General features: G+C 44.9%; 46 protein-coding genes, 2 rRNA genes and 2 pseudogenes (1 of these 50 running past the window's edge). 32 read left to right on the top strand and 18 right to left on the bottom strand.

The window, feature by feature from the left end:
- Both NBH16_RS02015 and rrf read left to right on the top strand, forming a co-directional pair.
- Positions 1 to 337 (top strand): 23S ribosomal RNA (locus tag NBH16_RS02015); the annotation flags it as partial.
- 82 nt (positions 338 to 419) lie between these two features.
- Positions 420 to 530 (top strand): 5S ribosomal RNA (gene rrf, locus NBH16_RS02020).
- A gap of 65 nt (positions 531 to 595) precedes the next feature.
- Here rrf and NBH16_RS02025 read toward each other — a convergent pair.
- The 3 genes from NBH16_RS02025 to NBH16_RS02035 all read right to left on the bottom strand — a co-directional run bounded on the left by NBH16_RS02025 (position 596) and on the right by NBH16_RS02035 (position 3961).
- Positions 596 to 1279 (bottom strand): DinB family protein, encoded by a 684-nt coding sequence (locus NBH16_RS02025; protein ID WP_008780603.1) that lies wholly within the window; start codon positions 1277 to 1279, stop codon positions 596 to 598.
- 8 nt (positions 1280 to 1287) lie between these two features.
- Positions 1288 to 1608, bottom strand: a complete 321-nt coding sequence (locus tag NBH16_RS02030) for a YbjQ family protein (RefSeq protein WP_005860908.1) — start codon at positions 1606 to 1608, stop codon at positions 1288 to 1290.
- 94 nt (positions 1609 to 1702) lie between these two features.
- Positions 1703 to 3961 carry a GH92 family glycosyl hydrolase gene (locus NBH16_RS02035; protein ID WP_250788026.1) on the bottom strand — a complete coding sequence of 753 codons (2259 nt, stop codon included), beginning with the start codon at positions 3959 to 3961 and terminating at the stop codon, positions 1703 to 1705.
- A gap of 139 nt (positions 3962 to 4100) precedes the next feature.
- On the opposite strand from NBH16_RS02035, the gene NBH16_RS02040 reads away from it, so the two are divergent.
- The 4 genes from NBH16_RS02040 to NBH16_RS02055 are packed head-to-tail and all read left to right on the top strand — an operon-like array spanning position 4101 to position 5995.
- Positions 4101 to 4358 (top strand): RNA polymerase sigma factor, encoded by a 258-nt coding sequence (locus NBH16_RS02040; RefSeq protein WP_044546140.1) that lies wholly within the window; start codon positions 4101 to 4103, stop codon positions 4356 to 4358.
- Positions 4359 to 4376: 18 nt separating this feature from the next.
- Entirely contained in the window at positions 4377 to 5039 is a 663-nt protein-coding gene (locus tag NBH16_RS02045) for a PG0215 family putative anti-sigma factor (RefSeq protein WP_005866513.1), read from the top strand.
- 54 nt (positions 5040 to 5093) lie between these two features.
- Complete coding sequence (locus NBH16_RS02050; protein WP_008773990.1) at positions 5094 to 5372, top strand: LysO family transporter; 279 nt, start codon at positions 5094 to 5096, stop codon at positions 5370 to 5372.
- Entirely contained in the window at positions 5369 to 5995 is a 627-nt protein-coding gene (locus tag NBH16_RS02055) for a LysO family transporter (RefSeq protein ID WP_005866516.1), read from the top strand. The genes NBH16_RS02050 and NBH16_RS02055 overlap by 4 nt, the downstream gene beginning before the upstream one ends.
- 239 nt (positions 5996 to 6234) lie before the next feature.
- Here the strand turns inward: NBH16_RS02055 and NBH16_RS02060 are convergent, their stop codons facing one another.
- Complete coding sequence (locus NBH16_RS02060; RefSeq protein WP_057326063.1) at positions 6235 to 9465, bottom strand: S41 family peptidase; 3231 nt, start codon at positions 9463 to 9465, stop codon at positions 6235 to 6237.
- 93 nt (positions 9466 to 9558) lie between these two features.
- On the opposite strand from NBH16_RS02060, the gene NBH16_RS02065 reads away from it, so the two are divergent.
- Complete coding sequence (locus NBH16_RS02065; protein ID WP_250788028.1) at positions 9559 to 11625, top strand: histidine kinase; 2067 nt, start codon at positions 9559 to 9561, stop codon at positions 11623 to 11625.
- 89 nt (positions 11626 to 11714) lie between these two features.
- On the opposite strand, the gene NBH16_RS02070 is transcribed toward NBH16_RS02065, so the two are convergent.
- A complete protein-coding gene (locus NBH16_RS02070; protein ID WP_121960974.1) occupies positions 11715 to 12602 on the bottom strand; it encodes an Rpn family recombination-promoting nuclease/putative transposase in 888 nt (295 codons plus the stop codon).
- Between the two features lie 734 nt (positions 12603 to 13336).
- Between NBH16_RS02070 and NBH16_RS02075 the strand changes: the two genes are divergently transcribed.
- Positions 13337 to 16789: a DUF6383 domain-containing protein gene (locus tag NBH16_RS02075; RefSeq protein ID WP_122368897.1), complete on the top strand. Its 3453-nt coding sequence runs from the start codon at positions 13337 to 13339 to the stop codon at positions 16787 to 16789.
- Positions 16790 to 17024: 235 nt separating this feature from the next.
- Here the strand turns inward: NBH16_RS02075 and NBH16_RS02080 are convergent, their stop codons facing one another.
- A complete protein-coding gene (locus tag NBH16_RS02080) occupies positions 17025 to 17648 on the bottom strand; it encodes a LysO family transporter (protein ID WP_005860926.1) in 624 nt (207 codons plus the stop codon).
- Positions 17638 to 17922 (bottom strand): LysO family transporter, encoded by a 285-nt coding sequence (locus tag NBH16_RS02085; protein ID WP_172718840.1) that lies wholly within the window; start codon positions 17920 to 17922, stop codon positions 17638 to 17640. The genes NBH16_RS02080 and NBH16_RS02085 overlap by 11 nt, the downstream gene beginning before the upstream one ends.
- Before the next feature lie 459 nt (positions 17923 to 18381).
- On the opposite strand from NBH16_RS02085, the gene NBH16_RS02090 reads away from it, so the two are divergent.
- Together NBH16_RS02090 and NBH16_RS02095 are read left to right on the top strand one after the other, a co-directional pair.
- Positions 18382 to 21615 (top strand): S41 family peptidase, encoded by a 3234-nt coding sequence (locus tag NBH16_RS02090; RefSeq protein WP_211738533.1) that lies wholly within the window; start codon positions 18382 to 18384, stop codon positions 21613 to 21615.
- Positions 21616 to 21699: 84 nt separating this feature from the next.
- Positions 21700 to 22245 (top strand): 3'-5' exonuclease, encoded by a 546-nt coding sequence (locus NBH16_RS02095; protein WP_036611673.1) that lies wholly within the window; start codon positions 21700 to 21702, stop codon positions 22243 to 22245.
- Here NBH16_RS02095 and NBH16_RS02100 read toward each other — a convergent pair whose 3' ends face one another.
- From NBH16_RS02100 to NBH16_RS02110, 3 genes are all read right to left on the bottom strand, one after another.
- A complete protein-coding gene (locus NBH16_RS02100; protein ID WP_005866537.1) occupies positions 22246 to 23418 on the bottom strand; it encodes a dicarboxylate/amino acid:cation symporter in 1173 nt (390 codons plus the stop codon).
- Positions 23387 to 24853, bottom strand: coding sequence for a Na+/H+ antiporter NhaC (gene nhaC / locus NBH16_RS02105; RefSeq protein WP_057319279.1), 1467 nt, complete (start codon positions 24851 to 24853; stop codon positions 23387 to 23389). Before nhaC ends, NBH16_RS02100 begins: the two co-directional genes overlap by 32 nt.
- 83 nt (positions 24854 to 24936) lie before the next feature.
- A complete protein-coding gene (locus tag NBH16_RS02110) occupies positions 24937 to 26379 on the bottom strand; it encodes a Na+/H+ antiporter NhaC family protein (protein ID WP_034532141.1) in 1443 nt (480 codons plus the stop codon).
- Positions 26380 to 26511: 132 nt separating this feature from the next.
- Here NBH16_RS02110 and NBH16_RS02115 point away from each other — a divergent pair, with 132 nt between their 5' ends.
- Positions 26512 to 27471, top strand: coding sequence for a PCMD domain-containing protein (locus NBH16_RS02115; protein WP_008780616.1), 960 nt, complete (start codon positions 26512 to 26514; stop codon positions 27469 to 27471).
- A gap of 76 nt (positions 27472 to 27547) precedes the next feature.
- Here NBH16_RS02115 and NBH16_RS02120 read toward each other — a convergent pair whose 3' ends face one another.
- On the bottom strand, positions 27548 to 28294 hold the full coding sequence (locus NBH16_RS02120; RefSeq protein ID WP_005860943.1) for an MvaI/BcnI restriction endonuclease family protein: 747 nt from the start codon (positions 28292 to 28294) through the stop codon (positions 27548 to 27550).
- Entirely contained in the window at positions 28284 to 28577 is a 294-nt protein-coding gene (locus tag NBH16_RS02125) for a helix-turn-helix transcriptional regulator (protein ID WP_005860945.1), read from the bottom strand. The genes NBH16_RS02120 and NBH16_RS02125 overlap by 11 nt, the downstream gene beginning before the upstream one ends.
- Before the next feature lie 104 nt (positions 28578 to 28681).
- On the opposite strand from NBH16_RS02125, the gene NBH16_RS02130 reads away from it, so the two are divergent.
- On the top strand, positions 28682 to 29926 hold the full coding sequence (locus tag NBH16_RS02130; protein WP_008780617.1) for a TRM11 family methyltransferase: 1245 nt from the start codon (positions 28682 to 28684) through the stop codon (positions 29924 to 29926).
- A gap of 700 nt (positions 29927 to 30626) precedes the next feature.
- Positions 30627 to 30854, top strand: a pseudogene (locus NBH16_RS02135) (hypothetical protein); the annotation flags it as partial.
- A 243-nt stretch (positions 30855 to 31097) separates the two neighbouring features.
- Here NBH16_RS02135 and NBH16_RS02140 read toward each other — a convergent pair.
- Positions 31098 to 31787 carry an SIR2 family NAD-dependent protein deacylase gene (locus NBH16_RS02140; protein ID WP_009276403.1) on the bottom strand — a complete coding sequence of 230 codons (690 nt, stop codon included), beginning with the start codon at positions 31785 to 31787 and terminating at the stop codon, positions 31098 to 31100.
- A gap of 161 nt (positions 31788 to 31948) precedes the next feature.
- Here NBH16_RS02140 and bamJ (NBH16_RS02145) point away from each other — a divergent pair, with 161 nt between their 5' ends.
- The 15 genes from bamJ (NBH16_RS02145) (at position 31949) to NBH16_RS02215 (ending at position 46633) form a co-directional block, all read left to right on the top strand.
- Positions 31949 to 32536: a BamJ family beta-barrel-assembly machinery protein gene (bamJ, locus tag NBH16_RS02145; protein ID WP_005866557.1), complete on the top strand. Its 588-nt coding sequence runs from the start codon at positions 31949 to 31951 to the stop codon at positions 32534 to 32536.
- A 20-nt stretch (positions 32537 to 32556) separates the two neighbouring features.
- Positions 32557 to 33267, top strand: a complete 711-nt coding sequence (bamJ, locus tag NBH16_RS02150; protein WP_005860960.1) for a BamJ family beta-barrel-assembly machinery protein — start codon at positions 32557 to 32559, stop codon at positions 33265 to 33267.
- A 184-nt stretch (positions 33268 to 33451) separates the two neighbouring features.
- Positions 33452 to 33919: an Lrp/AsnC family transcriptional regulator gene (locus tag NBH16_RS02155; protein WP_005860962.1), complete on the top strand. Its 468-nt coding sequence runs from the start codon at positions 33452 to 33454 to the stop codon at positions 33917 to 33919.
- A gap of 101 nt (positions 33920 to 34020) precedes the next feature.
- The gene (locus tag NBH16_RS02160; RefSeq protein ID WP_008773976.1) at positions 34021 to 35403 is read left to right on the top strand and encodes a S8 family serine peptidase; all 1383 of its coding nucleotides are present in this window, start codon (positions 34021 to 34023) and stop codon (positions 35401 to 35403) included.
- Complete coding sequence (gene xseA / locus NBH16_RS02165; protein ID WP_005866561.1) at positions 35384 to 36718, top strand: exodeoxyribonuclease VII large subunit; 1335 nt, start codon at positions 35384 to 35386, stop codon at positions 36716 to 36718. Before NBH16_RS02160 ends, xseA begins: the two co-directional genes overlap by 20 nt.
- A gap of 39 nt (positions 36719 to 36757) precedes the next feature.
- Complete coding sequence (xseB, locus tag NBH16_RS02170; protein WP_005860969.1) at positions 36758 to 36955, top strand: exodeoxyribonuclease VII small subunit; 198 nt, start codon at positions 36758 to 36760, stop codon at positions 36953 to 36955.
- On the top strand, positions 36955 to 37653 hold the full coding sequence (locus tag NBH16_RS02175; protein ID WP_250788032.1) for a 2-C-methyl-D-erythritol 4-phosphate cytidylyltransferase: 699 nt from the start codon (positions 36955 to 36957) through the stop codon (positions 37651 to 37653). Before xseB ends, NBH16_RS02175 begins: the two co-directional genes overlap by 1 nt.
- Before the next feature lie 22 nt (positions 37654 to 37675).
- On the top strand, positions 37676 to 39772 hold the full coding sequence (gene recG / locus NBH16_RS02180) for an ATP-dependent DNA helicase RecG (protein WP_146376311.1): 2097 nt from the start codon (positions 37676 to 37678) through the stop codon (positions 39770 to 39772).
- A gap of 210 nt (positions 39773 to 39982) precedes the next feature.
- Entirely contained in the window at positions 39983 to 41233 is a 1251-nt protein-coding gene (locus NBH16_RS02185) for a M23 family metallopeptidase (protein WP_005866569.1), read from the top strand.
- Positions 41234 to 41391: 158 nt separating this feature from the next.
- Positions 41392 to 41937, top strand: coding sequence for a DUF1599 domain-containing protein (locus NBH16_RS02190; protein ID WP_005866571.1), 546 nt, complete (start codon positions 41392 to 41394; stop codon positions 41935 to 41937).
- Between the two features lie 5 nt (positions 41938 to 41942).
- Positions 41943 to 43226, top strand: a complete 1284-nt coding sequence (locus tag NBH16_RS02195) for a BT_3928 family protein (protein ID WP_005866573.1) — start codon at positions 41943 to 41945, stop codon at positions 43224 to 43226.
- A gap of 36 nt (positions 43227 to 43262) precedes the next feature.
- Complete coding sequence (gene tpiA, locus NBH16_RS02200) at positions 43263 to 44018, top strand: triose-phosphate isomerase (RefSeq protein ID WP_005866575.1); 756 nt, start codon at positions 43263 to 43265, stop codon at positions 44016 to 44018.
- 70 nt (positions 44019 to 44088) lie between these two features.
- Positions 44089 to 44595 carry a hypothetical protein gene (locus tag NBH16_RS02205; RefSeq protein ID WP_005860984.1) on the top strand — a complete coding sequence of 169 codons (507 nt, stop codon included), beginning with the start codon at positions 44089 to 44091 and terminating at the stop codon, positions 44593 to 44595.
- A 5-nt stretch (positions 44596 to 44600) separates the two neighbouring features.
- Positions 44601 to 45191, top strand: a complete 591-nt coding sequence (gene folE / locus NBH16_RS02210) for a GTP cyclohydrolase I FolE (protein WP_005866578.1) — start codon at positions 44601 to 44603, stop codon at positions 45189 to 45191.
- A 182-nt stretch (positions 45192 to 45373) separates the two neighbouring features.
- Positions 45374 to 46633, top strand: coding sequence for a serpin family protein (locus NBH16_RS02215; protein ID WP_250788034.1), 1260 nt, complete (start codon positions 45374 to 45376; stop codon positions 46631 to 46633).
- Here the strand turns inward: NBH16_RS02215 and NBH16_RS02220 are convergent.
- Both NBH16_RS02220 and NBH16_RS02225 read right to left on the bottom strand, forming a co-directional pair.
- A pseudogene (locus tag NBH16_RS02220) lies at positions 46630 to 46901 on the bottom strand (type II toxin-antitoxin system RelE/ParE family toxin). The gene NBH16_RS02215 and the pseudogene NBH16_RS02220 overlap by 4 nt on opposite strands.
- A gap of 3 nt (positions 46902 to 46904) precedes the next feature.
- Positions 46905 to 47105: a hypothetical protein gene (locus NBH16_RS02225; RefSeq protein WP_034532133.1), complete on the bottom strand. Its 201-nt coding sequence runs from the start codon at positions 47103 to 47105 to the stop codon at positions 46905 to 46907.
- Between the two features lie 944 nt (positions 47106 to 48049).
- On the opposite strand from NBH16_RS02225, the gene NBH16_RS02230 reads away from it, so the two are divergent.
- The 4 genes from NBH16_RS02230 to NBH16_RS02245 all read left to right on the top strand — a co-directional run bounded on the left by NBH16_RS02230 (position 48050) and on the right by NBH16_RS02245 (position 53331).
- Positions 48050 to 49306 carry a serpin family protein gene (locus NBH16_RS02230; RefSeq protein ID WP_122144475.1) on the top strand — a complete coding sequence of 419 codons (1257 nt, stop codon included), beginning with the start codon at positions 48050 to 48052 and terminating at the stop codon, positions 49304 to 49306.
- A gap of 94 nt (positions 49307 to 49400) precedes the next feature.
- Positions 49401 to 51560, top strand: coding sequence for an outer membrane beta-barrel protein (locus NBH16_RS02235; protein WP_122144474.1), 2160 nt, complete (start codon positions 49401 to 49403; stop codon positions 51558 to 51560).
- Positions 51561 to 51580: 20 nt separating this feature from the next.
- The gene (locus NBH16_RS02240; protein ID WP_034527648.1) at positions 51581 to 52639 is read left to right on the top strand and encodes a sensor histidine kinase; all 1059 of its coding nucleotides are present in this window, start codon (positions 51581 to 51583) and stop codon (positions 52637 to 52639) included.
- Entirely contained in the window at positions 52636 to 53331 is a 696-nt protein-coding gene (locus NBH16_RS02245; protein WP_005866589.1) for a LytR/AlgR family response regulator transcription factor, read from the top strand. The genes NBH16_RS02240 and NBH16_RS02245 overlap by 4 nt, the downstream gene beginning before the upstream one ends.
- 66 nt (positions 53332 to 53397) lie before the next feature.
- Here the strand turns inward: NBH16_RS02245 and NBH16_RS02250 are convergent, their stop codons facing one another.
- The 3 genes from NBH16_RS02250 to NBH16_RS02260 form a co-directional block, all read right to left on the bottom strand.
- Positions 53398 to 54591 (bottom strand): esterase, encoded by a 1194-nt coding sequence (locus tag NBH16_RS02250; protein ID WP_195319783.1) that lies wholly within the window; start codon positions 54589 to 54591, stop codon positions 53398 to 53400.
- A 65-nt stretch (positions 54592 to 54656) separates the two neighbouring features.
- On the bottom strand, positions 54657 to 55865 hold the full coding sequence (locus NBH16_RS02255; protein WP_195319784.1) for a hypothetical protein: 1209 nt from the start codon (positions 55863 to 55865) through the stop codon (positions 54657 to 54659).
- A gap of 63 nt (positions 55866 to 55928) precedes the next feature.
- A protein-coding gene (locus tag NBH16_RS02260) for a DUF349 domain-containing protein (RefSeq protein WP_008780630.1) crosses the window boundary here: on the bottom strand, positions 55929 to 57671 show its 3' portion. Its footprint extends 111 nt past the window's final position; the window shows 1743 of its 1854 coding nt (coding positions 112-1854); its start codon lies beyond the right edge, outside the window — the gene reads right to left on this strand; the stop codon is at positions 55929 to 55931.

The following is a 57671-nucleotide window of genomic DNA, read 5'->3' on the forward strand; positions in this document are numbered from 1 at the left end:
GGCTGTTCGCCCATTAAAGTGGCACGCGAGCTGGGTTCAGAACGTCGTGAGACAGTTCGGTCTCTATCTATCGTGGGCGCAGGAGATTTGAGGGGCTCTGACACTAGTACGAGAGGACCGTGTCGGACGTACCACTGGTTTACCGGTTGTCCCGCCAGGGGCACCGCCGGGTATCTAAGTACGGATCGGATAAGTGCTGAAAGCATCTAAGTACGAAGCCGGCCTCAAGATTAGATCTCCCTCAAGGGTGGTTATAGACGATGACCTTGATAGGCCACAGGTGTAAGGGCGGCGACGTCCGAGCCGAGTGGTACTAATAGCCCGGGACTTTCCTCACGTGAAGGTTGATATATTTTAAGACGATAAGGCGAAGCTGGTCTCTTCGGATTGATGTCCGGTCAAAATCTTGATAATGAAATTAAGGTGGCTATAGCACGAGGGATCCACCTCTTCCCATTCCGAACAGAGAAGTTAAGCCTCGTCACGCCGATGGTACTGCGTAACAGTGGAAGAGTAGGTAGCCGCCGTCTTAGGTGAAAGGAGTCAGTCGAAAGATTGGCTCCTTTTTTTGGTATATACACCAGCCGTTTAATTTTCAATGATGTCTGCCTCTTATTGCTAGCTTCCATTTACAACAGTCATTTAGATGTAACATGACATGTCTGGTAGGAGGCATTAATAAAATACCAGCTATATCTTTTTTAGCCCAGAAATCAAGCAACCAAATCGAATCTTCATGATTTGTGATACCACCTTCTTCTAATATCCGGCTTATCCTTTGAGTTGGGATTTTGCGACGTATATCATCGGGAGATAAGGTTCGGATGATTTCTCTGCTTTTTCGTCCTACTTCATTCCTGTATTCTAAGAGTTCTTGAATACGTAGACTTTTGCTTAGCTGAATAATCTGGTTATCAGATAAGGCATTTCCTGTGTCTCTGATAGGGGAATTCATTCGGGTTTGCCAGTCTTCATTGAAGATCTGCTTTTCCCCGTTAACTAATATATTCATGGTCAGATCCTCAATTCTGCTGATGTGCCATAATACCCAAGCGATGGTTTCATCTTTCGCTGTAGGTATAATGGCATATTCATCCTCTCTTAAATCTCCGACTAGCTCATCGACCTCGTTTCTCTCATTACCAGACACCACAGAGAGGTGTAATTTTCCATGAATCTCAAGAAAGAGCTCCTTGGTTTGCTCTATTAATTCCGGTTTACGGATAATGCGGTTTAGTTCTTTATGTGATTCGCTTAATCCGGCTCCAAAGTATTTCATTTTGGGGATTATTGGTAGCGTACGGCTGTCCCGGCGGCGGTAACCATCAGCATGCTTCCGCTTCCTCCTACGGTCTCATAATCTAGATCTACGGCGATTACAGCGTTTGCGCCCATTCGTGCCGCATGATCGCTCATTTCTTTCAAGGCCGTTTCTTTCGCTTCGCGTAAGACACTCTCGTAAGAACCTGCACGTCCTCCGACAATATCCCGGATGCCTGCGAAGAAATCTTTGAATACATTCGCTCCGATGATCGTTTCACCGGATACGATTCCGAAGTACTGGGTAATTTCTTTTCCTTCGATCGTGTTAGTTGTTGTGAGTAACATAGCTTTTCAATTTAATCGTTTGAGGGCAAATATAAGATAAAGGGCGAACCAGTGTACTGATTCGCCCTTTGTTTTTATGTTTCTTTATATGAATTTATTTTACCGGTTGATCGGTCATGATAAACTCAAGCTTACCTCCATTTATGATATCGGAGTGGCTGATGAAAGGAGTCTCTAGGACTTTACCGTTTAGCTTGACTTCTTTAACGTATTTATTGGCGGGATTATTGTTGGTCGCCACGATCTCGAAAATACCGCCTTTTACGTGCATAGAAGCCTTATTTACCATCGGACGGCCCAATGTGTAAACCGGAATACCCGGACTTACCTGATAGAAACCTAGGGCGCTCATGACATACCAAGCAGACATCTGTCCGCAATCCTCATTACCGATGATACCATCCGGTTCATTCGTGTAGAAATTCTGCATGATATAATCTAAATACCCTTGCCCTTTCCATGGAGAATCTGTCCAGTTATAAAGATAGGCCATATGGTGGCTCGGCTCGTTTCCATGAGCGTATTGGCCGATCAATCCGGTAATATCTCCGGAGGCTTCCGCCCCGTCAATCTGGGAAGAGGTGGTGAACAGGGTGTCTAAACGTGTTTCCAGCTCTTTCTTGCCACCGATAGCGGCGATGAAGTTATCCATATCATGTGGTGCGAAGAAACTCCATTGGAAGGCATTCCCTTCGGTATAGTCGCTTTTCATATGCGAAGAATAGCGAGGGTTGAATGGAGTACGGAAAGAACCGTCGCCCATTACCGGACGCATCATTTTCGTCTCGGGATCTAAATAGCGTTTGTAGTATTCGGCTTTCTTGGCATACTCATTCGCCAACTCTATATTACCTGCCTTCTTGGCGATTTGGGAGATACACCAATCCTCGTATGCCATCTCCAATCCCCACGATACGGATTCGGGAACAGAGTCGGCGGGGACGAAACCATATTTCTCCTTATAGTAAGGGTGCATCGTGATCAGATCCAACTCACGGGTTCCTTTGAACTTCTCGGCAAGATCCTCACGGTAAACGGAAGAACGTGCGCCGGCTTCCGCCCACGTGCTCATATCACCTTCCGCTAAATCTTTCGCTACAAGGTCGGCGAGGACCGAGACGGCCGGATATCCTACCATACAACCTGTATAACTAGAGGCTAAAGGCCATTTGGGTAATATTCCACCTTCTTTATAACCTTGCACGAGTACCTTACCCCAATCAGTCGCTAAGTCCGGATTAATGATTGTCATTAACGGATGAAGCGCACGGAACGTATCCCACAAGGAGAATACGGAATAATTTACGTAACCCGGTTCGGCGGTATGCACTTTCTTGTCCATACCCAAATAACGCCCGTCCACGTCTTGATAAGCGAAGGGGGCGATCATGGTATGGTAGAGCGCCGTATAGAAATTGACCATGACTTTCGGATCTGCCTCGATCTGGATCAAGTTTAACGCCTCGTTCCAAATATGCGTTGATTCCTCACGGGTCTTATCGAAATCCCATCCGGGCAATTCTGCCTCGAGATTCTTCTCGGCGCCTTCCGGATCGACTACGGATAAGGCTACTTTTACATAAAGCGGTTGTGCCTTTTCAGCGAATTTGTAATGGAACTTCAAATCTTCTGCCGTATTTAGGCGTAAGAACAAGGAGTCTTTACGTAATTTCCCCCCGATGTATTGGTATACCGTCTCGATCGGTTCCGAGAAAGTAATCCGATAGGACATAGAATGGAAATGCGCCCAACCTTGTGTCTTCACGGTTCCTTCCACCGTGGAGTCGTTTACAAGTAAATATTGGTTACCGATCAGCTTATGTCCCCAGTTCGGTTGAAGGATATGCCCTAAGTCAAGCAGGACACGACGTTCTTTGGGATTGTCGTATGTATATTTGTGGAAACCTACACGATCCGTAGAAGTCAATTCCACGTTGATGCCAAAGTTATCCAAGCGTACGGCATAATACCCCGGTGTCGCTTTCTCAGTGTCTTTCTTGAAGGTAGCTACTGGTTTGATGGAATCTCCACCGGAGAAAGGTAATAAAGCTACGTCACCCAGATCGCCGATACCCGTACCAGAAAGATGCGTGTGGCTGAACCCGTAGATATGGTCATCATCATAATGGTAACCACTACTTGCGTCCCATCCCAAGATATGGGTATCCGGGCTTAGTTGTACCATCGCGTACGGACGGGTAGCTCCGGGGAATGTGTGTCCATGGAACCCGGTTCCGATGAATGGGTCTACATACCTCACCTCATCTTGTAGTCGCGGCGACTCCGGCGCTTGCTTGCATCCTACCAGCAGGCAGGCAAGAGCGGCCTGAAAAAATAAGATCGTTCTTTTCACTGTTATTATTGATTTAGTTTGTAATAAGCGAATTATCAATCATCTGTCACAAAGATAATGGCTTTGGGGGAATATTGGAAATTTCCTTTTAAAATCTGCAACCTTTTTCGGGCTTGGCTCGTCTTATAGATAAAAAAGTATGGGAACAAACGAATTTACGACAAAGATATTGCCGCTGAAGAATAACCTTTTCCGGGTTGTTTTCCGGATTACCGGAGACGTGGAGAAGTCTGAGCAGATCGTTCAGGAAGCCCTGCTTAAGGTTTGGGAAGACCGGGATAGCTGGATTGTCATTGAGAACTTACCTTCCTATTGCATGATGGTAGCGCGTAATCTGGCATTGAGGGAAACGTATTCCGGAAATAAGGAAAGGATGGAGCGGTATGCGGTAAGGTAATCTGTTTATGGATCGTGTATGGACTATCAACGAATAAATAAGTTGCTGGATAAATATTGGGAATGCGCCACATCCGTGGAGGAAGAGCGGGAATTACGCCAGTTTTTCTCCTCAGCGGTGGTACCTCCCGACTTATTACCTTATAAGGCTTGGTTCGTATCTCATGAGGCCGAGGCATTACCCCCTTTGGGGAAAGAATTTGATGCTCGTATATTAGAACATATCTCGGAAGATCGAAAATTAATCACTACATTTGGAACGTTATTTAAATCTATTACTCATTTAATACATAAGATTATGGGAACGAATATGAAGAAAGCCTTTACCACCCTTTTATGCCTTTTGTTTTGTATCACGATCTCGGCACAGGATAAAGCCGCAGATCTCAGTAAGCTCGTAGGCGATTGGTCCTTCTCTGCCCCCGACGCTCCGTATGGATATCAAGATGGAAGTTTTCAGATAAAGCAAGAGAACGGCAAGTTGACCGCTAAAGTGAATATACAAGGTAGTACCTTGGAGATAAATGATATCAAGGCGAAAGGAGATACCTATACCAGCTCTTTTTATGTGGATGGAACGCCTGTAGACTTAACTATGACCCAGAAAGGAAATGAGTTAGAGGGAATGGCCGACGCCGGAGGTATGCAGATTCCCGTGAAATTCAAGAAAACGAAGAAGTAGCCGCTTTGTGGTACTGTGAGTTTCTGTTAACTTCGCGGCAAAAACTACAAAGGGATGTTTACAGTAATCGGAATCATGTTCTGCGGCATTGCCGTCGGGTATTTCTTTCGTAAAGTAGAATGGCTGCAAAAGATCGGTAAGCCTATTTCTTATACAATTCTTCTTCTTTTGTTCCTGCTGGGAATTTCGGTAGGGGCTAATGAGTCTATCGTGAATAATCTTACGACATTGGGTGGGCAAGCCTTGTTGATCGCTTCGGCCGGTACGTTGGGGAGCGTCTTGGCGGCGTGGGGAGTTTATCATTTCTTTTTTAAGGAAAGGAGCCGGGGATGAAAGGGAGTTTGATCGTCGTGGGCTTCTTTGCCTTGGGGTGCTTGCTGGGATGGAGCGGTTATCTGCCCGGGGTCATTATCGAGAATGATATAACGGTTTATGTACTTTACCTCTTGATGTTTCAAGTAGGGATTAGCATAGGAAGCGATAAGAAACTGAAAGATATTTTATCGAGTATACGGCCGAAACTCTTATTGGTGCCTCTGGCTACTATTATCGGGACGTTGAGCTTCTCCGCCCTGATCAGCCTTGCTCTTACCAAATGGAGCGTGTTCGATTGTTTGGCGGTCGGAAGCGGTTTCGCCTATTATTCATTATCCTCCATCTTGATAACAGAGCTAAAAGAACCGACGCTGGGGGCGCAATTGGCGGCGGAGTTAGGGACGATCGCCTTGATCGCTAATATTATCCGTGAGATATTCGCCTTGCTGGGCGCTCCGTTGTTCGTTAGATATTTCGGAAGGCTATCTCCGATCTGCGCGGGAGGAGCTACTACGATGGATACGACATTGCCGATTATCACCCGTTATTGTGGAAAGGATTTGGTCTTTGTCTCTATCTTTCACGGAATCTTGGTGGACTTCACAGTTCCGTTTTTCGTTTCTTTCTTCTGTTCGATGTGAGTGAAAGAGGCTTCCGAGATCTCGGAAACCACCTTGCAAGGTTGAAAAGTCATTTCCGAGGTCTCGGAAAGCATTTTGCAAGGTTGAAAAGTCGTTTCCGAGGCCTCGGAAGGCATTTTACAAGGTTGAAAAGTCGTTTCTGAGGCCTCGGAAGGCATTTTACAAGGTTGAAAAGTCGTTTCTGAGGCCTCGGAAAGCATTTTACAAGGTTGAAAAGTCATTTCCGAGGCCTAGAAAAGCTATTTTACAGTTTGCAGCATCACTTCTACCGCTCTTTTTAATTGCGTGTCCTCGCCGGAGAGCTGCGCCTCGGGAGTATTGTACACCTCGACATCCGGTTGCAATTGTTGGTTTTCCAGATAATTGCCTTGCATATCTTTCACGCCTACTTGCGGGATACCGAATACCAAGGTCGGATCGATTTGCGTTTCCCACCATACGGCTGTCATGGTTCCCGGAACCGGGGCGCCGATCAGCTTGCCGATACCTAAGGTCTTATAAACCCAAGGGAAACCATGAGCGTTCGAATAATTATCCTCGCACATCAAGACACAGGACGGTTTGGTCCACTTATTGTAAGGATCGCTACCGATGTATTGTCCGCGAGGCTCGAAGCGCTGATACTCCTTGCCGCTCAATAAGGTAGCCAGATCATCATGCAACCAGCCACCTCCGTTATGGCGGGTATCCACGATCACAGCTTTCTTATTCCGGCAACGGCCTAATAAGGCGGAATAGACCTCGCGGAAACTCTCGCTGTTCATACCTCTTACATGTACATACCCGATTTGCCCGTTCGATAATTTATCTACGGTTTCTTGGCAATTCTCGATCCATCTTTTATAAAGGAGGTTCGATTGCTCTCCGTTACTGATCGCTTTTACCTGTTCCTCGAAACGCTGTTTGCTGGTAGGATCATAGACAGAAAGCATTACTTTCTTACCGACTTTACCGCTTAGCAGTGGATAATAATCGGCGTCTTTCTTTATCGGTGTTCCGTCTATTTTCTCGATGATACAGCCTTTCTTTATCTGGCTGTCGGCCAATGTCAGCGGCCCTTTGGCGATGATTTCCTCGATCTTCAATCCGTCGCCCGTGTATGCGTTATCGAAGAAAGCGCCTAAGCTGGCGGTTTCCGGCCCGGTTAGTCCCGGATTGTAACGAGCGCCCGTATGGGAGCCGTTCAACTCGCCCAATAGCTCGGAAAGCATCTCTTGGAAATCAAAATTGTTGTTGATATGCGGAAGGAAACGGGCGTAAGCGGTCTCATACCCTTTCCAATCCATGCCCCGGAGTGTCGGATCATAGAACTTATCCAAGACTTGACGCCAAGCGTGATGGAAGATATAAGCACGCTCCTCTGCCGGGCGATAAGCGAACTCGGCCTTGAAAGCGATCGGTTTTTCCTTGCTATCCTTCAACTCTATCTTTTTCAGTTTACCGCCGGCGGTAAGATAAAGGTTCTCTACTTTCTTATCGGCGAATAGAGTGCCTCGACCGACATTCTTGAGCAGTAATTTAGTGGACTTTTCCTTCAAGTCGTGTTCCCATAAATCAAAGCCTTTCTCGAAAGCGGCGCAATAATATAGTTTATCTCCTTTCGGGGCGAGTACGGCGTCTCCCAATGAGGATGAATTAGCGGTCAGGCGAATAATCCGGTCCTTGCGGTTCTCCAAATCAAACTTCAAGGGGGCTACAGGCTTATCCTTATCCTCTTTTTTCTTATCGGAATCTTTATCGGATGTCTTATCCTCGTCCTTATCTTTGTTTTCATCCGCTTCTACCAAGGCCAGTTCTTCTTTACTGAGGCGGAATTTATCGTAAGCCTCACCGTCGAAGAACATGATGTACACATCCCGCTCGGCACCCCAGCTACCGTGGCTGCGGAAACCGGCACGGTCGGAGGACCAGATCATGGCCTTACCGTCTAATACCCATTTTGCGTCGCCATCCGAATAACCGCTTTCCGTCAGGTTCGTTACCTCGCCGCTACCGTCCGCTTTCACGAGGGCGATATCCGTATTGTTCCATCCTCCGATGGAGATGTAATCAACCAAGAACCACTTGCTGTCTGGCGACCATTGGAAATGCTGGTCTCCATCGCTATACGAATAGAGGTATTTCCCGTCCAATACGGTGCGGACCTGCTTGGTCTTTCGGTTGATAACACGTAAGGTGGTTCGGTTCTCAAGGAAAGCCACCTCGTTACCATCCGGAGAGTATAAGGGTTGGAACGAGGTTTGTCCGGATACGACAAGAGGCTCCTCTTTCAATTCCGGGGCGTACGTGAATTGCTTATCTTCGTCACGTGTAAGTTTACTTTCGTAGATCCCCCATGTTCCTTCCCGTTCGGCGGAATATACCAATGAACGTCCGTCGGGACTGAAATCTATATTGCGCTCTTGTTGCGGCGTGTTCGTGATTTGACGAGTCGTCTCGTATTCAATAGAAGTTACGTAAACATCGCCACGAGTGATAAACGCTACCTCTTTTCCATTCGGGGAGACGGCGATATCCGTAGTTCCATCGGTCAGAAGACGATGGATCACGTCGTTCTCGATCTTATCCGCGACGATCTGGATATTCACCTTGGCAGGTTTCTGACCTTCCTTAACGGTATAGATCTCGCCGTCGTAACTATAGCATAGAGTCCCGGAATTATCGGAGGTAAGGAAACGCACGGGGTGGGTGGTATGCGTCGTGATTTGTTTCTCGTTGTTGCCTGCCAAATCCTTCTTGAAGATGTTAAAGCTTCCTTTCTCCTCGCTTAGGTAATAGAAAGACGCCCCATCCGCGGCCCATACAGGATTACGATCCTCACCGCCAAAAGTGGTTACTTTCTGGAAAGAGCGATCTTTTCCAAGCGTACATAACCAGATATCACGGGTGATAGAAGATTGATGATGCTTGCGCCAAGGGTCCTCGTAACCTTTGTAGTCATTGTATAATAATTTACTGCCATCTTTGCTGAGGGCTATATTTTCCATGTATAACGAAGAATATAAATCCGGCCTTCCTCCGTCCGTGCTTATCTCATAGACTTGCATAAAGCGGGTGCCGGGGAATTGGATATCCTTGGCATCTTGCAATACGTTGGCCAGATACAAGATGTGTCCGTTATCCTTAAAAGTCGTGGGATATTCGTTTGTGGAGTGGGTGGTGAGCCGCTTGGGTTCCCCTCCCTCCTTGTTCATGAGAAATACATCGAAGTTGCCGCTACGGTTGGAGGCGAAGGCTATTCTCTGTCCGTCGGGCGACCAGACCGGACGGGTATCATGCGCCGGATGTGTTGTCAACTGCCGGGCTTTTCCTCCGGAAGAAGGGACCGTGTAGATATCCCCTTGGTAAGAAAATGCGATCGTCTGCCCGTCCGGGGAGATCGCGCAGTAACGCATCCATAACGGACTGTCGTCTGCTTGCGCCGCCGCCGATAAAAATAACGCCAGCGCAGGAATCATCAAGTTTTTCATGTGTACTCTATTTTAGATTTACAAATGTAATCGATTTTCGATATTTATTAGGAGAAATAATTGCGTAGATTAAATTTTTAAATATTTTTGCATATGAACTTTAAAACCGCCAAGATGATGACTAAATATAGGGTGTGTATTACTTTTATGTCCATTTTATTATTGCTATTTCATTTTGTGTTTCTGTTTTCTTGTGGAAAGCTACCGGAAAAAACATTTGCTTTTTCTGATAACCTGCGGATTGACTCTTTGGAACATATGGCTATGGATTCGATTTACCGGAATCCTCGATATGCTCATTCCGCATTGGATGAAGCTTTAAGTCTAACTAAAGATAGCGATAAATATTATAAATTACTTGCGGCTAAAAGCCAGATTTATTTTGCAAATAGTGTATATGATTCCGGGTTTGTTTTACATCGGTCAATTATAGATTATTGCGACCGTGTACCGATGTCTCCCAAGATACATGGACTCTTAGGGACGCTGAAAAATACGGTTGGCAATTATTATTCATTTTTGGATAAAACGGATTCGGCCCTCCTTTGCTATTCCGAGGCGTATCAAGAGATCCGGCAGAGTGAGATGGAGCATAAAATCCCGGATATTTATATCAATATAGCGGATATATATACCCGGAAAGGAGCTTACGATCAGCGAGTCCGCTACTTTCGCCAAGCTCTTTTCGTGAGTGATTCATTGGGTATTATGGATCGGATGTCCTTTCCTATTTATTTTGGTTTGGGCGAGACGTATATGGAATTGAGGGACTTTGACTTATCCGATCACTTTTACCGTTTGGCGGAGAAAGAACTGGATTCTCGTAACTTGAGCGAGAAATTCACCTTTTGCAATAGCCGGGGAAATTACTATTATTACAAGGAAGAGTATGCGAAGGCGCTTCCTTGGTTCTTGAAAGCCCGTGAGGTGGTACGTACTACTCATATGGATTTCTATACTAACGTATGCGAGATCAATTTAGGGGAGATCTATCTATGTCTGGATCAGTTGGATTCCGCTCGTTTTTATCTGGAAAAAGGGTTTAGGTACTTCCATACCTATAATAATAAGACGGCCTTGTACCATTTGACGACCTTGAAGGCTTCGCTAGCCTTAAAAGAGGGGAACTCCGGGCTGGCTTATCAATTGTTGAGGAGTTACACGGATACGGTAGGCATAGATCCCAAGATGGTAGCGATCCGTAATAAGAACTTGCAGAATTACTTCGCTACCACGGGCGATTTTAGGCGTGCCTATGAGTACCAAACGAAGAATAGCGTCATTGAGAACAATATTCGTAGCGAACGGACCCAGATGCGTGTCACCGAGATCGATATGCGTTATAGCCAAGATACGACTTTACTCAAGCGGGAGGCTATTATTAAACAACAGGCCGGCCGGATGGAATACTTGGAAATGAGCCGTTGGGTTTGGATCTTGCTTTTTGCGATCTTGTCGATCGTCAGCGGCATGGCTTATTACTTTATGAAACGTAAACGGCATGCCCAATGGTTAAGCCATATCGATCAGGTGACGAAGTTAAAGATGGAGAGTATTCGCAACCGTGTATCCCCTCATTTTATATTCAATATATTGAACCGGGAGATTAGCTCGGAGGAAGAAGGAAGTTCCCGCCGTACGCAACTTTCCGGATTGGTGGAGTTGTTACGTAGTAGTTTGGAGATCACGGAAAAGCTTAGTATCACGTTGGAGGAAGAATTACGCTTTGTCCGGACTTACTTGAATTTGCAGGCGCAAGGATTAGGGCCGGACTTCCGTCTGGAATGGAATCTCGATCCCTCCCTTGACACGGACGCAATCTATCTCCCGGCCATGCTGATCCAGATACCCGTAGAGAATGCCGTGAAACATGGCTTGTGTGCGATCGAGGGCGAGAAGCGATTATCTGTTTTCGTGGAGCGCGACGGGAAAGGCATCCATATCCGTATAGAGGATAATGGACCCGGGTATCGTCTGTTTACGAATGCGGGACATAACGGTACGGGGATGGGAACGAAAGTCCTTTACCGTACGATCCTATTGTTGAATAGGAGAAATAAAGAGAAGATCACATATTCGGTCCAAAGCAAGGAGAAGGGGATGGGGAGCGGAACAATCGTCAGTTTCTTTATTCCGTTGGATTTTAATTACGCTTTCTAGGTATCGTGAATGTACGAAAGTAATCCGGGCCGTTTCCTCCGGATAGTGGATGGAAGCGGCCCGGATCGAATTGAATCGGTTGATTCGGGTTATAGTCGCTCAATGTCTTCAACAGAAAGTCCGGAGCATTGGGCGATAAGTTCGGAGTCAAGTCCTTGCTCCTTCATCTTTTGGGCTATCTGGAGTTTTTCCTCTTGACGGCCTTTCTCGATCCCTTTCTCGATCCCTTTCTGCATCCCTTTTTGCATTCCTTCCTGCATTCCTTTTTCAATCCCTTCCGTTTGTGCGTAATCGATGGTCGCATACCAATCCCGATAATTCTTTAGGTTTTCCTCGTAGATCGCACGTTCTTTTTCGCTGAGTGAGTTGACGTTCGCCACGTCCAGTAAGCGAAGGAAGGTCTCCTGTTCCTCCTTGAAGGGAGATTGTTCAAATAGGTTCATATTCTTCAATGTATAAATCCAACGTTCGAAGGAGCTCTTGCACTCCTCCTTGCTTAAACTGAATAACGGGAACGATATGTAGATCTGCTTCATCTTGATCTCATTGAACACCTTTCCCGTCCTCTCGTTAGCGAGGACAACATCTGTACGGAAGTCTGTGAACTCCGGCAACTTGAAATTCAAGAAATAAACTCCGTAGATGGGTAGCAACCGATATTGCCATTGCTTGCCGATTTGTCCTTGCCGGGCCACCATGCGACAAAGATAATAAAAACCTCTGTTAAAGAAATAGTACTGGGGACAATTCTGCATCTCTAGGATGAACTTGGCCCCGGACACGTCCTCGCAGAGCAGGTCGAATATGATGGTACGGTTCTCGACAATCTCTGGCTTGATCTCCTTGTCGAGGTAGGTGATGTCCTTGATCTGCCGTTCGCCGGCTAGGGCGGCGTTAAGGAACTTGATGGTAACTTGCTTGTCTTGGAAGACAGCCTTAAATCCAGCATCAGTCATGATGTCTACGTATTGTGCCATAGTTAAATGGTTTTAGGTGATTACTGCTCCAAAGGTAAGGTTTATTTTCGTATCGCGCATCCTGTTTATTGTATATTTCTTAAAAAGCAGATTCATGGTAGTCAGCTTTACTATTTATAGAAAGTACGATTAGTATTAATAGTAGTGCAAAATACTATGGATAGTAATCGGCTCCCATTTTGATCAATTTAAGATACCTTGTTTTTATATTTAGAAGTAAGATTTGCAACTGACCTGAAGTTCTTCCTATTTCGCATGGCATAACTGATATGCCTATCCCCATTGAGATTCTACTACTTCGTAAGCTTATGGCTTGACAAGCCTTGGATTATACGTTTGTGTATTCGCTATGATTGCATGTGAATGTTTGTGTTTTGTATTTATTATGCGGTTATGGATGGATACCATATATTAATGTACATGCGTACATTATATAATAGATAGAAACGGCTAGTCTAAACGATCGATTCTTTTAGTCATTTGCAAAGGTACGCGTTTCTTCGATACTTGCAACCCTTCCGGGCTATTTTTTTTCCACTTATCCTCTTTCTTATCAATAGGATAGGTTATCATTTACCAAACAAGCGATTCCTTCAACGAACCTCCCGCTCAAGCGCCTAAAAAACGCAAGATCTAAACGATCGTTTAGACTAGTCGTTTTCGAGTAAAACAAGGGTACTAAACGACGGGATGGACTTTAATTAACACTATTATTAATATTAAATTTTGAATTTATGAACAAGAAGTTTTCTACTCTTTTGGCAGGTATGGCGCTGTTAAGTGTTATGTCTGTTAATGCACAGACTACACCAAGTCGAGTAGACCCGGAAACTGTATTGGGTCAAGAATGGCGTTTAGGCGGTTTGAAGGAGGGAGCTAATTCTGGTCTTTATCAGTTGAAGGTCATGGATGGCACTACTCCTGCTTATCTTGCGATGGAGCTAAATCGTGGAACAGGTGATTATGAACTACGTGTTTATAGTGCAAGCGAAGCTAAGAATAACTTAGAGGCTACATTGTGGTGTGTTTCTGTCTCTAATTATAACCAAGGTCAAGCTCCTATTTATGACTTCCAGAATAAATTGTCTGGAACTATGTTGGATTTGACAATGGCTGGCCATGAGAAGACTGAGAATGGTATGAATGGTGCTTGGAAACCTGTTTTAGGTGGTGAGATCGCAGGTTGGGCATTCTCTCGCTCATACAAAGATTTGGAAGAAAAGAGACCTTTGTATTCTTATTTCTCAACGGACTCAATTGTTGGTTTGAAAGCGGATCCTGCTACCGGCGCTGTTAAGGTTGCCAAGTGGGGTGCTAATCAAATAGATGCCACTTCAAACGCCGCTGATGTGACTAACTTTGCTTTGGTTGGCGCAGCACAAATCGCATTGAGCGAAGATCAAGTAAATACGAAGTTGGGTCTTCTTCAAGATAACAAGGCTGGAGTACAATTGACTTTCACTCCGGACGTGAAAGGTACTAGCTTAAAGAATCCGTTCAATGAGCAGAAGTTTATCGCAGAGGATAAAGATAATAACAAATGGCTTTTCATCAAGCAAAAGGATAAAGACGCTTATTTGAAAGTTGATACGGCTTATACGAATGAGACAGGTACAAAGTTCTTAGCTTACGGTTGGACAGAGAAAGCAAAGGATAAAGCTGATGCTTACAGTTCTATTAGCTCTGAATTACGTGCTCAACATCAGTTCAAATTCATCTATTCTCCGAGTGGCGATAGCTTGTACATCTATGTAAAAAAAGTTACTTGGAATAATGATGGCAAGTATTGGAATACGCACGTTACGGCTACTCCAGTTAACGAGCATGAGTTCTGGCGTGTCTCTTTGCAAGACTTGATTAAAGATGAAACTTGTATTTTGACAGTTGATCCGGAGGACCAGAACACTCATATTTCTTTGGGTCTTAGCGGATGTGAGGAAAAGGGTTCTTCCAAGACTTCCGTTGATGATGGTGTTTATTTCATCAAGAATAAACAAGGACAGTATTTAGCTTCTCCTATCTATGAGAATGGTACTATCCGTTGGACAACCGTGAATGAGGATGAGCAGAGTGTTGCTCATATGCCAGCTTATCAATGGGTTGTATTGAAGAAAAATACAAGTAATGATAAAGTGAAGGCTGTGTCTCCGGTTACTATCTCTAACCGTGAATTCGCAGATAAAGTTATAAATGCGGATTTTGATGGTGATGGCCAGATGGAGTCATATAAGACTGCTGTTTATTCTACTGTTCAGTTAAGAAAGGCAGAGGGTGGTTCTTATATGTTTGTATATGGAGATAAACTTACAGCGGAGTATGGCTCTGTCGGTATAGATTCTTTGTTCTTCGAGAAAGTTCCGGCAGCTTCTATTTCTGATCCGTATTTAGGTTACAGAAAGTTGGAGAAAGATTCTTTGTTGGTTAACAAATATACGTTTAACTATTGGCATCCTTATGCTACGGATAAATACATCGCTAAATCTACAGACTCTACGTTGACTGTGTTGGATGGAAAAGATGCTTTCGTAATTGATACATTGACTGAGCGTTGGTATAATAACTCAAAGATATTTGCGACTGTAGATATCCCTTACGGTTATAAGGTTAGCGATGATGTGGCTAAGAATCGTATTAAAGGCTTGAAGACTCTAGTGAGAACTGCTTATGAGGTTTCTTATAAAGATGGTAAAGGTGAACTTAATGAATGGAAAGTTAATAAGGAAGATAAGTTTAATGTAGGTTCTAGTGCTACTGGTCATCAGCAATCTTATACGACTTATTATGCATTCTTCAAAGAAAACAACCATATCAGTGGAAAGCACTATTATGCGATTGTTAATGCTGCATATGATAATTATCCTAATGCTACAAAATATGTATTAGGTTATCAGAAAGCTGGAGTATCCGATTATGACGGTGCCGCTACATTGAAGAATCAAGTATTAGGCGAGACTCGTACTTCTGCTTTCGCTATCGAACCGGACAACACTCCGCTTTACCGTCGTTTCAGTTCTCTTGAACTTGAAGGTAATGAAGGTGACAAGGCCGATACTTTACGTTTTATCGAGAAATACCGTAAAGAATACTTGCAGGTTGAGAATAATAAGAACTTCATGAAAGAAGGTATTGACTTCTTAGGTATTTATACTCCGGATAAGACTGAGGATGGTTTGTCATTCATCGTTGATACCGCATGGGTAAACCGTGGTTCTGGTAATATCAAGCCTCAATATTTGATCTCTATTGATCGTAATGATTTCGAAGGAGTTGAAGGCGTACCTTGTACGGAAGATGACCATCACTTTACCGCAGAAGGTAAACCGACAGATAAATGGCATTGCGTTCACGCAAAACCGGCTGTTCCGGGCTTTGAAAGAGGTAAATATTTGATCAATTTCCATGATTTCGCTAATAAATATGGTTGGTCAACATTATCAAATGGAGAGCAAGATGCTGACTACATGTGGAAGAAATATGATCGTGCAGGTTTCGTGGAAGCTATCCGTGTAGCTGATACTTTGTATATCTTGAGAGATGAGTTCAAGAACTTACCGAACGAGAAGATCAACTTCGCTGATTTGAACAAGGCTGAGGAGGATGCTTGGACTGCGGCTAAGAAGGCTGGAGTATCTGAAGATGAATTTGTTTCACACAAATATATCTTATCTGGTGATAACCATAAGTATGTGACTTGGTCTATGCGTTTCGTAAACAAGGAAGTTGCCGCTAATGAGGTAGAAGCTGATAGAGCATTCTTGTTCGAGTCTATGAAGAGTAAACATGTTTCTGGTTACAATAATTCTGCTATGGGTGACATCGCTCCTACATATGCGGCTTGGTTGAGAATGCAGAATGGTTGTTTAGTTCTGTCTGATGATCGTTCTTCTAATTTCGATGAGATGAATACAGGTGGTGACGATGCTTTGATCTTTAATGTGGAGCAAGGTGATGATATCGCAACAGATAACGAAACAATCGATGCTGTAGAAGGTATCTCTGTAGTAGCCGGTAACGGTACCGTAACCGTTCAAGGCGCAGCTGGTAAGTCTGTAGTTATCACGAATATCTTGGGTAAGGTAATCGCTGAGACCGTTCTTACTTCCGATAACGCTACAATCTCCGTGCCTGCCGGTATCGTAGCTGTGGCTGTTGATGGTGAGGAAGCTGTTAAGGCTATCGTTAAATAAGAATTTAACAAAATAAGATAATCATACAATTCCCGTGCGGGTATCGATCCAAGTAATCCGTGACGGATGAACAGGCGGGAGTTGGATTAATATTAATACTAAAGTAATAAATTAAGAGGTCCGTAAGTACCTCCGTGAGGAGGAAGTACGGATAAAGGAACAAGAGGATGCGTCGATATAATGTACGCATCCTCTTTTGTGTCTATAGCGCGGGTATCGAGGATAAATCCTGCTTCTACTTGCAAAAGAGCGAGATAAGCAACGGCACGCTGATCTCGAGGATAATCCCGTGAATAATAGCCACAGGTACGATATTCTTTCCGGAATACCGGCTGATAACCGGAAGGCAGACATCCATGGAATTAATCCCCGCCACGGATACCGGAGCGAATTTACCAAAGAAAGAGGCATACAGCGGTGCCCCGAATAAAGCTAACATTTCCCGGATGATATTAGCCAATAACGCGATAGCCCCAAGTTGCGAAGCGATCTCTATCCCTGCCGACGCCTCTTTCAGTTGTACGATAAGCAAGGAGGATAAGGAATAATAGGCGAATCCGCTTCCTACAGCCATACAATCATATATATTCCACGAGGTCAATAACAAACTTGCCGCCGCAGAGAATACTAACGTGCCGATGATCGTAAAGAACGGCAGTAACAAACTGGAAAACCGGATATCCTTTACCATCTTTCCTAATTCGGCGTTTGCTCCCAGATTCAATCCTACTTGGATAACGAGGGCGTATAGCAAGAATTGCGGTAGTTTTTCGCAATACGTGGAGATAGTCGTGTTGGCGAAGGTTCCGCAAAAGATTCCCGCTGTGAAACATAAGATAACGATTAGGTTATTTTTCATTGAGACCTCCTTTCTTGATAAATAATTTATAAGCGATAAAAGATGCTACCAGACTTCCCAATACTCCGCAAATAGCAAGTATGGCTGCTTGTATTCCAAACTCACCAATATTATTCAGCAAAGATTGGTTGGCTCCTATGGTAATACCAAATATGAACAACATCGCGAAAATCGTATAAGAGATGGAATGTTCCAATCCCTTGAAAGCGGGGACGTGTCGGCATAAATAACCGACGCTTATCCCCAGACCTAATAGACCTAGAATGATAAACATAAGCATATTGTATTTTGAGATGCGCAAGACATCTTTTCTCCGGAAACGAAGCATACGAATACTTCCTCTTTTCCGCAGAAGTTAAACTTGAGTGCAATTAAGACCTAGATGTAGGTGTAAGAAGAGAACTATAAAAAGAAGTCCTCTCAAGAAGAGTATGGATGGATTTAGACAAAACCGCTGAACCAATGAACATGCACGATCGTGTTACCCGAGAAAGCCCGGGTATACCATCTTTTTGAGTTGTTCAGAAGCTTCTTGTTCATCTTATTTGTATCATTGTTTGATTTCCGGCGCAAAGGTAGTAATAAATTAGAGATTCTAAAACTTTTTCTAGGATCGGATATATAAGGGACTTGACTTGGATTTTGGATCTTTTTATGTACATTTGAGGTCCTACCCGCTATTGGGCCAACTAAAAACGGATAGAACAGATATGATTAAAAGAAAAGATTGGTTATGAGGAAAAGAATGATTTTAACAGCATTGGCGGCTGTCGCTATCCCTACGTTGTTGATGGCGGCGGATGAGGCGAGATTAATGCGCTTTCCGGCTACAAATGGTTCAGAGATTGTATTCTCGTACGCTGGCGATTTATATAAGGTCCCGGCTACAGGTGGTGAGGCACAGCGATTGACATCGTATGTGGGGTATGAGATGTTTCCCCGTTTCTCCCCGGATGGTAAGACGATCGCTTTTACGGGACAGTACGACGGTAATACGGAAGTGTACACGATGCCCTCTTCCGGCGGTGAGCCATTGCGTATCACTTACACGGCTACGAATAGCCGTGATGATCTGGGCGATCGCATGGGCCCGAACAATATCGTGATGACTTGGACACCGGACGGTAATGGTATTGTTTACCGCAACCGCATCAGCGATGGGTTCTCCGGTAAGTTATATACGGTAAATAAAGAAGGTGGCCTTTCCGAGGTGGTTCCCTTGCCCGAGGGCGGCTTTTGTAGCTATTCGCCCGACGGAAAACAATTGGCTTACAACCGGGTAATGCGTGAGTTCCGTACATGGAAATACTATAAGGGCGGTATGGCCGATGATATCTGGGTGTATAATCCGGAGAAGAAAAGTGTAGAGAATATCACGAACAATGAGGCGCAAGATATCTTTCCGATGTGGATTGGTGATGAGATCTATTTCCTTTCGGATCGGGATTACACGATGAACTTGTTCGTTTACAATACGAAGACAAAACAAACAAGTAAGGTGACGAACTTCACCGAGTACGATGTGAAATTCCCTAGCAGCTTCGGCAATACGATCGTTTTCGAGAATGGAGGCTATATCTATAAGATGGATGCGGCGTCGAAGAAACCGGAGAAAGTGAACGTTACCCTTGCCTCCGATAATGTCTACGCACGTAGCGAGATCAAGGATGGATCCAAATATATCACGAGTGCCAGCCTCTCCCCAAAAGGTGAGCGTATGGTGGTGACGGCTCGTGGCGAGGTCTTCAATATCCCGGTAGATAAAGGGGTTACGAAAAATATCACCCGTACTCCGGGAGCGCACGAACGTGACGCTCAATGGTCGCCGGACGGAAAACATATAGCCTATATCTCCGACGCTACCGGCGAGACCGAGCTGTATCTCCAAGATTCCGAGGGGGGCGAGCCTACCCAGTTGACCAAGAATAACGATACGTATATCCGTACTTTCCAGTGGAGTCCGGATTCCAAGAAGATTGTCTATACGGATCGTAAAAATCGTATCAATCTTTTGGACGTATCTAACAAACAGCTAACAACTATCTCACAAAGTCTGTTAGGTGAAGCCCGCAACGTAAGTTTCTCTCCGGATAATAATTGGTTGACTTATTCCCGTGTGTCCGATAATAATTTCTCAATCGTCTATGTCTACGATATCGCGGGTAAGAAAGAATATCCCGTGACCGATAAATGGTACGAGTCTTATTCTCCGGTATTCAGTACGGATGGCAAATATCTGGTATTCACTTCCGCCCGTGATTTCAATCCTACGTATAGCCAAACGGAATGGAATCATGTGTATAATAATATGGGTGGCGTATATCTGGCGTTATTGTCTAAGGATACCGCTTCCCCGTTTATGGAAACGGATGCGGAGGTAGCCATTGAATCTACCCCGGCGAAAGCGGATGCCTCTAAAAAGGACGAGACAAAGAATGAGGCTTCTACTCCGGTCGTAAAGATTGATATAGAGGGTATCACGGATCGAATCGTTAAGCTCCCCTTGCCGGGATCGAATTACTACGATCTTTATTCCGATGGAACGAACGTGTATTATTTCACGAAAGGCGGCATGAAGATGTTTGACTTGAAGAAACAGAAAGAGGAAACCGTTAGCGATGCCGCTATGATGGTTGATCCGGCTGGCAAGAAAGCTGTTTTCTTTAAGGACGATCAACTATTCGTAACCGATATACCGAAGGGTAAAGCGGATTTAAGTAAGCCGGTTAATCTGGCGAATATGAAGATCACGGTAGACTATACGAAGGAATGGGCGCAAATCTTCGATGAGGCTTGGCGTGCTTTCCGGGATGGTTTCTATCTGGAGAATATGCATGGCAAGGATTGGAAGGCGATCAAGGAGAAATACGCCGCCCTTCTTCCTTACGTGAAAACACGTTTGGACTTGAATTATATTATTGGCGAGATGATCGGCGAGCTGGGAGTAGGGCATGCTTATGTGAACCCCGGTGAGGTGGAAAGTCCTAAACGGGTATCGATGGGTCTGCTAGGTGCTGAGGTTTCTCGGGATAAGAGTGGTTTCTTCCGCTTGGAAAAGATCCTGTCGGGGGCTTCTTGGAGTAAGGAATTACGTTCTCCATTGACAGAGCCGGGTGTTGAGGCGAAGGCCGGAGAGTATATCGTCGCTATAGACGGAGTACCTACGAATAGCGTGAACGATATGTATAAGTTGTTGATCGGGAAGGCGAACGTTCCGACCGAGTTGTCTTTGAATAGCAAGCCTCAGTTGGCGGGGGCTCGTAAGATCGTGGTCAGTCCGTTGGCGGAAGAATATTCTTTGTATCACTATAATTGGATCCAAGATAATATCAAGAAGGTAGATAAGGCGACGAACGGTAAGGTCGGTTATATCTATATCCCGGATATGGGGCCGGAAGGCTTGAATGAGTTCTCCCGCTATTTCTATCCGCAATTGGATAAAGAAGGTTTGATTATCGATGATCGTGCGAATGGCGGTGGAAATGTCTCCCCGATGATTCTGGAACGTCTGTCTCGTGAGCCGTATCGTTTGACGATGCGCCGGGGTTCTTCTTTGATCGGGACCGTGCCGGATGCCGTACAGGTTGGCCCGAAAGTTTGCTTGATCAATAAGTATTCCGCTTCCGATGGCGATTTATTCCCGTGGGGCTTCCGTGCGCTTGGCTTAGGTAAATTGATTGGAACCCGTACTTGGGGCGGTATCATCGGTATTAGTGGTCCGCTTCCTTATATGGACGGTACGGATATCCGTGTGCCTTTCTTCACGAGCTATGATCCGAAGACGGGTAACTGGATTATCGAGAACCACGGTGTGGATCCGGATATCTTGATCGATAATGACCCCATCAAGGAATGGAACGGTGAGGATCAACAATTAGACCGTGCTATCGAGGAAGTCATGAAACAATTAAAAGAACGCAAACCGCTAGCCCCTGTCCCTGCGCCAAGGGACTGGAGCCATAAATAATGAGAGGTTATTTGTAGAGACGGGGCACGCCCCGTCTCTACAAATAAATAAATAGTAAACGGATCAAAAACTAGTAATCTATCTATGGAACGATTCGCAGCCATTGACTTTGAGACCGCTAATGGAAAGCGGAGCAGTATTTGCAGTATAGGTATCGCCATATTGGAGGATGACTGGGTAGTAGATAGCATTTATACCTTGGTACGTCCTACCCCTAATTTCTATACCCGTTGGACTACGGCTATACATGGGTTGAGCGCTGAGGATACGAATGATGCGTTATGTTTCGAGGAGGCTTGGGAAAGCATCGCCCCGAAACTAAAGGATCTCCCCCTTGTTGCCCATAACAGTCCGTTTGATGAGGGATGCCTGAAAGCCGCCCACGAGGTGTATGACTTAGCCTATCCGAAATATCCCTTCTATTGCACTTGCCGTCTATCCCGGAAGATGTACCCATTTCTGGTAAATCATCAGTTGCAGACAGTAGCCGCCCACTGCGGTTACGACCTTACCCGACATCATAACGCCATGGCTGACGCTTACGCCTGTGCCCATATCGCCCTTACGATGATGCGGGAAAAAGAGGTCGATACCTTGGAGGCGCTTATGGCTTCCTGCTACTCTAGGTAACTATGGGGTGTTTTTCCCGGCTATTTTATCCACCACGACAGCGATAGCGCCATCTCCCGTCACGTTGCAAGCGGTGCCAAAACTATCCATGGCAATATAAAGGGCGATCATCAACGCTTGCAGTGTCTCATTGAATCCCAGCATACTTTGCAAGATACCCAAAGCGGCCATAATAGCCCCTCCCGGAACCCCCGGAGCCGCTACCATCGTAATTCCCAGCATCATGATAAATCCGCTGAAATTGGAGAAGGTAACCGGTTCTCCCGCCATGATCATGATAGCCATAGCGCAAGCTACGATTTTCATGGTGCTACCTGCCAGATGGATCGTGGCGCAAAGCGGAACGGTAAAGATCGCTATATTCTCCCGTACGCCATTCTTGACAGCCTGCGCCAGTGTCACGGGAATCGTGGCGGCGGAGGATTGGGTCCCCAGAGCCGTAGCGTAGGCCGGTAACATATTCTTCAAGAGGCGGAGCGGATTTTTCCCGGCTATGGCTCCGGCTATCGTGAATTGGATCAATAACAATAATACATGTAAGACAAAGATGACTATGATAACCTTGAGGAACATCGTGATAATACTCATGACTTGTCCACTCACGGTCATGTTCAGGAAGATACCGAAAATATGGAGCGGTAATAACGGGATGATAACCACCTCGATCAGCTTAATGATAATTTCCTTGAAATCCGTGAAAGAGTCACGCAGGGTGGTTCCCGCTATATTAGAAAGCCCTAGGCCAATCGTAAAGGATAGCAGCAAGGCTGTCATGACATCCATTAAAGGCGGCATATTTACCACGAAGTAAGGTGTCAGCATGAAATCTTCCGGATTCTCCATCGCCGTCAATTCCGTGTTGGTCGGTAGTATGTGCGGGAATATAGCCGATCCGCTCAGGAACGTGAAGAAACCCGAGAAGACTGTTGAACCGTAGGCGATCAAGGCGGTTATCAACAATAGCTTTCCGGCTCCTTTACCCAGATCTCCGATAGCGGGAGTCACCAGCCCCAATATGATTAGAGGGATGGAGAACGATAGGAAGTTGCCGAACAATGAATTGAAGGTTACAAAGATACGTGCGATTCCTCCCGGTAAAAACTGGCCGAACAATACGCCGGCGGCGATAGCGATAACGACTTTAGTTAACAATGATACTCTGATCTTCTTCATGGTGTTGCTTTATTTTGAAGCCAATGGCGGCCATCGTAATACTCATCAACGGACTGATCAGGTTAAAGAAGCAATAAGGAAGATACGTCAGAGTCGCTACGCCTAATATCGTGGCTTGCGTCATGCCACAGGTGTTCCACGGTACCAGCACGGACGTTACGGTTACGGAATCTTCCGTCGTACGGCTTAACAGGCGACTCTCATATCCTTTTTTCTTGTAGATATCCTTGAACATATTTCCGGTAAGGATAATGGATATGTATTGGTCGGCCGTAACGATATTCAAGAATAAGCCGGAACATACGGTAGACGCCACCATGCCGACCCTCCGTTTCATAAAGCGAAGGAATACAGACGTAAGGCTTTCCAGCATACCGCTGGCCGTCATGGAGCCGCCGAAGCACATGGCGCAGATGATCAGCCAAATCGTATTCATCATGCCCGCCATACCCCGGGTAGCGACCAAGCTGTTCAAGGCCTCGTTGCCCGTATTGATCTGGGTACTCCCGTAGAATGTCATGAATAATCCCTTAAACAGGGAGGAGGCATCCGCTACCGACGCTCCCGCTACCTCTTGCAATAAATGAGGCTGGAAAAAGATCGCGAACACCCCGGCCATCGCCGTCGAGATAAACAAGGTGATCAAAGACGGTACTTTTTTGGCGATTAATATACCCGTTACCACCGGTACGATCAGTAGCCAGAGCGAGATATTAAAACTTTCGTTCAACGAGGCGGCGAACTCGGCTATTTGCCCGGATGCGTTCGAGGTATGCGTAAAACCCGCTATGGTAAAGATAATCAACGTGATCACCATAGACGGTATTGTCGTAAGCATCATATACCGGATATGGGAGAACAAAGGGGTATGCGTTACGGAAGAGGCTAATACCGTCGTGTCCGAAAGCGGTGAGATCTTATCCCCGAAATAAGCGCCCGAGATGATCGCCCCGGCTACCCACCCCGTAGCGAAGCCCTGTGCCTCACCGATACCCATCAAGGCGATACCGATCGTGGCGATGGTAGTCCACGAGCTACCGGTCATAACGGATACGACAGCGCAGATCATGCAACAAGAGGCCAGAAAGAAACTCGGATGGATGATTTGCATCCCGTAATAAATCAAGGTCGGGACGATACCGCTGATCATCCAGCTACCGGATAAAGCGCCAATCAACAATAGGATAATTATAGCTGTGGCCACTCCCAATATGTTTTTACATATCGCCTCTTCTATATCACGCCATTTGACTTTGCAGAAGATCATGGCCAAAAGGGAGGCGACCGCCGTGGTGGTAAGTAATACGACTTGGCTTCCGCCGCTCAACGCGTCGCTGCCAAAAGTGCGTATGGTTACAAACAAAAGAGCTACCAGCACGAGGATAGGCACTAGTGAAAGTAGAGGGGAGGGCATCTTCTTAAGATGATTTTCCATTGTTCATTCAGTCGCTTAAATAATGATGGTGCGAAAATACTAAAAATACCTTGAATAACGCTATGAATTATAGATTGATTTCCTTATTTCACAGTCTTTTGGACGATCTTATAACCGGTTGCCGCTATAAGAATGCTCATAAACGGGCTGACGATATTAAAGACGCAATAAGGGAAATAAGTCCAAGTAGATACGCCAAGGATTGTAGATTGTGTCATGCCGCAAGTCGTCCACGGGATCAGCACGGAGGTGACGGTGACGGAGTCTTCCGTTGTCCGGCTAAGCAGGCGGCTCTCGAATCCACGTTGCTTATATACTTCTTTAAACATTTCGCTGTTCAGGATGATGGCGATGAACTGGTCCGCCGTGCAGATGTTCAAGGATAATCCGGACACGACGGTAGAGGCGACCATGCTGGTACGGCCTCGCATGAAATGCAAGAAGATACGTGTGATACTTTCTAGCATGCCGCTAGCGGACATGGCCCCGCCGAAACACATGGCGCAAATGATCAGCCAAATCGTGTTCATCATCCCGGCCATTCCCCGGGTAGAGACTAGAGAGTTCAAGGCCTCGTTGCCGGTCTGTATCTGCGTGCTGTCATAGAAAGTCATCAGCAGACCTTTGATATAGGCGATAATCCCGCTATCTGTGATCCCGGAAATCTCCAATAAGGCGTTTGGCTGGAAGATCAAGGCGAATATTCCGGCGAGTATGGAAGAGGCGAAAAGCACTACGATCGAAGGTGTCTTCTTGGCGATCATGATTCCGGTAACGATCGGTACGATCATAAGCCAAGGCGTGATATGGAACGAGCCTTTCAAGGCTTCGGAGAAAGCGGCTATCTGGGATGCGTCCGCTGCCTCCCTCGAGAATCCGGCGATGCTGAATACGATCAGTGTGACGATCATAGAGGGAACGGTCGTATAAAGCATATACCGGATATGCGTGAAAAGGGGCGTGTCCGTTACGGAGGCCGCCAATACCGTAGTGTCTGATAACGGCGACATCTTATCCCCGAAATAAGCGCCCGATATAATCGCTCCCGCTACCCACCCCGTACTGAAGCCTTGCGCCTCGCCAATCCCGATCAAGGCGATCCCGATGGTGGCGATGGTAGTCCACGAGCTACCCGTCATGACCGATACGATACTGCATAGCAGGCAACAGGCCACGAGGAAGAAATCCGTTTGCATGACTTGCAACCCATAATAGATCAAGGACGGCACGATCCCGCTTACCATCCAACTGCCCGATAGGGTTCCGATCAATAAAAGGATGATGACAGACGGTGCAATCCCATAGATGTTACGGGCGATTTGCCCCTCGATATCTTCCCACTTGATCTTGCAATGAAAGACGGCGATCAAAGAGCAGATCGAGGTGGCTATCAATAATACGATTTGGCTGGCTCCTCCAAGGGAATCGCCCCGGAAAATATAGATGGCTACGGCCAGCATGATGACTAATGTCACTACGGGTAGTAAAGAGATCGCGATGGAGGGTGTCCGGGGCTTTTCTGCCATGGGTTTATTCACGTCGTTTGTTATTTATCATGGATAATCCGAATAAATTCTTTATACGGACCTTCCTTGTGTTATCGATTCTAATTAATTTCGCTGCAAAAATAAAAAAGGATTTGGATAGGGGGGTAACTTATGGTAGTAAATAATCGGTTAGGCTATTTATTTGTCTTTTTGGGGATGAGTATGGCGCTATATGCCCAGCGAAAGACGGAAGTGATCCGTTATGGCGATCTGGATCAGTGGGTGGTACGTAAGATCACGGAATCGGCTATTATCGGGAAGGAGACAAAGACACTTTACTGCGTTGGCCCTACGGATACGATTATCGGAAATAGACCTTTTGAGTCGAAAGTTTCGCCTTGGGGCAGTTCTAACGTGATGGCTAGGGTGAGCGGGATTACGAAAGCTAGCGTCAGTGTCTACCCCGAAAGACGGGATGAGGGATATTGCGCACGGCTGGAGACGGGTATAGAATCGATCTCGGCGATGGGTATCATGAACGTGAAGGTGCTGGTCGGCGGATGCCTCTATCTCGGCCGTTTTCAGGAACCGGCGAAGAATTCTTCGGAGACGTGGGGGCAGATCGTTTGCGGTATCCCGTTTCACCAAAAACCTACGTCCTTGTTATTCGATTATAAGGTGAAACTCTCCGGTGATCCCAATCGTATTAAATTGAGTGGTTTTAGCAAGAGATCGGAGGTAGATGGCATTGATATGCCTTTGGTGAATCTCTTTCTTCAGAAGCGTTGGGAAGATAAGGACGGGAACATATATGCTAAGCGTATCGGTACGCTGGTAATCCGGATGGATAAAAATACGGATTGGGTAAACGATGCCAATTTCACGATCTTATACGGCGATATCACGAAACGTAGCGATTATAAAGAATATATGGGGTTTCAACTCGGAGAGTCCACTCGTTATAGTTTAAACAGCAAAGGTAAGAACGTCCCTGTCCAAGAAATCGGCTGGGGAACGGAGGACGATGAGGTAACCCATATGATCTTAGAGTTCTGTTCCAGTCACGGAGGCTCATACATAGGGTCTCCGGGAAATACCTTTTGGGTAGATAATATCCGGTTGGGATATTGAGCCTATTATCGTTGAAACCCTATGGTATTTGTCTCCGGTCTTGATACAGAAGCCAACAAATGAAGCGTAGCTTGTTTTATTCTATGGTTTCGTGATCAGAATATAATAGTCTGATATTAGCCTCTAATATTCTGAATCCACTCCCATGATCGTGCGGCATACCATATTTGGGGCCAGATTTATAGCTCCCGATTCTTATATCATACATTATCTTCCCATCGGTTAAGAGTGATATAAAACGCTCAAATGATGGCTCTGTATATATATCGGCTTTATTGAAGTAGAAGAGTTCCTTACCTCCTTCTTTTTTTGTTTGGGCAGTTACATATAATAAGTTCTTTAGCTTCTTTGTTAGTGCTTTTTGAATGTCTTGATAGGTGTAACCTACGCTACAATCTAACAGCTCTTTTGTATTTAAGTCAAATACTCCTATTAATATTGTCTTGGCGACAGGGTTGTTTAGGAGTTTAAAAGAATATTTCTTCATATATGTGTTATAGCTATTTGCAAACATAGACGTATGCAAGCTATTTATAGATGGTGCATCTTCATAAGGTGTTCCAAATTTATCTTTTAAATAAGCATTCGCACGTTTGGGAAATGAGGGGCTTTTAGTGAATAGGGTAACGTAAGAGCATGAAGCGCCGCGATGAGATTTTATTTCGAATCCAGCTAAATCGGGCTCGTCTAAATTGTTCTCGACAACTCCGATGTAATCTTCAAATGTTTTTCCAATCCCAGTATTGTTGGCTCTATTGCTTGGAACATATTCCAAGGATTTAACCTCTTTGAACTTTGAAATAATAAAATCCTTATTCTCCATAACGTATTATATTAAATATGAGTAAGTCAATAATATCTCTATCTTTGGAAAAATCTTCCTCTGATATGAATAGCTGTTCTATGGTAATGTTGAAATAGTGGCATATTTTATAGATCTGACTAAGGGTGTACTTATGTGGAAATTTAGGGCTTTCTATACTCCCTATTAAGCCCGGAGCCACTTCGAGGAGATTCGACAACTCTTTTTGGCTAACATTGTTGGCCTCTCTTAGCTCCTTTATCTTAAGGATGATTTCAAGTTGATACTCGGTCTTTCTAATCATTATTGTTATTTTTGCCCAAAAATATAGTTTTATATATGCTTATGTACTCACAATATGTGAGCAATTGAGTATATTTGCACTCACATAATATAAGTAAGGAAGGTATGTACAAAAGAACGATTGATAATAGGTGGAGCTTTAAGGATGCCGATACCAAAGAATTTACTCATTGCTATCATGCGTATCCTGCGATGATGATTCCCCAAGTAGCAAGAGCTCTAATAGAGGAATATAAGCCAGAGGATGGAGTTGAGCTACTTTTTGATCCATATATGGGAAGCGGTACATCGTTAGTTGAGGCTTCTATAAAAGGTATAAACGCGATAGGAACAGACCTTAATCCATTGGCTAGATTGATGAGCCATGTAAAAACAACCCATTATGATTTATCTTGTATCAGAGATACTTTTTCAATGATGCAAGCCTTGTTCTTTGAGTATTCTGAAGATAAGGTCAAGAATAAGAATTTCGATAATATTTCTAATTATACTTATTGGTATTCCAGAGATAGCCTTTTGCGCCTTTCTTATATTTATCAAGTAATTAATGAATGTGTGGCTTTGGATTTCGCTGATTTCTTTAAAGTTCCTCTTTCCGAGACTGTTAGAGAGGTGTCGTTTACGAGGAATGGAGAATTTAAGCGGTTTAGGATGAAGGAAGAGAAAATTAAAGACTTCAAACCGGATGTCTTTCGATTGTTTGAAGAAAAGGTTATAAGAAATATAAATGGACTTGAGGAGTTTAATAGTATAAAATATCCATGTAATATAGGTATCTATGACTTTAATAGTACTATAGAAATCCCTTCCGATATAATACAGCCGAATAGTGTTGATATGGTTGTAACCTCTCCGCCTTATGGCGATAGTAGAACAACCGTTGCTTATGGACAATTTTCAAGGTGGGCAAATGAATGGTTCAATTTTGAAAATGCTAAAACACTAGATAATCTCCTAATGGGGGGACGAGTTCAGAAAGAGGAACTTTTTGAGACTAAAAGCATTAAATCTGAACTGGACGAAATAAAGAGCATTGATCCAAAGAGAAATTTGGAAGTGGTCTCGTTTCTTAATGATTATAGCTGTTCTATAAAGAATGTCGCGTCTGTAATAAAGAGTGGTGGAGTCGTTTGTTATGTCGTAGGGAACAGAACGGTTAAGGGGGTTCAAATTCCATTAGATTACTTTACTGCTGAAATGTTTGAGAAGAATGGTTTTACACATATCGATACTATTGTTAGAGAAATACCTAACAAAAGGATGCCTTCTAAAACAAGTCCTACTAATGTGGCAGGGAAGAAGGTTAGCACGATGTGCAATGAATATATAGTCATATTGGAGAAGAAATAAGGAAAGAGGCTGTTTTATTTGACTGAATTGATAGCCAATGGCTCCCAGTGTCGAGTTCTTTCTTTTTGACAGTTTGTAATCTTAACGCCCGTAGAATCGATTATTGCGGGGGAATGTACAGTCTACTCTTAAATTTGAGTTAAAATATATTTAATCGCTTGTTGGATAGTTGGATATCAAAAGAGGCTCTTTTGTTCTAGCGAAACTAGCTCATCCTAATTCCTATTTTATGGGATGAAAAACCTATCTCAATGGGTTACGATAGGGAAGTGACAGGGTTATGATGGCTATTCTTGATAGTTCACGACCCTATTCTTGACTATTCACGATGCCCAACGGCACTATTGGCGTTGCCAAACACGACCGATAGCGTAGGCTTTTGTCGATACTCGTGTGTAAAAAGTAGTACTTTGCCGCATAAAACGCCGCTTACAACCTCCTTTTTCTCATTATCTTGCCTCTTTTACGAATAGCCTATGTCACGATATGCGCTTTATTTCAGTCAAAAGGATTGTATAACTGTTGTTTTACTGACAGGTGGATTCTTGCTGAATATAACCTGTCTCAAAACAGGCTTACACTGAAAGTATTCCGGCATTAGATAAATAACTAGAGCGAAATAGTCTGTGTTGAGAGTAAATAATAAATAGATTATTGGAAGTGGGGAATAAGCTGCTTTTAATGTACGTGCGTACATTCTTACGCCGCATGGTTGAAGATGCAAAACGGTTGTTTGGTATTGACTCGTGGCGACTCTGAATTCAATGCCGCTAAGACTGGTTCTGACGGTGCCTTGATCTTCAACGCATACCAGAAGACTGACGCTGAGGATATGGTAACATCTATCGAAGGCGCTAACGCTGAAGGCGTATCTATCGTAGCGGTAGCTGTTGACGGTGAGGAAGCTGTAAAGGCAATCGTGAAATAAGAAATAAACGAAATAAGATAATCATACAATTCCCGTGCGGGTATCGATCCAAGTAATCCGTGACGGATGAACAGGCGGGAATTGGATTAATATTAATACTAAAGTAATAAATTAAAGTTCATCCGTAAGTACTTCCGTGAGGATGGAAGCGGATAAAAAAACAAGTCCTTGGCAATGTGTTCGCATGCCAAGGACTTCGTGTTTATACTTGCCTTCGTCAGACCTAATGAGTGTATGAATTGTTTAATTCTGCGTAAGCAACTTCGTCAGCCTCTTGACCCCTTCCGAGGCTCCGGCCTGTATATGCTCGATGTCGTCGCGATAAGTACGTACATCTTTCGGGTCGATCAAATAGATCGGCTGGCCCCGACGCACGTAGTTCAGCAAACCGGCGGCGGGATAGACGTTTAAGGAGGTGCCGATAATCACGAAGATATCACAATCTTCCACCAGCTTGATGGAAGGCTCTATCATGGGTACCGCCTCTCCAAACCATACGACGAAAGGACGTAGCTGATTTCCGTGAGGGTCCTTGTCACCCAGATGAATATCCGGGTTCTCCGGCGATAGATCGTAGGTCGTGTCCAGATCCCTTACGGAGCATGCCTTCATCAACTCTCCATGCAGATGGATCACGTGGCTGCTACCCGCGCGTTCATGTAAGTTATCGATATTCTGGGTAATGATCCGTACGTCGAAATCTTTCTCCAAGGCGGCTAGCCCGAGGTGACCGGCGTTAGGTTTCGTATTCAATAACTCTCTTCTGCGCTGGTTGTAGAAGTCGAGAACCAATTTAGGGTTGGCGGCGAAGCCTTCCGGCGTGGCGACATCTTCCACCCGGTATTTCTCCCATAACCCGTCCGAGTCGCGGAAAGTGGAGATACCGCTCTCTGCGCTCATTCCCGCTCCGGTAAGTATGACTAACTTTTTCATCTGTTACTTGTTTAATGTATAGATGTATATATTAATAGTTACGAAGTTACGACTTTATTTCGTAAAAAGCTTTGAATGAAATAAAAAGTTCTTACAAAATGCTGTTATACGATTAAAAGCATTACTTTTGTGGCTTATAATTAGTTGAACAAGAAAAAAGAATGGATAAAGTAAGTTATGCGCTTGGCTTAAGTATCGGAAATAATTTCCAGAACTCAGGCATCAAGGATCTTCAAGTGGAAGATTTTGTACAGGGATTGAATGACGTCTTAACAGAGGCAAAACCTGCTCTTAGTTATGATGAGGCAAAACAAGTGATCAATGATTACTTCATGAAGCTTCAACAAGAGAAACTGGAGATCAATAAGAAAGCCGGTGAGGAGTTCCTTTCTATCAATAAGCATAAGGCTGGTGTGGTAGAGTTGCCTAGCGGTTTGCAATACGAGGTGCTGAAGAATGGTACAGGCGCTAAACCTACGGCGAACGATAAGGTAAAATGCCACTATCACGGTACGTTAATCAACGGTCAGGTGTTTGATAGCTCCGTACAGAGAGGCGAGCCCGCCGTATTCGGTGTTTCACAGGTAATCCCGGGATGGGTAGAGGCTTTGCAGTTGATGCCGGTCGGTTCTAAATGGAGATTGTTTATCCCGTCTAACCTTGCTTATGGCGAGCGTGGGGCAGGTGAGGCTATCGAGCCGAATAGTACGTTGATCTTCGACGTTGAGTTATTAGATATCGAAAAATAATATATAAGAGTTAAAGAAAAATGAAAAAGTTAAGTGTATTAGTCGCTACAGTGATTGTAGCAATGGGCGCATCTTTCACCTCTTGCGGTGATTCTCACAAAAGCGCGAGCTTGAAGACTTCTATCGATAGCGCAAGCTACGCTATTGGTATCAGCACAGGTGCCGGTTATAAGGAAAACTTAAAGACTTTGCCGGGTGGTGAGGCTAACGTAGATGATTTGATCGCTGGTTTTATCCAAGCTATCAAAGGGGATTCTTCTGCGATGAAGATGAATCCGCAACAGGCTCAACAATATTTGCAGACTTACTTCGTAGAGGCTCAGGCTCGCGAGGCTAAGAAGACAAAAGAAGAGGGCGATAAGTTCTTGGCGGAGAATAAGACAAAAGAAGGCGTTATCACGACTGAGAGCGGCTTGCAATATAAGGTAGAGAAAGAAGGTACAGGCGCGAAGCCGACCGCTACCGATAAGGTAAAAGTTCATTATACCGGAACTCTATTGGACGGTACTAAGTTTGATAGCTCCGTGGATCGTGGCGAGCCGGCTGAGTTCGGTGTTGGCCAAGTAATCAAGGGCTGGACTGAGGGCTTGCAGATCATGCCGGTCGGTTCTAAATATATCTTCTGGATCCCGGCTGAGTTGGCTTATGGCGAACGTGGCGCAGGACAAGATATCAAACCGAACAGCGTATTGAAGTTCGAGGTTGAGTTGCTTGACATCGTAAAAGAATAAGTAGCGAAGAAATAGAAACGGAACGTTTGTAAGATAATAGGCGGGCAAATTATGCTAAAAAGCATTTTTTGCCCGCTTTTATTATTTATTGATTACTTTTTTCTTTCAGAATGATATATGATTCAAATTTATTATATACTTTTGATACATTAAATCTGAATGCATATAATAAAGCGAATTTAAAATGGAGAAGATAGACAAACTGGACCGGCAGATATTGAACATTATTTCAAAGAATGCTAGGATTCCTTTTAAAGATGTTGCCGAGGAGTGCGGTGTATCTCGTGCAGCTATTCATCAACGGGTTCAACGCATGATTGATATGAATGTGATCGTTGGCTCAGGGTATCACATCAATCCTAAAATATTGGGGTATAATACATGTACCTATATCGGCGTGAAATTGGAGCGTGGATCTATGTACAAGGATGTTGTCCCGGAATTCGAGAAAATACCCGAAGTGGTAGAATGCCATTTCACTACGGGTCCGTATACGATGCTGATCAAGCTGTATGCCCGTGATAACGAGCACTTGATGGAGCTTTTGAACTCCAAGATTCAAGAGATACCGGGTGTTACGGCTACAGAGACCTTGATTTCTTTACGCCAAAGTGTTAAACGTGAGATCCCTATCTGTAATATCAATGAATAAGACGAAGAATTATACATGAGCCCGGCCTATTCCAGTGCCGGGCTTTTTTGTTTATTCGGCGGTATCATCTATCTTTGTAATTCGTAATTGTGTGAGGTTCTATGAGTAAATATATAGGAATATTCGTTTTCGTATTCAGTTTGTTTTCTTTGGGAGTACATGCGGGGGAAAGTTTTCGTTTTCGGGTGTATTTGAAAGATAAAGGGGATTCCGGTTATACGCTGGATAACCCGGAGGAATATCTTTCCAAGGAGTCTGTTGAGCGACGGAACCGGCAAGGTATATCGGTGTCGGAATCGGATTTGCCGATCGCTCAAGCTTATCTGGATACCTTGTCCGCCAATGGAGGAAAACCGGTGCTGGAGAGCAAATGGTTCTCTACGGTCGTGGTGTCCAGTCCGGATAGCTTGGTCGCTGAGCGTCTCTTGCGCCTCCCGATCGTGGATTCCGTGAAATGGGTCTGGAAAGGTGACGAGGAAATCGATATTCCTAGGGAGGAGAATGATACGACACGGTTTATGCCAATAGATAAACCGGAGAAATCGCCTTACGGTTATGCCGAGGAGCAGATCAAGATGCTGAACGGTATCAAATTGCATGAGGCGGGCTTTAAGGGTAAGGGTATGCGTGTGGCCGTGGTCGATGCCGGTTTCATGAACGTGGATCGGATCAGCGTATTTGATTCCTTGCGGTTATTAGGAACGCATAACGTGGTTTTCCCCGGCCGAAGCGTTTTCATCGGGGATGATCATGGGACGAAGGTCTTATCTTGCTTGGCCGCTGATGCGCCGGGCTTGATGGTCGGTACGGCTCCCCAAGCCGAATATTGGCTGATAAAGAGCGAGGATAGCCGTTCGGAGTTTCCCATCGAGGAGGATTATTGGACGGCAGCTATGGAATTTGCCGATAGCGTGGGAGTGGATGTGGTCTCTTCTTCGTTGGGGTATTTCTCTTTTGATGTAGAGGCCCTGAACTATCATCAAGATCAATTGGACGGGAGGACTTCCTTGATCAGTCGTGCCGCTAAGATGGCTTCATCAAAAGGGATCTTGTTGTTTAGTAGCGCCGGCAACGAGGGGGGCGGTAGCTGGGGAAAGATAACCTTTCCAGCGGATGCCCCGGATATATTGACAGTGGGCGCTATCACGGATCGTAAGAAGAAAAGTAATTTCAGTTCTGTTGGCTTTACGGCGGATTACCGGGTGAAGCCGGATGTGGTTGCCTTGGGTACGGGCTGTTGCGTGATAGATCCTACGGGGAATATCCGTTACGCGAACGGTACCTCTTTCGCTACGCCGATCTTAGCGGGGTTGGGTGTTTGTCTATGGCAAGCGTTTCCCAGTCTGACGAATAAGGATATAATCTCTCTTTTGCAGCGTTTCGGCAGTAAGTTTGAGCAACCGGACGCTGAGTTGGGATATGGCATCCCGGATGTGTACAAAGCTTATAAACAAGAGCGTAAATATGCGGCCGAATCTAAATAACTTATCGGGTGAGAAAGAGGCTCTATCTTTGTTAGAGCTGAATACTCGTATACGGGGTGCGTTGTCGAGGGCTTTCCCGGAGACTTGCTGGGTGCGTGCGGAGATGAGCGATGTGCGGGTGAATACTTCTTCCGGACATTGTTATCTGGAGTTTGTGGAGAAGAATGTGCAGACCGGGCAATTGGTGGCCAAGGTACGAGGGTCTATCTGGGCGAAGACGTTTCGTATGTTGAAACCTTATTTCGAGATGGAGACCGGTCAGATGTTCGCTTCCGGCTTGAAAGTGTTGGTGAAGGTGTCTGTTGAGTTCCACGAGTTGTATGGATTGAGTCTTACGGTGCTTGATATAGATCCGGCTTATACGTTAGGTGATATGGTGCGTAAGCGTATGGAGATTATCCGCCAATTGCAGGAGGAAGGGGTCTTTACACTGAATAAGGAATTGCCTTTTCCGCTACTTCCTAGGAGAATCGCTATCATTACTTCTCCGACGGCTGCCGGCTACGAGGATTTTATGAATCAGTTGACACGGAATAAAGGAGGTTATCCGTTCTATACCAAATTATTCCCCGCCTTGATGCAGGGAGAACGGACGGAGGCTTCTGTAATAGCGGCTTTAGACCGGATTTATCAACATCAAGATCTTTTTGATGTGGTCGTGATTATCCGTGGGGGTGGGGCTACCTCGGACTTGAATAGCTTCGATTCTTATCTGTTGGCGGCGAATTGCGCTCAATTCCCTTTACCGATTATCACGGGTATCGGGCACGAACGGGATGATACGGTTGTAGATTTGGTAGCGCATACCCGGATGAAGACACCGACCGCTGTCGCCGAGTTCCTTATTTCCCGAATGGATAGCGTTGGTGAGGAGTTGGAGAGTTTGCGTCAAGACGTGAGTTTATTGGCTATGGATATTCTATCCCGACAGAAAAACTATTTACAATTGGTAGCGACCCGTTTCCCTTCTATCGTGACAAGCCGGATCGAGCGGAATCGTTCGGGACTGCAAACGATAGCGAGCCGTTTACCTGCGATGGCATCGGGTTTGTTATCACGCCGCCAGTCGGTGCTTGAGAATACGGAACTTCGCTTGCGGAACGGTATTACCTCTAAACTTTCCGAGAGTGGGCGTTTTATCCAGCTTACGGAGCAGTTTATCAAGATGGCTTCTCCTGATTATATATTGAAGAGGGGATATAGCTTAGCCTTGAAAGATGGCAAGATTATCAAACATGCCTCTGATTTGCGAGCCGGCGAAGAACTGACGACTCGCTTCATCGATGGTGAAATAAAAAGTATTATCAAACCATAGAGGGTGGTTTTATAACCGTCCGATAAATACATAATTAATATGGCGAAGAAAGAAGAAACATATAACGAGGCGATCGAGAAACTTCGTAAGATCGTGGCTGAGATCGAGAATGGAGACTTGGATGTCGATATCCTGTCCGAGAAGGTAAAAGAAGCTACTCGTCTGATCAAGCTTTGCAAGGAGAAGCTGTATAAAGTGGATGAGGAAGTTAAAAAAGTTTTGGAGGAATTGGATTGATGAATAAGTACGTCTTGATCGTTGCCGGGGGTAAAGGGCTTCGTATGGGTGGAGATCTGCCGAAGCAGTTTATTCCTATGCGGGGGAAACCTCTTTTGATGCATACGTTAGAGGCTTTTCATCGTTGGGATGCTTCCGCACGTATAATCCTTGTGCTTCCGGAGGATCATCAGCCGTATTGGAATATGCTTTGCAAGGAAATCGGCTGCAAGGTCCCGCATGCGATCGTGAAAGGGGGAGATACTCGCTTCTTCTCGGTTAAGAATGGGTTGGATTGGCTTTTGGCGGAGAGGCGTCGGAAGGGGGAGGAGGATAGCGGTCTGAGTTTGGTCGCTGTGCACGATGGCGTTCGTCCTTTCGTCTCTCCGGAGGTTGTTGAGGCCTGCTTTGATAAAGCGGCTGTCACGGGAGCCGTTATCCCGGTTGTTCCGATGATTGATTCCCTGCGTGAGACAGATGAAAAAGGGAGCCATCCGGTGGACCGTTCCCGCTATATGGCTGTACAAACCCCGCAAGTCTTCCATTTGGAATTATTGACAGAAGCCTATGAGCAACCTTATTCGTCTTTATTTACGGACGACGCTTCCGTGGTGGAGGCGATGGGGCATGCGATTGATACGGTTCCCGGTGATCGTGAGAATATCAAGATTACCACGCCCTTTGATTTGTTAATAGCGGAAGCGATGTTTGCCCGGTAAACCCTAAAAACTCATAGATGTTATGCTGGACCTTGATAAGCGATCGATTACGTACTTGCCGGGAGTAGGACCCAAGAAGGCGGATATCCTGCAAAAGGAAGCGGGGATATCGTCGTATGAGGACTTGCTCTTTTATTTTCCTTATAAATATATAGATCGCAGCCGGTTTTATAAAGTTGCCGAGATCAGTGGGAATATGCCTTATATCCAGTTGAAAGGCCAGATTCTCTATTTCGATACGCTAGGCGAGGGGCGGAGTAAACGGCTGGTTGGCAAGTTCTCGGATGGTACGGGCACGATCGATTTGGTCTGGTTCAAGGGCTTGAATTATGTGACAGATAAGTATCGTCCCAATACCGAGTATATAGTTTTCGGAAAGCCTACGGAGTTCGGGCATACCTATAACATACCGCATCCGGATATCGACTCAATGGAGCAAGCTGATCAAGTGGCGAATGGCTTGACTCCTTTCTATAATACCTCGGAGAAAATGAAGAAATCTTTCTTGAATTCCCGGGCGATCCAGAACCTGCAATATACGTTGTTAAGCTGGCTGAACTGGGAACTTCCGGAGACGCTTTCCCCCGACGTATTGAAACGGATCCATATGATGTCTATGACAGAGGCGATGCGGAATATCCATTTCCCGGAATCTGCCGCTAAGTTGCGTGACGCCCAGTTACGTTTGAAGTTTGACGAGCTTTTCTTCATACAATTAAATATATTACGTACCGCTAGCGTTCGGAAACTGAAGCTAAAAGGGATCGTTTTCCCTACGGTCGGCCATTATTTCAATACGTTCTATAAAGAGTATCTTCCTTTTGAGTTGACGAACGCCCAGAAACGGGTAGTCCGTGAGATCCGGATCGATATGGGTAGCGGGCGGCAGATGAATCGCCTGCTGCAAGGTGATGTGGGGAGTGGCAAAACTTTGGTAGGCTTATTGTCTATGCTATTGGCGATAGATAATCATTGCCAAGCTTGTATGATGGCTCCTACCGAGATATTGGCAACCCAGCATTATGCGACGATCATGGGATTCCTGAAAGATATGGACGTTAAGGTCGCTCTTTTGACCGGATCTACCAAGAAGAAAGAGCGGGATAAGATATTACCGGCTATTGCCAGCGGTGAGATCCAGATCGTGATCGGGACGCATGCGTTGATTGAGGAGACGGTGGTTTTCTCTTCGTTGGGATTAGCGATTATCGATGAGCAGCACCGTTTTGGTGTGGAGCAACGCTCACGCCTTTGGATGAAGAACACGATCGTGCCGCATGTGTTGGTGATGACGGCTACCCCGATTCCCCGTACTTTGGCGATGACTTTGTATGGGGATCTGGATGTATCGGTGATCGATGAGTTACCTCCGGGACGTAAACCGATACAGACGCTTCATCGCTATGATAATAAAAAGGCACAACTTTATGAGTTCCTTCGGAAAGAGATACAAAAGGGGCGTCAGGTTTATGTGGTATATCCGTTGATTGAAGGAAATGAGAAACTGGATTATAAAGACTTGGAGGCTGGTTTTGAGACGTTCAAGGAGGTCTTCCCAGAATATAAGGTATGTATGGTACATGGCCGTATGAAAGCGGCGGATAAGGATACCGAGATGCAGAAGTTTATCTCCGGCGAGGCGCAAATCTTGATGGCTACTACGGTTATAGAGGTTGGCGTGAACGTGCCGAACGCATCCGTCATGGTGATCGAGAGTGCTGAACGTTTCGGCCTCTCTCAACTTCACCAGCTTCGTGGCCGGGTAGGACGTGGTGCTGAACAATCTTATTGTATCTTGGTTTCTTCCTATAAATTAAGTAATGACACTCGTAAGCGATTGGAGATTATGGTGAACAGTACGAATGGCTTTGAGATCGCTGAGGCGGATCTCCGTCTCCGGGGACATGGAGATTTGGAAGGTACCCGGCAAAGTGGCGAGGGGATAGATCTTAAAATAGCGGACTTGGCTGCCGATGGACAAATACTTCAATATGCGCGGGATATCGCTCAAGGAGTTCTTGACGAAGACCCCGAATTATTGTCCGAACAGCACCGGATATTGAGCGAAAGGCTCAAAACTCTGTTCACAAGGAAGATAAATTGGGGAATGATTAGCTAATATGTTGTGAAACATATTGTTCTGTAAGTCTTTGATATTTAGCTTGTTTATTCGCTTGTTTTGCTTTTATTCAAAGTCATTGCAGAAATTTTTCGTTAATCAATTTTGTCGGCTTATTCAAATTTCCGAACTTTGACAAGTTGACAATCAGGCAGAGATGCCGGGTATTGCCGTTTTATCCTGAATTATAAGAATGAAAGTTATCAAAAAATGAGTATAAAGACATTTCTATTCATTTGTTGTGCCGCTGTGATGGTATCGACTGCAAATGCGGAGAATCCGGTGAAACCGGAAACTCCGGAGACTCCCAATCATCCAACCCACAAACTTATGGACAAGCGTGTATCTGAGTTAATGGCCGACCGTGTTGGCTTTAAGAAAGATATGGCTTTGAAGGAGCTTGCGGAGATTAATGAGAAAGCGGAGTTGGAGGCAAGGGAGAACTTGATGTTTCCTGCCGATGAATTATATGGCGAGTGGACAAATGAATGGGTGAATCCTTTCCGGGGTAAGAAGGTTGATCTTCCGGATTCTTGCATAATCGATTGTTCTACTTTTGTCTTGCCTATGGACTCTATGACAAGGGTCACTTCAAAGTATGGTCCTCGCCGTAGACGGATGCATAAGGGGATAGACTTGAAAGTGCAAATTGGAGATACGATCCGTGCGGCGTTTGACGGCAAGGTGCGTATCAAGAATTTCGAGCGTAGGGGATATGGCTATTATCTTGTGATTCGCCATCCGAATGGTTTAGAGACTGTATATGGTCATTTATCTAAATTCTTAGTAGGTGTGAACGATATCGTACGGGCTGGAGATCCGATCGCTTTAGGGGGAAATACAGGACGCTCTACGGGATCTCATTTGCATTTTGAGACTCGTTTTCTTGGACAGGCTATTAACCCGGCTGATATTATTGACTTCGAGAACTCAATACCTCATCAGGATCAATATGTGTTTCGTAACGTCAAGATTAACGGACGTAAGAGCAATATCTATACATCTTCCAATAGTCAGATGGTGTACCATCGTGTAAAATCCGGTGATACCTTAGGTAAAATCGCACGTATATATGGTACGACAGTGAATGAGCTTTGTCGTTTAAATGGATTGAAATCTACTTCTATGTTACGTATCGGCCAGTCCATTCGTTGTAGTGCCGGTGTGGAAACCGCGGCTAAAGCTACTCCAAAAGCTCAAACTCAAAAGAAATCGACCGCTTCCGGATCTTCTAAGAAAATCACGGTACAGGCAAGTTCTTCCGCTACCGCTTCTTTAGGAGAAAATACGAATACAATGAATGATGTGGAGGCTACTCCGGTTTATCATCGTATTAAATCCGGTGATACGCTTGGCGCTATCGCTAAAAGATACGGTACTTCCGTTAGTAAACTCTGCGAATTGAACGGTATCACAAAGACTACCGTGTTGCGCTTAGGACGCTCATTACGCTGTTCATAACGATATATAAGATGTAAGAAAACGAAAAGGAGCCGCTTATAAAGTGGCTCCTTTTCGTTGTAACCTCTTTTCATTTATCTTATTAGCTTTTGTTGTCTTGAATTTTCGAGAACATCTACGTCTTTTTTCCTATATTCGCGGGTATAATCTAGGATAGTATGCCAAATACAAAGGAACAATTCGAGCAAGTGATCTCCCTGTGCCGGGAGTTGTTCGGGAAGAAGTTGAAGGATTACGGGCCGTCGTGGAGGATTATGCGTCCCCAGTCGGTTACCGACCAAATATTTATCAAGGCGAACCGTATCCGTAGCTTGGAGATTAAGGGGACGAGCATGGTGGACGAGGGAATCCGTCCGGAGTTTATCGCCATCGTTAATTATGGTGTGATCGGTTTGATCCAGTTGGCGTTGGGATTCGCGGATACGACCGATATCACGATAGATAAAGCCTTGGAATTATACGATAAATACATCACTGAGACGAAGGAACTGATGTACGCCAAGAATCACGACTATGATGAGGCGTGGCGCAGTATGCGTATCAGCTCGTACACGGATCTTATTTTGATGAAGATTTATCGGACCAAGCAAATCGAGAGTCATGGAGGCAAGACACTCGTCTCCGAGGGAGTGGACGCTAACTACATGGATATGATCAATTATGCCCTCTTCGGCTTGATTAAGCTGGAGTTTGGCGAGGAGTGAGCTACATGGAATATAAGGAAACCGTAAAGAAAGTGATCGCAGAGGTCTGCCGCCTGTTACTGGGAGTAGTCTTTATCTTCTCCGGGACGGTGAAGGCTGTCGATCCCATGGGAGGCGCCATTAAGATTGGCGACTATCTGACTTCCTTTGGGCTGGATAAGCTGCAACCTTTTACGGTCTTGATCTCCTTTAATTTGTCCGCTCTGGAGTTCATGCTGGGTGTCTGTATGCTATTGGGGGTGTACCGGCGGTATACGACCTTCTTGACCTTGCTGATGATGTCTTTCATGACGCCGCTGACGCTGTATCTGGCGATCTTCAATCCCGTATCGGATTGCGGTTGCTTCGGGGATGCCTTGGTGATCAGTAATTGGCAGACCTTCTATAAGAATGTCGTACTTTTGGCCGCCGCTATTTACGTGTTCATCCATAATCAGCGGCTTTTACAAGGCTATACCTACCATGTCTACTGGTTCGTGGCTTTGTGGTCATATGTCTTCGCTATCGGTTTCGCTTACCGGAATTATAATCATTTGCCGATCTTGGATTTCCGTCCCTATAAGTTGGGTGCGAATATCCCTGCCTTGATGTCGATACCGGAAGGTGCGCCCGAGGATGAATATGCGTATTCTTTTATTTACGAGAAGGATGGCGTACAGAAAGAATTTTCTTTGGAGAACGCCCCGGCCGATGATAGTACGTGGACTTTCGTGGATTCAAAGACCAAGCTGATCAAACAAGGATACGTTCCCCCCGTTACCACATTTCATATTTATAATGAGAATGACGCAGACGTGACTGATGAGTTGCTGAACGACCCGAAAGGTCTCTTTCTTTTGATCGCTCCCCGTCTGGAGAATGCGGATGATGAGCGTATCGACGAGATCAACAATGTATACGATTACGCCTTGGAGAACGGCTTGGGCTTTTATTGCGTGACGGGTTCTTCCGCCGAGGCTATCGCTACATGGAGTGATAATACCGGTGCCGAGTATCCGTTTCTTATGGCCGATGATGTCCTTTTGAAAACAATCATCCGCTCCAATCCGGGATTGGTCTTGCTGAAGAAAGGTACGATCTTGATGAAGTGGCATTACAACGATATCCCACAGGAAGAAGAGCTGAAAACGATCGTAAACGGCTATCTGGAAGGAAATACCGACTGGAAAGCGAAAGAAGATGCCCGGCTAATAACCAACCTATTAAGTTTTACCGTACCTTTGTTGCTGGTTTGGGGATACGATGCCTTGCGCAATCGCCGTCGCCGGAAAGGAAAAGAATCTGAATAGAGATTTATTTGTATTACATATTTAAATTATTAAGTTATGAGAAAGAATATTGTTGCAGGAAACTGGAAAATGAACACTACTCTTGCTGAAGGTCTTGCTTTGGCTAAAGGTTTGGACGAGGCTTTGAAGGGTAAGACTCCGAATTGCGATGTGATCATCGGTACTCCGTTCACTCACTTGGCAAGCGTTGCTGCCGCTATCGATACAAACAAGATCGGTGTTGCAGCTGAGAACTGCGCTGACAAGGAAAAAGGTGCTTATACAGGTGAGGTTTCTGCCGCTATGGTAGCTTCTACTGGCGCGAAATATGTGATCTTAGGCCACTCTGAGAGACGTGCTTATTATCATGAGACTCCGGAGATCTTGAAGACGAAGGTTGAGTTGGCTTTGGCTAACGGTTTGACTCCGATCTTCTGCATCGGTGAGGTTTTGGAGGAGAGAGAAGCCGGTAAGCACTTCGAGGTAGTAGACGCTCAGATCGCTGGTTCTTTGTTCGATCTTTCCGCTGAGGATTTCAGCAAGATCGTCTTGGCTTACGAGCCGGTATGGGCTATCGGTACAGGTAAGACTGCTTCCGCTGAGCAAGCTGAGGAGATCCATGCTCACATCCGCGCTACTTTGGCCGCTAAATATGGCAATGAGGTAGCTGATAACTGCACGATCCTTTACGGTGGTAGCTGTAACGCCGGTAACGCTAAGGAATTGTTCGCTAAACCGAACGTAGACGGTGGTTTGATCGGTGGCGCTTCTTTGGCCGTTGACAAATTCATGCCGATTATCGAGGCTTTTTAATTAATTCATAATAAGAAGGTATCTTTCCCCTCAATGAATGGGGAAAGATACTCTTTTTAATATTCTATCTATGAAAAGAATTCCTTGTATCTTATTGCTATTTGCCTTTATGATGGCCGGTACTTCATCTTTATTCGCTCAGACGGCGTTGGAAGGTGAGCGTTCGACCATATTCGATGCGTTGCAGAGATCCGGTTTGGGAAAAGGCGAGGTCGTTATCAATCAATCCGCCGCTATCCGCGAGATGGTGGGTGAGCGTATGCGTGGAGCGAACGTGGAGACGACAGATAGCCTTACCTTCTTGAAGGTACAAGGGTATCGTACGCAGGTATTTTCCGGTAATAACCAACGGGTCTCGAAAGACGAGGCTTTTCGTAAGGAGAAGGAAATCAAGGAGCTTTTTCCAGAGATCCCGACGTATGTCACTTACAACGCCCCGTTCTGGAAGTTGCGTGTGGGAGATTTCCGCTCGCATGAGGAGGCCTATCATATGATGCGCCTGTTGATGGGTGCTTTCCCGAAATACGGGAAGGAAATGTATATCGTACGAGAAGAGATAAAAATTCCCCTAAATTAAAGAGAATGTCAGAAGTAAACGAAGAGACGCTACGTGCCCGGGAAGCTTTGGCCGGCCATTATAAGGAAGTATTGGGTTTGCTGGGTGAGGATGCCGGGCGTGAGGGTCTGCTTAAAACGCCGGAACGTGTGGCGAAAGCCATGCAGTTTTTAACCAAGGGATATCATGAGGACCCGGAGGCGGTGCTCCGTTCCGCCATGTTTCAGGAAGAGGATTACAAACAGATGGTTATCGTGAGAGATATCGATTTCTTCTCCCTTTGTGAGCATCATATGTTGCCTTTCTTCGGCAAGGCCCACGTGGCTTATATCCCCAAGAAATATATTACGGGCTTAAGCAAGATCCCTAGGGTAGTGGATATCTTCGCCCGCCGTCTCCAGATACAGGAGCGTATGACGATGCAGATCAAGGATTGTATCCAGAGGACCTTGGACCCGTTGGGCGTGATGGTCGTGATCGAGGCGCAGCATATGTGCATGCAGATGCGTGGCGTGGAGAAACAAAATTCCTTGACGACTACCTCTGATTTCACCGGCTTTTTCCAACAAGCCAAGACGCGCGAGGAGTTCATGAACTTGATCAAGCATAATCGCTGATCATCATCTCCCGTCATAGCTTACTCCAGTTTAGCCGTATAACTGATCCGCAGTGATACGGCTTTTATTATATCCCTACATTTCCATTCGTTGGGGCACAGTCGTGAAATATATAGGCGGGATGCAACTTTTACGGAGACCTATTCATCAATTAGATATAAGGACATTAAAAATATCAAGTTATGAAGACCAACAATTACCTATTCCTGTCGCTCTGTCTCTGCATACCTTTGTTTGCGTTGACTGGGTGTGACAATGATTCTTCTGAAGAACCTTTCGGAACCGATACTGAGCGATATGATATACCTTTGGATACTAAATCGCTAGAGGTAAACGCTAGAGGGCAGAAGTTCGCTTTTAATTTTTATAAGGAAATGGCTGGCAAGGAGGAGTCGAATTTTTGTATCTCTCCTTTAAGCGCCTCCTTTTGTTTGGGTATGGTATTGAATGGGGCGAATGGTAATACGTATACAGAGCTACAAGAAGCCTTAGGTTATGAGGGCTTAACCAACGAGGAGATAAACGCTTATGCCCAAATGATGCAGACGGAGCTTCCCAAGTTGGATGGTCGTACTGTTTTCATGAATGCGAATAGTATGTGGATCAAGGATGATTTCCAAATGCTGGAACCATTTGTAAAGACCAATCAGACATATTATAATGCCGAGGTTTATAACGAGCCGTTCAATATGGAGACGGTGGACAAGATCAACCATTGGTGCGCCAATAAAACGAATGATTTGATCCCTAAGATGCTGGAGACAATCAGTCCCAATACATTGGCATGCCTGATCAACGCCATTTATTTCAAGGGAGTGTGGAAAATGGAGTTCGATAAGGGAGATACAAAGGACAAGCCGTTCCATCTAAAGGACGGATCAGAGATCAAAGTTCCTACCATGAAACAACAAGCGACAAATTATTATTATGGTGATGAGCAGGTATCTGTCGTGGAACTACCTTATGGAAACGGAGCGTTTAGTCTGGTTCTTTTTATGCCGTCCGATAAGAAGAAAACCTCGCTAGATGAGTTGATTGCGGACTTGGATGCGGATCGTTGGAACCAGTGGATGAGTAACCTGAGTTCTTATTCGTTCGACCTCTATTTGCCTCGCTTTACGATGGAATCAAGTATGGATTTAACAGATGTGATGAGGACATTGGGAGTCAAGGATGCCTTTAAGTCGGAGGCAGACTTCACGAATATATCAACCGAACAGCCTTTATTTATAGGCTTGATAAAACAAAATACCTTTATTAAGGTCGATGAGTCCGGCACGGAAGCCGCCGCTGTTACGATAGTAGGTATGGATACAAGTGCGCTTCCTCCCGCTACCACCTTGAAAGAGCTTCGTTTTGATCATCCCTTCGGCTATGTCTTAAAGGAGAATAGTACGGGTGCCATTTTATTCGCAGGCCGAGTGGATCATCCCAAGTCTTAAAATAAATCAGCGTGTGTACCGGTATCGGTCATGATCAAGACCAGTTCGGTATCGTTTTGTTGCCATATTAAGAGCCAGTCGCTTTTAATATGGCATTCCTATAAGCCCTCAAATTTACCGCTTAGTTTATGGGGGTGATATTGCATTGGGAGGGAACCGGTTTCTTGAAGAATGCCGATAACTCCCATAGGAGTTCTGGATTGCAATTCCTTTTCAAGCATTTCTTGAAACTCTTATCAAATTGCTTGGTAGTCTGTACGTCGTACATGGTTTATTGATTTAGCAAATGCTTTTTTAGATCTTCCATATCTTTGGCCTTATAAACCCTTCCTGCCTTGATATCCTCCAGCCCCTTCTCTATACCGGACTTCTTCCTGCCGATATTCCAACCGAATTTCTTGGCCAGTTCTTTGAGCAAGGCCATGTCTACCTCCGGTAAGGTAATTTCTACTTTCTTGACTGTCACTTCCATATCTTGGGTTGTTTATAGATTGTATGTGACAAAAATACGTTTTTTTATTGAATTGATAATCATCTTTGAGAGATTTCGAGAAAGACGATCGAAGGATATGACAATTTGTTAGGATTGACAATTTGTAATCGGAAGTCCCGGAGAATCGATTTTTCCGGGCTAAGGTACGTCTTGTGCTTGAATTTGAAAAAATAAATCAGCAATCGGTTCATTGATAGAGCAATGCCGAAAAATAGCCTTTTGTTCTAGCGAAAATAATTCATCGTAATTCATATCCGATGGAGCAAAAGGAGGGAAAAACGGTGTTACGATAGGGCTATAAGGAGGTAAGAATGCCCATTCACGACTACTTACAACCCTATTTGCGACTGCTTATAATGCCCAATGGCACTACTGGCGTTGCTTAACGCGACCGTATGTGTAGGCTTTTGTCGCCTAATGTGTATCGAAAACGGTCTTTTTCATTGGAAAAGCACTGTTTATTGTTATCTCCCCTCCTTTATCTTGTGATTCCTGTGGAAATGAGATGTTATGGAAAAGCTCTAATACTACTCAAAAAGACAGAAAAGCCTCTTCGTGGATGACTTTATGGAAATGAGAATTTTGCTTGATCAACAGCTGGAAAAAGCGTTTAGAAGTGAATAACTAATCACTTCTAAAGCCGTTAGTTATTCACTGGGTATACTCGTTAGTTATTCACTCGACAAGCCGCAAGTTATTCATTTCAGAAGGCAAAAGTAGGAGATTTCATACTGGAAGCATTGCTTGTTTGTTGATGGAGATGTTTTGATACGGTATTAATGTACGTGCGTACATTAAATTTATTTAAGTATAAAACGGCGAGTGAAAACAATCTAATGTCTTTAAATAAGATAGATAAAATGCAACATTATGTGTATCTTGCGCATCTATATTATATATAGGAACATTTAAATCATTGTATTATGAAAAGCACTTACTACCTATTCTTATGCCTGTGCATCCCGTTATTTGCATTGACAAGCTGCGAAAATGATTTGGAGGGAGATAATTTCGGTCAGGATACGGAACGATATGACATTCCCTTGACCTCTAAATCCGCCGAGGTAAATGCGAAAGTACAAAAATTCTCTTTCGATTTTTATAGAGAGATGGCTCGTAGGCAAAAGGCTGACTTTTGTATATCTCCTTTGAGTGTGAACCTTTGTTTGGGCATGGTCCTGAATGGCGCGGATGGAAATACCTATAAGGAGATCCAAGAGACTTTGGGCTATGAGAACTTTACCTACGAAGAGATAAACGCCTATGCGCAAATGATGCAAACGGAGCTGCCTAAATTGGATGGACGTACGATTTTTACCAATGCCAATAGCGTGTGGGTTAGGAACGACTTTAAGGTGTTGGAATCTTTTGTTAAGACCAATAAGATGTATTATAACGCAGAGGTTTACAATGAGCCGTTTAATGATGGGACGAAGGATAAAGTAAACCGTTGGTGCGCCGATAAGACGAATAATTTAATACAAAAGATCCTTGATGATTCTTCTTCCGATGCCGTCTCTCTTTTGATTAACGCTATTTATTTTAAGGGGGTATGGACTTCGGAGTTTAAGGAAAAGGATACGAAAGACGAACCTTTTTATTTGAATAGTGGGGAGGAGATAAAAGTACCCACCATGCGGCAGGAGAATACTACTGATTGCTATGTAGACGATAAGGTTTCTGTCGTGGAGTTACCTTATGGCAATGGTGCGTTTAGCCTTGTCGTATTCATGCCTAGCGCAGACGATGAAGTTGCGTTGAGTCGCCTTATCGAAGGGCTGGATGATACGGAGTGGAATCATTGGATTGATAAGATGAAACGGCAGAATCTGAAACTATATCTTCCGCGGTTCAAGTTTGAGTCTCCTTCGATGGATTTGAAAGAGATCATGCGAGTGATGGGGATCTCAGACGCATTTGATCCGGTTTTGGCTGATTTCTCAATGATGTGTGATGCCTCTGTATATGTAAATGAGGTAAAACAGAAAACCTTTATTGAGGTAAACGAGTCCGGAACAGAGGCGGCTGCCGTGACTATGGCTGATATGAATCTATTTATGGATTCTCCTGCCCCTACTATTTCCGAACTTCGTTTTGACCATCCCTTCGGCTATGTCCTAAAGGAGAAGAGTACGGGTGCTATCTTATTTGCCGGACGGGTGGATAAACCGACTATATAAAAGGTTTTCTTACCTTTCATCCCCCGGATACTTCCGTTGGTCAAAATAATTTGATTGGATACTCCTGCTGATGTAATTTTGATATAAAAACGACATGAGCAGGAATCTTTTTATAATAGTTCTATTGATAATTACCCCTTTTTGTGGTTGGGGACAGGTCGATACGATAGCGGACCAGAAGTTACAGGAGGTGGTGATCATGGCTAAGCTCCCTACGGTAGAGATGAAACCGGGGAAGATGACTTATAGGCTGGATGCCTCTATCACCCAAAGCCAAGGGAATGTCTACGACGTGTTGACCAGTTTGCCGGGAGTCGTGATACAAAATGATGGCACTATTTTCTTGAATGGTCAAAACGGTGCGAATATCTTGATGGATGGTAAGCCGACCTATTTATCGGGGCAAGATCTTGTCAACCTCTTAAAATCGACTCCTGCCTCCATTACGGATAAAATCGATTTGATTACGCATCCCTCGGCACGTTACGACGCTAGCGGAAACTCCGGTATTATCGATATACGTACGAAGAAGATATTGCGAAGAGGAATGAACCTTTCGGTAAACGGTAGTTATGACCAAGGTAAATATGGAGAGGGTTTCGCTTCTACTACCCTGAATCTGCGAACGAATAAGTTCAACTTCTATCTCTCTTATTCCTATTCCCGGAAGAATGATTACGATGATCTGTATGTGGAGAGAAACTATCTGGAAGGTTGGCGGCCGGAAGGGGAGACCGGGCAGATGACGCAATCTTCCTATCGAACTTGGAAGAATACATCAAACTATTATCGTTTCGGGATCGATTATCAAATGTCGGATAAGACTACGATCGGGTTTTCGACGGATGGTAATCTGGCGGGTAACAAGGTTGAGGGAGATATGAACTCATCCATTCCTAAGCGATCTCCGCAAACCGGAGGTTCGCTTCGCACCTTGAACGATCAGAATCGTTCACAGGATAATTTTACGGCTGTTTTAAGTTTAACTCATACCTTTAACTCTGATGGTGGGGTCTTGGATGCCTCTATGGATTACTTGCGTTATCGATACGAGGAAGACCAATATTTGAATAGCCAAGATACCTTGTTTGGGGATATGGATGGAGGAATCCATTTATACTCCGGACAAGCGAATCTGGTGTGGCCTTTCTCGAAATCCTTCACGTTCCATGCGGGTGCTAAGACCTCTTTCGTCTCTATTGATAATAACGCTGATTATAATCGGCTACAAGGTGATTCTTGGCAACCGGACCATGACTTGAGTTGTGATTTTCAGTATGACGAGAATATAAACGCGGGCTATGTACAGCTTGACGCCAAATTCTCTTCTGTAAGTCTGGAGGCAGGTCTTCGTCTGGAAAATACCCGCATAGAGGGCGAACAATCGGGTAACGCTTATCAAAGAGACTCCTCGTTTACCAATCATTATACGCACTTGTTCCCAACGCTTTCTGTTCAGTATGCCTTGAGGAATGGGAATAGTCTGTCGCTTACTTATGGCAAACGGATTGTCCGTCCGAATTACCGGGACCTGAATCCGTTTGTATATATCCACGATGAGTATACGTATGATAAAGGTAACACCTTATTACGCCCGGAATTATCCGATAATCTGGAACTGGCCTATATACATGGCGATTTATTCCGGGTGGGGCTTGCTTTCAATTATACGAAGGATGTAATTATCAAGAGCTATTTGGATCAAGGGAACTATGTCGTTTATGTCTCACCGGAAAATCTCTCTTCCCGCGTCAGCGTAGGTCCCCGGCTCAGTACCTCCCAATTACCGTTAACCTCATTTTGGAACGTGAACGTCAGCGCATCCTTGATCTATAACCGGTATCGTTTACCGGAGAATTATCAAGTAAAGGTGAATAAGAGATGGACGCCGAATATCGGGATCTCGAATCAGTTTAGCTTTGCCCGGACTTGGAGCGCTGAACTTATCGGTTTCTATAATGGGAAAATGGCGGCGGGACAAGCTACGATCTATCCGTTATGGCAAATAAATGCCGGTATCCAGAAGAAGATATGGAAAGGCCGGGGAACGATCCAGTTATTCGCACGGGATATTTTCCATTCGAATGTATCGAGAATGAGCGTGATGACCCCTACCCAGCACGCTTTTATAAAAGAGCGGATGAACCGGACGGTAGTCGGTATTTCATTGAGCTATCGTATAAATCGTGGTTTGGAGGTGAAAGAATCTCGCCGGAAGCATAGCGTAGATGAAAGTAAAAGAATAAATTTGTGAAACCTCTAGACAAATGGTTTATGAAAAAGATATATAAGTGGATATATGCCTTGATTTTTGCGGTCTCTTTGTATTCTTGTATCCGCTGGGTAACGGATTATACGAAAGAAGGACACTACTGGACACAGTCCTTGAGGAATAGTATCCTAGAGATCGTGATCCTTGCATTTGTCTCTTATTTGTTTTTTATTTATTTCAGACGGCTGATCGAGAAGAGCCGAAGAGCGAAAGAACCGAATAGGTGGAAATTTGTTTGGAGATCGTATGGAATGCCTTTCTTATTGATTATATTGGGAGTGAATGCTACGTTGGCAATTACCCGTATATTTACCGGTGATACTTTCCATATGGACGCTATAATAATTGCGAACGTGATAGGGAGCTTGTTTGCGTTTATGGTCTATAATGTTCAGCGAGCTCAAGTATTGGATAAAGATTACGCCGAGCAGCGTATCCAACTGGAAAAGATCAAGAATGATCAATTACAGACGGAATTGAAGTTCTTGAAATCCCAATATCATCCTCACTTCTTGTTTAATGCGCTCAATACCGTTTATTTCCAGATTGATGAAAGTAACAAGGCGCCTCGTCGCACGTTAGAGATGATATCCGAACTCTTGCGTTACCAACTGTATGGCGGTAATCAGAAGGTCAGTATCCTACAAGAAATTGATTATTTGAAAACTTATATAGCTTTGCGTAAGCTTCGTATGAGTGAACGCCTGCGGTTGCGTGTAGAGTTTCCGCCCGAATTGAATGAACTGAATATTTATCCGTTACTCTTCCTCCCGTTGGTAGAGAACGCTTTTAAATACGTAGGTGGCGATTATCAATTGGATATTATCATGAAATGGGAAAATAACCGGATCAGTTTGTTTATACGAAACTCCATCCCCGAGCTTTCAGCGGAGGACGAAGCGTTGCGTAAATCGGTGGATGAACGGCAACGTAAAGGCATCGGTCTGGTAAATTTACGCCGCCGATTATCTTTATTGTATCCCAATAAGCACCGTTTGGAAACCCGGAAAGAAGAGACTGAGTTCGTAGCGGAATTAATGATTGAAATAGAAGATATATGACAATAACCTGCGTGATAACAGATGATGAGCCGATGGCCCGTAAAGGATTGCAATCGTATGTGGAGCGAGTGGATTTTCTCTCCTTGACCGGTGTATGTGAGGACGCTATCCAATTAAATACTCTGTTGAAAACTCAGCAGCCGGATTTACTTTTGTTAGATATCGAGATGCCTTATCTTTCCGGTTTGGATTTATTGGCGACCTTAAACCAACCTCCCAAAGTGATCGTTACTTCCGCTTATGAGCAATATGCCTTGAAAGGGTATGAGCTGGATGTCGTGGATTATTTGCTGAAGCCTATTTCCTTTGAGCGTTTCTTAAAAGGCGTGAATAAGGTGCACGACCTGTTGGCTCGGGAGAATACGCCGGATGCGGATGCCTCGTTCTTCGTGAAAAGCGAGAAGCAAATGCGTAAGATCTACCTAAGAGATATCTTATTTGTAGAGGCGTTGGAAAATTATGTTAGTATCTATACTACTTCCGGTAGAGTATTGACCCATTCAACCTTGAAGCGGATCGGGGAATCCCTACCCGATGATCAATTTCTCCAAACGCATAAATCGTATATAATTAATGCGGATCGTGTCGATCTGGTAGAAGGGAATAGATTACGTATCGAATCCTATCAAATCCCGATCGCCCGTAATCTCAGAGATGTTGTATTTAAGCGTATCCTTAAGAATACGTTGTAATTATATGACTGTAGCTAGGTCATAGAGACGCGGCACATGCCGCGTCTCTACAACTGGGGTATTTTGTTATTTGAATAACATTGGGGCGAATTTTGTGAGGTAGATGCGCCAGTTTTTCCAGATATGGCCGCCGTCGCTCTCGTAGTATTCGTATTTGTAGCCGCTATCGTCTAGTTTCTTGCGATAGTCTACGTTGTTCTTGTATAAGAAGTCGGTTTTACCGATAGCGATCCAGTATAATTTTGGGTGCTTGCCGAATTGTACTTTCAGCTTCTCATCCATATTCTGGTAGATGGGAGATTCGGAGCCTTCGCGGGGGAGGATAGCGGCAGAGAATAATCCCACGTAATCGAACATATCCGGATATTGCTTAGATATATGCAAAGAATGGAAACCACCCATGGAAAGTCCGGCTATCGCACGGCAGGATTTCTTCTTTTCTACACGGTAATTGCTCTCGATAAACTTAATGACATCCGGGAAGCTGCTTTCCATGCTACCCTCCATGGTTTTAGGTAGTTGCATATTCGGCTTAACTAAACCTAGGCTGGATTCTCCCGGAGCGGCCTCTTGATCCGCGTTTCCGTTTGTCATAACCACGATCATCGGTTTTGCCTTACCTTGGGCGATCAAATTGTCTAAGATCTGGGCCGTACGTCCTAAGGCGATCCAAGCTTCCTCGTCGCCACCCATGCCGTGTAAGAGGTAGAATACCGGATATTTTTTGCCACTTGTCTCATAGCCAGCCGGCGTATAAACGGTAATACGGCGGGTCTTTCCCAATGTCGGGCTCTCATACCAACGGCGAGCGACCGTTCCGTGAGGAACATCATTAACGCTGTATAAATCGCCCTGTCCACCCTTGATGATAAAGATATTCGTAACGGATGCCACGTCACGGTTCAGATAGACATTATTAGGATCTGTAGTCTTTAATCCATCGACAATAAAGGAATAGCTATATAATTCGGAGGGAAGAGGTTCCGGTGTGGTATATTCCCAAACGCCTTCTTTACCTTCCTTTAAATCAACGGTACCGGGTACATCCACTAAACCGAACTGAGTCTCCATCTTCTGTGTGGGAAGGAAATCTCCTGTTACCTGCACCTTGATCGCTTTGGGTGCCATGAACCGGAAGGTTACGGTGTTATCCGGATGAATCTCCGGAGAGATGATGTTCTGACTACCCCAAAGGGCTTGTTGGGCGAACGTGATCACGCTGATCAGCATGAATACGGCCAAGATTGATAATCTTTTCATAATGATAAATTTATTAATGGTATTACTGAGGTCTAAAGATTTTTACAAATGTAATGAATAATCTGTTACATGAGCAATAAATAGGCTCGATAATGTGTGTCTTTCGTGACGGGGCATAATGAGAGGTAGCCTTCTTGAATCCTTCCATTCGCAAGGCGAAGTGGATAAGTCTCAGACATGAGGCGGTGTTTCTCGAGAGCTTCTCCGGCTTCCTTCTCGTAAGAAACCCGGTAATCGCCAACAGCCCTAGGCGCTACATAATGCTGGAATAGACGTAAAGCGACCATTCCCATCGTGTACCGCATATTGATCTCAATGCAGGGATGAATAGCGAAAGATCCATCCTTTTGTCTATAGACCAGCATATCCACACCTATACAGCCCGCGTAAGTAGATCCGTACACTTCTTGTAATACAGAGCGTACCGCCTCTTGGATGCGGGAATAGGTTTCTTCGCCCGTGAATCGGGTGATGCGAGAGAGCATGGTGGATTGTTCCTCTAGGATGTTGCCTGTATAGGAGCCTCGCTCCTCGGTATTGAAAACGGATAATCCCTCGTAACGGACAGTACCTTGCCCGTCGGAATAAAATTCCATGGCGAAATCCTGTACTTTGTCTAATCCGCTTTCGATGCTGATCATTCCTTGTTTGTTGAATGCGCCCTCTATCCAGTTTTTCGTTTTTGTATCCGGTTTTCGTTTCTCTACCCATAGCAATCCCCGTCCGGAAGAGGAATAGGGTGTTTTTAATACGAAGGGAGTGTTGCATAAGATCATGTATCTCTCCACCTCCCGGATTTTCGTGCAGAAACGAGGCGCTACCGGAATAGGGAGATCGGGTAGGAGGGCCTGTATCTTTTCCAGACATTCCGCCGCTGTTTGCCTACCGGTAAGGCGAAAATAATCCTCTTTCCAAGTCGGGACGGATAGCCGGACTTTTGCCTTGTCCCTCAACTGCTCGAATAAATGAAGACTATGCGGGGAAAGTCCCCACGGGGCTGCGTCCATAGGAGAGAGGTAGGGAGCGTTTTTCATCAGCATCGCTTTTGTTACAGGTATAGGAGCCGGGTGTAGGTCTTTGGGTAAATGGGCGAAAAACGGAGGGGTTGCCTTACTATCTTCCAGATAGACAAAATCATCCTCTTCCGCATACCAAACTGGCAGCAGCGCCAAGTCTTTTTGCATTTTACGGACATTTGTCGGTGCCGTGTAGTTCTGTGTCCCTAAAAGTACGGCCGTCTCGTGGCCGGGATTGAAATAATGTATCCGTGACATAAAAGCGTAAAAACAACAAAGCCGTCTTTTTAAAGGACGGCTTTGCTCGGGTTTATGAGATTGTTATTCCAGATTCTCGTCGATGGCATCGATCTTCTTGACTGTTAAAGCCATATCCTCTTTCAGTTTTTCGATCTTGCGTTCCATTTCTTTCAGTAAACCGCCGCCGCCCTTGGAGGAAATGCTTAGGAAGCCGATGTTGTTCTCGTAAGTCTGAAGCTCGTTCTTCATGCGCTCGTACATACGCATCAACTTATCACGCTCGCTGAACAAACGGCCTTTACCTCTTTCGCCGCTGGTCATCTCGTTTAGGTTGTTGCGGAACGACTGCATCTTGCGATCGTTCTGGTCTACCTTCAAGCGATCGAATTGTTGGTCAACCGCCTCGTGATATTCCTTGTAGATCTTATCTTTCTCCTTGAACGGTACGAAACCGATCGTGTTCCATTCCGCCATATAAGACTTCAAGGTCGTGATAGCCTCATCATGTCCAAGGCTCTCGTCCATGCCCTTAATCTTAGCGATCAACTCTTTCTTAGCGGCCAAGTTGGTCTGCTCTATGCTCTTTTGGGAAACAACGTTCTTATTCTTTTGCTCGAAGAAATAATCACAAGCCGAGATAAAACGTTTCCAGACAGCGTCGGAATGCTTACGGGCTACCGGTCCGATCGTCTTCCATTCTTTCTGCAAAGCGATCATCTTATCCGTCGTATCCTTCCAGTCCGTACTATCCTTCAAAGCCTCGGCTTTCTCGCATAACGCACGTTTAGCGTCGAGGTTTTTCTCCATATCGCTCTTGATCGCCTTGTAGAACTCGCTCTTCTTCTCGAAGTAGACATCGCAAGCGGCACGGAAACGTTCGAATATCTTTACGTTATATTTTTTCGGAGCGAAACCAATCGTCTTCCATTTCTCTTGCAAGCCGATTACCTCCTTATTCTTTTCTTCCCAATCCTTAAACGATTTCAACGCGCTGAAATCAATCGCCTCGATTTGTTCGCAAATCACGGTCTTCGCATCCAGATTCTCCTGCTCTTTCGCTTTCAGTTTCTCGAAGTGCTCTTGGTGACGCTTATTGATCACGGTTGAGGCAGCTTTGAAGCGAGCCCATAAGTCCTCACGTAACTCTTTCGCTACCGGCCCGATCTCACGCCATTGCTGGTGCAGCTTCTGAAGCTGGTGGAAAGCGGAGATAACATCCGGCTCGTTACCTAGTTTCTCTACGGTTTCGCACAAGGCGGTCTTCAATTCCAGATTCTTCTTGAAGTCGTAATCACGGAACTGATTGTTTATCTTGATAATATCATAGAATTTCTCGGTGTAGATCTGATAGTTCTTCCAAAGCTCGTTCACGTGCTCTTGGGGAACGGCCTTCACCTCTTTCCATCTTTGTTGGATGTCCTTGAAAGAGTTGTATAATTTATTGAAATCATCTTGGCTTTCGCAAAGCTCTTTCAACTGGTCGATCAACTGCAATTTCAAAGCGTAGTTAGCGGCCTTTACACGCTCTTCCTCGGCGAGGATAGCGGCTCTTTTCTCTTTATAAGAGGTGAGCAAATCCTTGATCTTGTTCTCGGTTTCGTCAGCGGGGGCTGTAAAATCCTTTTCTTCGCCACCATCAGCGATGAATACTTTCTTAAGCTCTTCCACCTCGTTACGACGGATCTTGTAGTAAGCCTGTTTCAAAGCCTCTACTTCTCCACGGGAAGTCTCTACGGAAGTCTCAACAAGTTCGGTTAACTTAGCGAGAATTTCTTCTTTGGTTAATTTACCTGCGGCAATAGCAGCATCAGCCTCCGCTGTATC

It is taken from the genome of Parabacteroides sp. Y3-G-102 (assembly GCF_023656845.1).
Taxonomy (GTDB): Bacteria; Bacteroidota; Bacteroidia; order Bacteroidales; family Tannerellaceae; genus Parabacteroides; species Parabacteroides distasonis.

What these genes read in the sequence shown, in the direction of transcription:
- NBH16_RS02080 (WP_005860926.1), bottom strand. Translation starts at nt 17,648, where the DNA reads ATGAAAAATAACCTAATCGTTATCTTATGTTTCACAGCGGGAATCTTT.
- NBH16_RS02245 (WP_005866589.1), top strand. Translation starts at nt 52,636, where the DNA reads ATGACAATAACCTGCGTGATAACAGATGATGAGCCGATGGCCCGTAAA.
- NBH16_RS02130 (WP_008780617.1), top strand. Translation starts at nt 28,682, where the DNA reads ATGTACAAAAGAACGATTGATAATAGGTGGAGCTTTAAGGATGCCGAT.
- xseA (WP_005866561.1), top strand. Translation starts at nt 35,384, where the DNA reads ATGCGGCCGAATCTAAATAACTTATCGGGTGAGAAAGAGGCTCTATCT.
- NBH16_RS02205 (WP_005860984.1), top strand. Translation starts at nt 44,089, where the DNA reads ATGAAAAGAATTCCTTGTATCTTATTGCTATTTGCCTTTATGATGGCC.
- NBH16_RS02050 (WP_008773990.1), top strand. Translation starts at nt 5,094, where the DNA reads ATGTTTACAGTAATCGGAATCATGTTCTGCGGCATTGCCGTCGGGTAT.
- NBH16_RS02110 (WP_034532141.1), bottom strand. Translation starts at nt 26,379, where the DNA reads ATGGCAGAAAAGCCCCGGACACCCTCCATCGCGATCTCTTTACTACCC.
- nhaC (WP_057319279.1), bottom strand. Translation starts at nt 24,853, where the DNA reads ATGGAAAATCATCTTAAGAAGATGCCCTCCCCTCTACTTTCACTAGTG.
- NBH16_RS02255 (WP_195319784.1), bottom strand. Translation starts at nt 55,865, where the DNA reads ATGTCACGGATACATTATTTCAATCCCGGCCACGAGACGGCCGTACTT.
- NBH16_RS02060 (WP_057326063.1), bottom strand. Translation starts at nt 9,465, where the DNA reads ATGAAAAACTTGATGATTCCTGCGCTGGCGTTATTTTTATCGGCGGCG.
- NBH16_RS02085 (WP_172718840.1), bottom strand. Translation starts at nt 17,922, where the DNA reads ATGTTTATCATTCTAGGTCTATTAGGTCTGGGGATAAGCGTCGGTTAT.
- NBH16_RS02090 (WP_211738533.1), top strand. Translation starts at nt 18,382, where the DNA reads ATGAGGAAAAGAATGATTTTAACAGCATTGGCGGCTGTCGCTATCCCT.
- NBH16_RS02065 (WP_250788028.1), top strand. Translation starts at nt 9,559, where the DNA reads ATGAACTTTAAAACCGCCAAGATGATGACTAAATATAGGGTGTGTATT.
- NBH16_RS02185 (WP_005866569.1), top strand. Translation starts at nt 39,983, where the DNA reads ATGAGTATAAAGACATTTCTATTCATTTGTTGTGCCGCTGTGATGGTA.
- xseB (WP_005860969.1), top strand. Translation starts at nt 36,758, where the DNA reads ATGGCGAAGAAAGAAGAAACATATAACGAGGCGATCGAGAAACTTCGT.
- NBH16_RS02235 (WP_122144474.1), top strand. Translation starts at nt 49,401, where the DNA reads ATGAGCAGGAATCTTTTTATAATAGTTCTATTGATAATTACCCCTTTT.
- NBH16_RS02225 (WP_034532133.1), bottom strand. Translation starts at nt 47,105, where the DNA reads ATGGAAGTGACAGTCAAGAAAGTAGAAATTACCTTACCGGAGGTAGAC.
- NBH16_RS02195 (WP_005866573.1), top strand. Translation starts at nt 41,943, where the DNA reads ATGGAATATAAGGAAACCGTAAAGAAAGTGATCGCAGAGGTCTGCCGC.
- NBH16_RS02240 (WP_034527648.1), top strand. Translation starts at nt 51,581, where the DNA reads ATGAAAAAGATATATAAGTGGATATATGCCTTGATTTTTGCGGTCTCT.
- NBH16_RS02190 (WP_005866571.1), top strand. Translation starts at nt 41,392, where the DNA reads ATGCCAAATACAAAGGAACAATTCGAGCAAGTGATCTCCCTGTGCCGG.
- NBH16_RS02215 (WP_250788034.1), top strand. Translation starts at nt 45,374, where the DNA reads ATGAAGACCAACAATTACCTATTCCTGTCGCTCTGTCTCTGCATACCT.
- NBH16_RS02100 (WP_005866537.1), bottom strand. Translation starts at nt 23,418, where the DNA reads ATGAAGAAGATCAGAGTATCATTGTTAACTAAAGTCGTTATCGCTATC.
- bamJ (WP_005860960.1), top strand. Translation starts at nt 32,557, where the DNA reads ATGAAAAAGTTAAGTGTATTAGTCGCTACAGTGATTGTAGCAATGGGC.
- tpiA (WP_005866575.1), top strand. Translation starts at nt 43,263, where the DNA reads ATGAGAAAGAATATTGTTGCAGGAAACTGGAAAATGAACACTACTCTT.
- NBH16_RS02055 (WP_005866516.1), top strand. Translation starts at nt 5,369, where the DNA reads ATGAAAGGGAGTTTGATCGTCGTGGGCTTCTTTGCCTTGGGGTGCTTG.
- bamJ (WP_005866557.1), top strand. Translation starts at nt 31,949, where the DNA reads ATGGATAAAGTAAGTTATGCGCTTGGCTTAAGTATCGGAAATAATTTC.
- folE (WP_005866578.1), top strand. Translation starts at nt 44,601, where the DNA reads ATGTCAGAAGTAAACGAAGAGACGCTACGTGCCCGGGAAGCTTTGGCC.
- recG (WP_146376311.1), top strand. Translation starts at nt 37,676, where the DNA reads ATGCTGGACCTTGATAAGCGATCGATTACGTACTTGCCGGGAGTAGGA.
- NBH16_RS02115 (WP_008780616.1), top strand. Translation starts at nt 26,512, where the DNA reads ATGGTAGTAAATAATCGGTTAGGCTATTTATTTGTCTTTTTGGGGATG.
- NBH16_RS02040 (WP_044546140.1), top strand. Translation starts at nt 4,101, where the DNA reads ATGGGAACAAACGAATTTACGACAAAGATATTGCCGCTGAAGAATAAC.
- NBH16_RS02230 (WP_122144475.1), top strand. Translation starts at nt 48,050, where the DNA reads ATGAAAAGCACTTACTACCTATTCTTATGCCTGTGCATCCCGTTATTT.
- NBH16_RS02155 (WP_005860962.1), top strand. Translation starts at nt 33,452, where the DNA reads ATGGAGAAGATAGACAAACTGGACCGGCAGATATTGAACATTATTTCA.
- NBH16_RS02030 (WP_005860908.1), bottom strand. Translation starts at nt 1,608, where the DNA reads ATGTTACTCACAACAACTAACACGATCGAAGGAAAAGAAATTACCCAG.
- NBH16_RS02120 (WP_005860943.1), bottom strand. Translation starts at nt 28,294, where the DNA reads ATGGAGAATAAGGATTTTATTATTTCAAAGTTCAAAGAGGTTAAATCC.
- NBH16_RS02025 (WP_008780603.1), bottom strand. Translation starts at nt 1,279, where the DNA reads ATGAAATACTTTGGAGCCGGATTAAGCGAATCACATAAAGAACTAAAC.
- NBH16_RS02075 (WP_122368897.1), top strand. Translation starts at nt 13,337, where the DNA reads ATGAACAAGAAGTTTTCTACTCTTTTGGCAGGTATGGCGCTGTTAAGT.
- NBH16_RS02095 (WP_036611673.1), top strand. Translation starts at nt 21,700, where the DNA reads ATGGAACGATTCGCAGCCATTGACTTTGAGACCGCTAATGGAAAGCGG.
- NBH16_RS02175 (WP_250788032.1), top strand. Translation starts at nt 36,955, where the DNA reads ATGAATAAGTACGTCTTGATCGTTGCCGGGGGTAAAGGGCTTCGTATG.
- NBH16_RS02140 (WP_009276403.1), bottom strand. Translation starts at nt 31,787, where the DNA reads ATGAAAAAGTTAGTCATACTTACCGGAGCGGGAATGAGCGCAGAGAGC.
- NBH16_RS02045 (WP_005866513.1), top strand. Translation starts at nt 4,377, where the DNA reads ATGGACTATCAACGAATAAATAAGTTGCTGGATAAATATTGGGAATGC.
- NBH16_RS02070 (WP_121960974.1), bottom strand. Translation starts at nt 12,602, where the DNA reads ATGGCACAATACGTAGACATCATGACTGATGCTGGATTTAAGGCTGTC.
- NBH16_RS02250 (WP_195319783.1), bottom strand. Translation starts at nt 54,591, where the DNA reads ATGAAAAGATTATCAATCTTGGCCGTATTCATGCTGATCAGCGTGATC.
- NBH16_RS02160 (WP_008773976.1), top strand. Translation starts at nt 34,021, where the DNA reads ATGAGTAAATATATAGGAATATTCGTTTTCGTATTCAGTTTGTTTTCT.
- NBH16_RS02125 (WP_005860945.1), bottom strand. Translation starts at nt 28,577, where the DNA reads ATGATTAGAAAGACCGAGTATCAACTTGAAATCATCCTTAAGATAAAG.